The sequence below is a fragment of the Micromonospora sp. NPDC051925 genome (genome assembly GCF_044548625.1).
In the GTDB taxonomy this organism is placed as follows: domain Bacteria; phylum Actinomycetota; class Actinomycetes; order Mycobacteriales; family Micromonosporaceae; genus Micromonospora.
This window is the reverse complement of the sequence record NZ_JBIUCH010000003.1, coordinates 1-55,912: the sequence shown is the minus strand read 5'-3', so window position 1 is coordinate 55,912 and position 55,912 is coordinate 1. Positions and strand designations below refer to the sequence as shown.

Genomic DNA, 55,912 nt, shown 5'->3' with positions numbered 1-55,912 from the left:
AGCGCCGAGATCATCGCGGAGAGGATGCCCCACACCGTCGGCAGCAGCAGGGCGGTGACGATCGCCAGCGGGGTGTTGAGCAGCAGCAACCCGAACGCCGCGCCGATCAGCACGTTGATGACCTGGAACACGGCGGCGTGTCCGGCCAGCGCCCAGTCGAAGTCCCAGCTCCCCGCCCCGCCGGTGACCCCGGCCAGGAGGGTGCCGGCGGCGGCGACGGCCAGGCTCACCAGCACCGAGGCCAGCGCGGCGAGCAGCACGGCGGCGAGCTTGGCGACCACCACCCGTTCCCGGCGCGGAACGAGGGCGAACGTGGTCAGCGCGGTGCGCTGGGACCACTCGGCGGTGATCGACAGGATGCCCAGCACCGGCAGCAGCAGCGCCACCTGCAGCAGCGACGCGGTGAAGAACGCGGTGAAGGTCTGCCCGGCGTCGTCGACGAAGCGCAGTTGCAGCGCGACGATGGTGGCGGCGATCAGCCCGATCGAGGCCAGCAACCATCGGCCGGCTCGGGTGTCGCCGAGCTTGCGCAGCTCCACCCCGATCAGCCGGACCAGGGACGGTCCGGGCATGGCTTCCCGGACGGTGGCGGGGGGTGCGGTCGTCACGGTGGTCACTTCACGGCCTCCTTGGTGCTCGCGCCGGCGGTCAGGGTGAGGAAGAGCTGTTCCAGGCCACCGCTGCCGGCGGGCCGTAGCTCGGTCAGGACCAGCCCGGCGTCGGCGGCGGCCTGCCCGACGGCGTCGGGTTCGGCGCGGACCACGCACCCGCCGTCGGCGCTGCCGGTGGCGTCCAGGCCGGCCCGGTCGAGGGTGAGCCGCAGGGCGTGCGGGTCGCGGGCCCGGACCAGGGTGCCGGTACCGGCCAGCAACTCGTCCTTGCCGCCCTGGGCGACCACCCGGCCGCCGCCGATCACCACCAGTTGGTCGGCGACCGCCTCCACCTCACGCAGCAGGTGGGAGGAGAGCAGCACGGTGCCGCCCCGGTCGGCGAAGTCCCGCAGCAGCCCGCGCATCCAGAAGATCCCCTCCGGGTCCAGGCCGTTGGCCGGCTCGTCGAGGACCAGCACCCGGGGCTCGCCCAGCAGCGCCAGCGCCAGGCCGAGCCGCTGCCGCATCCCCAGCGAGTACGCCCCGACCCGCCGCTTCGCCGCCACCGGGTTCAACCCGACCCGGTCGAGGACGGCGGGCATCCGCCCGGCGTCCACGCCCATGGTCCGGGCGGCCAGGGCCAGCGTCTCCCGCCCGCTGCGCCCGGCGTGCTGCGCCGAGGCGTCCAGCAGGACGCCCACCTCCCGGCCCGGGTTGGGCAGCTCCCGGTAGGGGCGGCCGGCGACGGTGGCGGCACCGGAGGTCGGGCGGGTCAACCCGCAGAGCATCCGCATGGTGGTGGACTTGCCCGCCCCGTTAGGGCCGAGGAAACCGGTCACCGTGCCGGGTTCGCACCGGAACGAGACATCGTCGACGGCGGCGTGCGGGCCGTACCGCTTGGTGAGGTGGTCAACTGTGATCATGTGGTCGAGCCTGCTCTGGCCACCCGGCCGGGCGCTGGGGCCGGCGGTCGAGAGCCGCCCCTACCTCGGTCTACCGGCAGACCTCGACTTTGGTTGGTGTCCGCTCCGCCGGTTGGGTTCCTAGCATGGGTGGGTGAGTGCTGCCGTCGTACCTGATCATCCCTGGCTGCTGCCGGGGGCGCTGACGCCCGAGACGAGGGCGTCCCGGCGTACGCCCCGGGACTGGTTGGTCGACGTCGTGGCCTTCCTGCTCGCCCTCGGCTGGGCGCTGGTGGCGTTCGCCGACTCGACGTCGCGGAACCCGCAGTTCGCCCACAACGCGGGCCCCTCCTGGCTGGTCGGGGTCGACCTGGTGGCGGGTCTGGCATTCTGCGTGGCCCTGTGGCTGCGCCGGCGCTGGCCGGTCGGGCTGGCCGTGGCCGGCCTGCCGCTGGCCCTGTTCTCGGTGACCGCCGGGGTGGCGCTGCTGATCGTGGTGTTCACCGTGCTGGTTCACCGGCCGCTGCCGATCGGCGCGGCGCTGGTCGGCTTCCACCTGGCGGTCGTTCCGCTCTACACCGTCGTCCGCCCCGATCCGTCGCTGCCCTACTGGGGGACGGTGGCCTGGACGGTGATGTTCGTCGGCATCGTGGTGGCATGGGCGATGTTCGTCCGGGCCCGCCGGCAGCTGGTGTTGTCGCTACGGGACCGCGCCCACCGGGCCGAGGCCGAGCAGCAGCTCCGCGTCGACCAGGCCCGGCAGCTGGAACGCACCCGGATCGCCCGGGAGATGCACGACGTGCTGGCGCACCGGATCTCGCTGCTCAGCCTGCACGCCGGGGCGTTGGAGTTCCGCCCGGACGCGCCGCCGCAGGAGGTGGCGCGGGCGGCCGGGGTGATCCGGGGCAGCGCGCACGCCGCCCTCCAGGATCTGCGCGAGGTGATCGGGGTGCTCCGCGCCGACACCTCCGGCGGCGACGGCGTCCCGGAACGCCCCCAACCCACCCTCGCCGAGGTGCCCGCGCTGATTGCCGAGTCCCGGGCCGCCGGGGTACGGGTCACCCTCGCCGACGAGGTCACCGACCCGGCGGACGTCCCGGCGGCGGTGGGGCGCAGCGCGTACCGGATCGTGCAGGAAGGGCTGACCAACGCGCGCAAGCACGCCCCCGGCGCGGCGGTCGCCGTCCGGCTGGCCGGCGGTCCGGGCCGGGAGCTGACCGTGGAGATCCGCAACCCGTGGCCGGTGGGCGTCCCCGGCCCGGTCCTGCCGGGTGCCGGGACCGGGCTGGTGGGCATCGCCGAACGGGTCAACCTGGCCGGTGGCCGGCTGGCGCACGGACGGGACGGCGCGACCGGCGACTTCCGGCTGGCCGCCCAACTGCCGTGGGCGGCATGAGCCGCCCGGCCCGCCGCTTGCGGCGGGGTGCCCGATGACCGGCGTGACGGGCGGGGACGCCGAGGTCCCGGTGCGGGTGTTGATCGTCGACGACGACGCGCTGGTCCGCGCCGGGCTCTCGATGATCCTCGGCGGCGTGCCGGACGTCCGGGTGGTGGGTGAGGCGGCCGACGGCGACGAGGTGCCCGCTGCCGTCGCCGGGTGCACGCCCGACGTGGTGCTGATGGACATCCGGATGCCCCGGGTGGACGGGCTGGCCGCCACCGAGGCGCTGCGGGCGTTGCCGCACCCGCCGGAGGTGCTGGTGCTGACCACCTTCGACGCCGACGAGCAGGTGCTGCGGGCCCTGCGGGCCGGGGCGGCCGGCTTCCTGCTCAAGGACACCCCGCCCGCCGAGATCGTCCGGGCGGTGCGCCGGGTGGCGGCCGGCGAGGCGACCCTGTCGCCGACGGTGACCCGGCAGCTGATCAGCCACCTGACCACCGGGCCGACGCCGGGTCCGGACCCGCGCCGGGACCGGGCGTTGCGGCTGCTGGCCGGGCTCACCGTGCGGGAACGGGAGGTCGCAGTGGCACTCGGCCACGGACGCACCAACGCGGAGATCTCGGCGGAGCTGTTCATGAGCGTGGCGACGGTGAAGGCGTACGTGTCGCGGCTGCTGACGAAGCTGGCACTGAACAACCGGGTCCAGGTGGCGCTGCTGGTCCACGACGCGGGCCTGGTCTGACGACCTGAAGCGCTCAGTGGGGATACCCTCATCTGACGGCGTGCGGGTGCTGACGCCGACGGGTCTGCTCACTGCCTGGGGGATTGAACCGCCGCCGGTCACCGTCCGTACCACTGCGCGAGGATGCGTTGCGGCGATTCAGCTGCAATCGCTGCCGAACTGCGGGAGGCCTGCCGTGCGAGTTGGTGAGCAGTCGACGGACCCCATCGATCAGGTTCTGGGCGAGGTGCCGGTGCCCGCCTCGTTGACACCCGAGGACGTCCGGCTCGCGGTGCGGGCGGTGGTGGTGCACGCCGCCGAGGAGTGGCCCAACGGGCCGCTGTGCCGCAACGACGGCGCGTCGTACCCGTGCCGGTTGCACCGCTGGGGACGGCGGGTGCTGGAGAACCACGGGCTGAACGAGCGTCAGATCGACGCGCTGATCCGGCACGGCAACCCGTTCGTGCACGTGCCCTTCCCATTCACGTACACCACCCCCCGGCCCGGTGCGACGCCGGCGCGGACCGCCCCGGTCGCCGGCTACCCGGCCCGTGGTCAGGCCGGCCGCCCCGGCACCCCCGGGGTACGGCCCACCGCTGCGGGGATGCGGCCCGCGATGCGCTCCGGCGTTCCCGCCCGGCCGGTGGCACCCCCCGCCACCGCGCCGCGCTGGCCCCGGGCGAGCTGAGCGGGGGTACGCCCGCCCGGGTGCCCTGACGCCGGCCCGGCCCCCCAGATCCCGTGGGGCCGGGCCGGTCCCGGTCTCGTCGTCGGTCAGCGTCCGGTGCTGACGCCGCAGTCCGGGGCCGCCCAACTGGTGCGGTTCGCCGACTTGTCCCGGTTGTTCTCCCGCCGTGAGTCCACGTGGACGTGGTTGTCGTGGTCGGGATACCCGGGCCCGTAGATGCCGCTGAACCCGTGGTCGCGGGAGGCGCGGGCGATCTCGCACAGTGACCTGTGCGGCGAGGTCACGTCAGCGGCGTTGCCGTAGAGGTGCTGGCTGTCCGAGGCCCCGCCGACCTGCTTGTTGCAGTTGGAGTCGCGGAAGCCGCTGGTGACGTTGAGCGGCCGGTCGCCCAGGCCGCGCCGGAGCGCCTCCAGTTTCCACATGGTGCGCACGGCGGTGGCCTTGGTGTCGGTGGCCGACTGCGGGCCGCCGCTCCACCCGCCCCTGCCGCAGCCGTCGTCGAGTTCGCGGTAGCTGAAGTGGGCCGGCGTGCAGTCGTTGTCCTGCAGCTGGTAGAGCTTGTTGAAGGTCTGCGGGCCGGCGACGCCGTCGCTGCGCAGCCCGTACGCGGTCTGGAAGCGCTTGACCGCGGCGGCGGTCTCGGGGCCGAAGTCCCCGTCGATCCGGACGATTCCCCCTCGGCCCGCCCAGCCGGCGACCCGGATCTGCAACTGGCGGACGTCGTCGCCGGAGCGCCCCTGGTAGAGGTTGCGTTTCCAGGTGTAGCAGCCGTCGGCGTGGGCCGCTGGCGCGGCGACCACCGTGGCGATCGCGGCTCCCGGCAGGGCCAGGGCGAACGCGACGAGTGCCCGCTTCACAGTGTTCCTGCGCACGGAGTCCTCCCGAATGAGAGTGAATGGGGCGGTGAGCAGGCCATCGCGCGGGACGTCCTGCCATTTCCCACCCTGACAGCTGACCGGCTGGTTCGTGGCGATAAAGGGGAATTGTCCTCACGGTTGGTGGTAGCTGAGTATCACCTGTGAATTGCGGCGAATTGCGATTCGGTCAGGTCGTACCAGCCCGGGACGACGGACGAGGGATTTCCCGACGCCGGCGAAGTGCCCCGAAGGAACAGCCGGGCGTCGGGTGATGTGGGTTCGTGACCCGGACCCGGTAACGTCGTCCCGGCCGGCGGGGTCGGGGAGGTGGGCGTGGCGCGGGGCGGGGTCTTCTGTGTCGAGGGGCAGTGGCACCGCGACCTCAACGAGCGCGGGTCCGTGCTGCCCACCCTCGAACTGCTCGAACGGCTCGGCCGCATCCGCTACATCCACAAGGACGCCGCCACCCGCGACGAGCTGTTCTACTTCCTCGACCGCTGGCTGCTCAAGCAGTACGCCGACCACCGGGTCGGGTTCTTCGCCATGCACGGCGAGCCCAGCCGGCTCTGCCTCACCGACTGGGACTCCGTCGAGTTGGCCGACGTCGCCGAGCGGATGGCCGGCCGGGGCGAGGGCCGGCGGCTCTACTTCGGCAGTTGCTCCGTGCTGCGTGCCTCCGACGCCACGTTGCGCGACTTCCTCGACGTCACCGGCGCGGCCCTGATCTGCGGCTTCACCCGCGAGGTCGACTGGGTCGAGTCGGCCGCCTTCGAGACCGTGCTGCTCGACGTGCTCGCCAACGGCCAGCGGCACAACGCCGCCGAGTTGCGGATGGGCTCGGCGCACTGGGCGCCGCTCGCGGCGTACCTCGGTTTCCGGGTGATCTACGCCAACGGCCGCGCCTGGCGGCCCACCGCCCGGCCCCGGGTGCCGGCCCAGCCCGTGCCGGGCCGGGTGAACGGCCGATCCGGCTGACGCCGGCCGGGCCGCCGACCGACCGGCCTGGTAGAACCAGGGGATGGCACGCAGCATCGCAACCAACACCCGGGTCGACCGGGACGCCCTGATCGAGTTCGTCCGTCCCCGGCACCGGGTCCTGCTGATGACCACCCGGGCCGACGGCCGGCCGCAGTCCTCCCCGGTCGCCTGCGGGGTGGACGCCGCCGGCCGGCTGGTGATCTCCAGCTACCCGAAACGGGCCAAGATCGCCAACATCCGCCGTGACCCCCGGGTCTCCGCCTGCGTGCTCTCCGACGACTGGAACGGCCCCTGGGTGCAGGTCGACGGCACCGCCGAGGTGCTCGACCTGCCCGACGCGCTGGAGCCGCTGGTGGAGTACTTCCGTAGCATCTCCGGCGAACACCCGGACTGGGACGAGTACCGGGCGGCCATGGTGGCGCAGGGCAAGTCGCTGATCCGGATCACGGTCGAGGGCTGGGGTCCGATCGCCACCGGCGGCTTCCCGGCCCGGCTCGCCGACTGACCCCGGCGGTACGGCGAGGACGCCGCCACCGGTAGCGTCGCCGCTCACCACACCACCACGGCACCGTTCAGTACGCCGCCGTGAAACGCATGTTCTCGAAGCGTGGTTCCTCGATCTCGTCGACGATCGCCACGGCCAGGTCCTCGTAGCTGAGCACCGAGCGTCCCCGGTCGTCGGCGACCGGGTGCTCGGTGCCGGTGCGGTACCGGCCGGTCCGCTCACCGGGATGGAACTCCACCGGCGGCGGCGAGACGTACGTCCAGGTCACCCCGTCGGCCGAGGAGCGGTACAGGGTCAGGGCGTCGGCCTGCCCGAGCGCCGCGTCCCGGTACTCGTCGGGGAAGTCCGGCTCGTCGAGGAACGGGGTGCCCCGCGGGGTCAGCAGGGTGGCACCGCCGCCGACGTGGATCACCCGGGGTGGGGCGGGCAGCTCGCGCAGGACCGTGACCAGGTTCTCCGCCGCGGTACGCCAGAGCGCCCGCTCGCCGCCGCCGACCGCCACCACGATCACGTCGGCGTCCGGGGCCAGTTCGGCGACGCTGTGTGCCGAGGTGACGTCCCCGGTCACCACGGGCACCCCGGGCGGCAGCCAGGTGACCGCCTCCGGGCGGCGGACCGCCGCGGTGACCCGGTGACCCCGGCCGGCCGCCTCGGCGACGATCCGCGAGCCCGCGGTGCCCCCTGCGCCGTACACCACCACGTTGCTCATGACGTCCAGGCTAGGGAGCGGCCCGCCGGCCCGGTGGGGTAACCGGCGATCCGGCCGGGACGGGGTGAGTTGCGGGGATCGGCTACGGTGAGTCCGTTCTTGATCATCGAACCACGGGGGACGTCATGGCCCACTTTTCCATCCCACGCCGGCTGCTCGCCTGGAGCGCGCCGGCCGCCCTCGCCCTCGCCGCCGCGCCGGCCGCGCCCGCCCTGGCCGAACCGGCCGGTCGACACTCGACGCCCCTGGTCGCCGTCGAGATCCCGGTCGACCGGGATCTCGACGGCGACGGCGTACCGGATCTGGTCACCGTCGGCGGCACCGCAGGCCTTGGCTCCGGCGTCTGGTCCGCGACCGGCCTGACGTCCCGCCGGACCGGTGCCGGCACCGGTCGGGTGGGGACGCCGGCCAGTAACATCGGGCTGCGCGGCAACGGCGTCGGCGGCACCAACGCGCCCACCGAGTTCGACGGCGCACAGGTGATCACCGGGCGCTTCCTCGGCGGCGATCAGCAGGACTTCCTCGCCTACTACCCGAGCGGTCCCGCTGCCGGAGACGCCAGCATCATCCGCGGGGCCGGCGACGGCACCATGCTCAACCCGTACTACAGCGGCAACCAGCAGACTGTCGTCAGCGATCAGCTCGTCGACGACAACGGCAACGTGCCGCTCCAGGTGGTCAACGCCTATGGGGCCGACGGGGTCGGCACGGAGTACCCGGATCTGATCTCGGTCACCGGCGACGCCACCAACGGCCACCGGCTGGTCTACCACCCCAGCTTGCCGATGCCCGGCGGCTACCTCACCACGGTCGCGTTGGCCGACGCCACCCCGACCGAGGGCACGGACTGGCAGAACTGGACCATCGCCAGCACCGAGACGGCCAACGGGGTGGCGATGTACCTCCGCAACGCCTCCACCGGTGACCTCTTCCTCTGGACCGGTGTCACCCTGGTCGACAACGGTGACGGCACCGGCTCACTGACCCGCACCCAGTACCGGGTCGCCAGCAACTGGAACACTGCCACGGCGATCACCACGATCTCGGTCGCGGACATCAACGCCGACGGCATCCCGGACCTGTGGGCCGTGCGCCCGGACGCTACCGTCCGGGCGTACCTCGTCTCCGGACTGTCGGCCGGCGGTCCCGCGACCGTGCGGGCCAAGGGTGTCCAGCGACTGATCTGAGCTGCGATCGGGACGCCGCCCCGGTGGCGGCGGCCCGACGGCTCAGCCGACCAGGGCGGCGTAGACCAGTTGGCGCAGCTGCGAGCGCAGCGGGTAGGTGCTCGACGGCATCAGCTGGGTGAAGAGCAGCGCGGTGACCTCCTCGGCCGGGTCGACCCAGAACGCGGTGCTGGCCAGCCCGCCCCAGTAGTACTCGCCGACGCTGCTCGGCACCCGGGCCGGCACCGGGTCCTGCACCACGGCGAAGCCCAGGCCGAAGCCGATGCCGTCCAGCACCGTCTCGGCGAACCCCTGCGGCTCCAACGCCGCCAGGTCGCTGCCGCCGGGCAGGTGGTTGCGGGTCATGTAGCGCACCGTCCGGGGCCCGAGCAGTCGTACGCCGTCCAGCTCGCCGCCGCGCAGCAGCAGCTGGGTGAACCGGTGGTAGTCGGCGGCCGTGGAGACCAGCCCGCCGCCGCCGGAGAGGCACTCCGGGCGGGTCAGCGCGGCGGATCCGATCTGGTCGGCGCGGACCACCCGGCCGGTGCCCGGGTGCGGGGTGTAGAGGGCGGCGAGCCGCTTGGCGTCCGCCGGGTCGACCCAGAATCCGGTGTCGGTCATGCCGAGCGGGGCGAGGATCCGTTCGGTGAGGAAGTCGTCCAGGCTCTGCCCGGAGACCACCTCGACGAGCCGGCCGAGCACGTCGGTGGAGACGCCGTAGTTCCAGCCGGTGCCGGGTTGGAACAGCAGCGGCAGGGTCGCCATCCCGGCGGTGGCCCCGGCCAGGTCCAGCCCCGGCGGGACGCCGAGGTCGTAGCCGGCCGCCCGGTAGAGCGCGTCGACCACCGAGGTCTGCGCGAAGCCGTAGGTCAGCCCGGAGGTGTGGGTGAGCAGGTGCCAGACCCGGATCGGCTCGACCGCCGGCACGGTGTACGCCTTGAGCGCCGAGCCCTTGTCGAAGACCCGGACGTCGGCGAACTCCGGCAGCCACCGGTTGATCGGGTCGTTCAGCTCGAACCGGCCCTCCTCCCACAGCATCATCGCCGCGACCGAGGTGATCGGCTTGGTCATCGAGTAGATCCGCCAGATGGTGTCCGGCTCGACCGGGGTGCCCGCCTCCACGTCGCGCAGCCCGTACACCGAGGAGTGGGCGACCTCGCCGCGGCGGGTGACCACGACCTGCCAGCCGGCCAGCCGCCCGTCGTCGACGTAGCGGCCGAAGTGTTCGTCGATCCGCGCCAGCCGGGCGGGATCGAAGCCGACGCGGTCCGGATCGCTGCTGCGTGCCACACTCACGCCGCCGAACCTACTAGCCGGTACGCGCCGGACGGAAGGTCCGGCGGCGGTGTCGGTGGTCGCACATAGGGTGGGGCGATGCCGGAGACCACCGAGGACGAGACGTTCCGCCGCACCGACTGGTACGCCGAGGAACTGGTGGACCGGCACTTCGTCCGCTGCGTCTTCTCCGACGTCGACCTGACCGAGGCGGTCAGCCGCGGTGCCTCGTTCACCGAGTGCACCTTCGGCGCGGTGTCGTTCAACGCCTCCCGGCACATCGACTCGGCCTTCGTCCGCTGCGTGTTCCGCAAGTGCAACCTGTTCGAGGCCGAGTTCACCGGCTGCAAGCTGGTCGGCAGCACGTTCGACCAGTGCGAGCTGCGTCCGCTGCGGGTGTCCGGCGGGGACTGGTCGTTCGTCGGGCTGCCCGGTGCCGACCTGCGCGGCGCGCACCTCGCCGACGTACGGATGCGTGAGGTCGACCTGACCGGGGCGAACCTCACCGGCGCGACCCTGGCCCGGGTGGACCTCTCGGCAGCGCAGCTGCACGCGGTGCGGTTCACCGGTGCCGATCTGCGGGGCAGCGACCTCACCGCGCTGGACCCGACGGCGGTCGAGCGGGCCGGCGCGGTGATCGACCTGGAGCAGGCGATGGTGCTGGCGCAGTCGCTGGGTTTCGAAATTCGCTGACCGGCCCGCCGCTCGGTTGATCTCCACGCCATCATGGGGTTGACCTGGGCGTCGGCAATAGGCAGCAAACTTTCCATCGGGCCCACTTGGTAACAAACTGGAAACGCCCACCCGCTGGCGTATGGCGTGTTCCGGCCCTGGAATGAAAACGTGAGAACGCTCACGCGGCGACCGAACCCCTCCCCGACCGGTCGCGGGCGTCGGGCTGGGGAGTGGGACATACGTGAACGACCAAGAGACCTGGCGGATCGGGCCGGGCCCGACGACGCGCATCGCGCAGCGGCGGGAGGCCCGACGTCGGCAACGTCGCCGCTGGGCGATCGAGGCGGTGGCGGCCCTGGCCTGCCTCGCGGCGCTGGTGACGTACCTCGGGCCGGACGCGGACCCGCCACCGGAGTCGGACGCGGTGCTGCCGGCCGGTGCGCCCACCCCGGCCGGTTACCCGACCGGCGTGGTGGGGTCGGGTGAGCCGGCCGAGACCGGGATCGTCACGCCCGGGTTGCAGCCCCGGGAGCGGACCCCGTCGCCGACACCTGGCGTCCCGTCGACCCCCGCCACCTCACCGGCCGCATCGCCGGCGGCGTCGACGCTCAGCGTCTCCCGGGCCGAGGTGCCCGCCGAGGTGGACCTGACCGGGCTGGGCACCCGGGACTGGGTCCACTGGGGGCTGAACCGCCCGGAGACCCTGGTCCGCAAGGACGGCGGCACCGGGGAGATCCGGGACGAGGGCGGCCGGGGCGCACGCGACCGGTACGACACCAACCCCGAACTGTTCGCCTGGCGGAACGGGGTTCCGGCGCCGGCCGTCGACGCCACCGGCACCGGTGTGTTCGTCTGCGGCGTCGGGAACGGCTTCGCGCTGGCCGTGGCGGGCAGCGGCGAACTGCGTACGGTGCACCTCTTCGCCGGGCTGTGGATGGCCCAGGGGCGGCTGGACGTGCGGCTCTCCACCGGCGGGCCGACCCGCACGATGCGGTTGGAGGACCCGCACACCACCCACACCACCCAGTTCGTCATCCGGTTCCGGGTGCCCCGGGGCGAGAAGGTGCTGATCAATTGGACCGTCGAGGGGACCTTCAACAACAGCTGTGGCAACGTGAACCTGCAAGCGGCAGCGGTGGGTTGAGCCGGTTGCCGCCTTCGGGGGTCGATGCCGGGATAGCGTGGCCACGGCGACGACCACGAGCTAGCTGGAGGCACAGATGTCGACCAACGAGCAGGTGCTGGACAGCCCCGAGGGCTGGGTCGCCGACCACATCCGGCGGTACGTCGAGACCGGTGGCGTCGAGGGGCACGAGTGGCAGCCGGGCGTGTGGACGTTGCTGTTGACCACCCGGGGGCGGCGCAGTGGCAAACTGCGCCGTACCGCGCTCATCTACGGCCGGGACGGCGACGACTACCTGGTCGTCGCCTCCCAGGGTGGTGCGCCCCAGCACCCCGCCTGGTACCTCAACCTGCTCGACGATCCCGAGGCGGAGGTGCAGGTCGGCGCGGAGACGTTCGCCGTCCGGGCGCGCACCGCCGAGCCGGCGGAACGGGCGCGGATGTGGTCGACGATGACCGGCATCTGGCCGGCCTACGAGGAGTACCAGACCAAAACCGACCGGGAGATCCCGGTGGTGGTGTTGCAACGGCGCTGACCCCGCCGCGACCGGTGCGGGCCCACCCGGGGTGGGCCCGTCCGGGTGGGCCGGCTGCGGCCGGTGCCGGGGTAGTGCTCAGCAGACGATCGGCTTGACCCAGGAACACTCCCCGCCCTCGGGCGTCCGGGGTGACTCCGGGGCCACCGGAGGCGTCGCTCGGGCCGTGCCGCCGTCCCGCTCACGGTAGGAGGCCAACGCGATGGCGATCTGGTCCTCCAACTCCTTGACCGACGACGTCAGGTGGTTGTTGAACACCACCGAGAAGACCAGCATCCGGCCGTCGGCGTCGGTGACGTAGCCGGAGAGGCCGGACACCCCGGTCAGGCTTCCGGTCTTGGCGTGCACGTTGTTCGCCGCCGCCGTGCCGCGCATCCGGCTGCGCAGGGTGCCGCCGACGAGGCGCTCGGCGTTGCCGGCGATCGGCAGGGCCGCGTACCAGGTGTCGAACCAGGGTTCCCGGCGGACGGCGGCGAGCAGTGCGACGAACTCGTCGGCCGGGATCAGGTTGCGCCGGGACAGCCCGGAGCCGTCGAGTTGGCGCAGGGTGCCGGTGTCCACTCCGGCGTCGGCGACGTACTCGCTGATCGCCGTCAGCCCCGCCGGCCAACTGCCGGAACCGGAGATCACCCGCCCGATCTCCTTGGTCAGCACCTCGGCGTGCCCGTTGTTGGACAGCTTCAGGAAGGGCACCAGCAGCTCGGCCAGGGGCATCGAGTCGTGTCGGGCCACCGGTGTGGCGTCCGCCGGGGTGGCCCGGCCGAGCACGGTCGGGCCGAGCACCCGCACCCCGTGCCGGCGCAGCGCGTCGCGGAAGACGGCGGCGGCGTAGCCGGTGGGCTCCCAGACGGTCATCCAGTCGCTGGTCGGCTCGGCACCGACCGCGATCCGGCCGGTGACCACGATGGTGTTGCCGCCGTGCGTCCGCTCGAACGAGAGCGTCGTCTCACCGTCGGCGGTCGTCTCGGCCCGGTTGTCGATCCGCAGGTACCCGTTGGGTGGGGTCATGGTGACCACCGGCTTCGCCCCGACCGTGCCCGCCGGGGCGGCCCGCACGATGACGTTGCCCGCGTCGTAGTCGGCGTCCGGTGCCACCGTCAGCGCGGAGACCTGGGCCGCGTAGTAGTAGGACTCGTCGTCCCAGGCCCACTCCGGACCGAGCCGGGTGCTGTCGTAACGGGTGTCGTCGGCGACCAGGGAGCCGGTCACCATCCGTACCCCGTCGGCGGCGACCTGGGCGGCCAGCGCGTCGTAGTCGGCGGCCAGCATCGTCGGGTCGCCGCCGCCGCGCAGGTAGAGGTTGCCGGAGACGAGCCCGGCCCGACGCCGGCCGTCGGTGAGTGTGTCGGTGGTGAACCGGTGCCCGGGGCCGAGCAGTGCCAGGGCAGCCGTCGAGGTCAGCAGCTTGGTGTTGGAGGCGGGCACCAGCCGGCGGTCGCCGTTGCGGTCGTAGAGGGTCCGGCCGGTGGCGGCGTCCGCCACGACCACCCCGGCCTGTGCCCCTTCCAGCCGGGCGTCGGCGAGGATGGCGTCGATGGTGGCGTGCAGCCGGGTGGCCGCCGGGGTGGGTGACTCGGCGGTGGCCGGGAGCGCACCGGCGGCGGCCACGGTGGCGACCAGTGCCACCAGCGCCAGCGTCCGGGGGAAGAGACGGCGATGCATGCGCTGACGCTGTCACGAAGATTTCCGTCAGGCAAGCCTCAACGCCGTAGGATTTCTCCGTACCGTCCGGCCGGGTCGGGAGCCGGCGCCGGTGCCCGATCGGGTCGGTCCGTCGGTGCGCTCAGGTCGGGTTCGGCGCGGCCGGATCGGGCGCGTCGGGCTCGGCCCGGAAGTGCGCGCTCCGCTTCACCAGCAGCGGGGCGACCAGCGCGGCCAACGCCCCGCCGAGCAGCGGGAAGACGATGAACACCCACAGCTGCCGCAGTGCCGTGCCGCCCTCGAACAGGGCCGGGCCGAACGACCGGGCCGGGTTGACCGAGGTGCCGTCCAGGGTGATCCCCACCAGGAGTGCCGCAGCCAGCGCCAGGCCGATCGCCAGGCCGGCGAAACCGGCGTGCTCGACCCGGCTCGTCACCACCAGCACCACCAGCACGAACAGGAACGTCAGGATGGTCTCCAACACCGCCGCCCCACCCCGGTTGATGTGCACGCCGTAGCCGTTGGTGCCCAACGCCCCGGTCTGGTCGGCCACACCGCCCCAGCGGACCAGCCCCCAGATGACGAAGCTCGCCACCGTCGCCCCGACGAACTGCGCGACCCAGTACGCGACCGCGCCGATCACGGAGATCTTGCCGGAGAGCAGCACCCCCAACGTCACCGCCGGATTGAGGTGGGCGCCGGAGAGCGGACCGATCGCGTACACCAGCGCCACCAGGACGAACCCGAAGGCCAGGGCCACGACCACCACCCCGCCCTGCACCCGGGCGAAGACCGTGCTGCCCACCCCGAAGAAGATCAGCAGCAGGGAACCGAGCAGCTCGGCGGCGTACCGTCTGGCAGCGTCCATGCGCCCAGCGTATGAATGATCAGGAAGCTCAGGTGCGGAAATGTGAATGTTCGGCGGGAGTTCGACAGATGCTGCTCTATTTGACGAAGCCTCGGGCAGCGGGCACCGTGGGTGGGGAGGGCCGCGCGAGGCGCCCCGAATCGCCCGGCGAGCACCGGTTCGCCGCAGGGAGCGCGCATCTGTCGTCGCGCGACGTCCGATCCCGAGAATCCCGAGGAGTCCCACCATGCTCACCATGACCGACAACGCCGTGCTCGTGATCCGTGACCTCGCGGCCCAGCAGGACGTCGCCCAGGACGGTGGGCTGCGGATCGCCGCCGACACCGAGGCCGGCGCGCTCACCATCGAGCTGGTGCCCGTGCCGGCGCAGGGTGACCAGGTCGTCGACACCGAGGGGGCGCGCATCTTCCTCGACTCCGAGGCCGCCGAGCTGCTCAACGACAGCTCCGTGGACGCCTCCGTCGACGACGAGGGCGTGGTCCAGTTCGGCTTCACCGAGCTGGAGTGACCTGATCAGCGGGCCCGCCAGTGCTCCCCGCCCCGGTGCGGACGGGTGAACCCGTCCCGGTCCTCGACGCCCGCAGGCGGGCCCCGACGATGCCCGTCGACCGGGCCGGTCAACGCCGCCACCACGTGCGCCAGGTGGTGCGACGTGCTCCACGCCGTCCAGTTCGCCGGTGAGCCCGCGCCGGTCACCCGGCGGGCCCGACGCAGCAACTCGTGGTCGCCCCAGGAGAAGCCCGCCCCGGCGGCCGGCCAGTGCGGTGCGGTGACCAGCGTGCGGCACAGGTCGGCGAAGCGCTCGTCGCCCCGGCCACCCCGCCGCGACCAGCGGTAGATCCACCACCCGTCCTCGGCGGTGTACCGCACGGTGGGTAGCCGGTCGCCCGGCTCCACGTCGCCCGGTGGGGCGGGGACCACTCCGTAGTCGCCATAGCCCACGCCCAGGTCGGCCAGCCGACGCCAGAACAGCCAGTCCCACCGGTCCACCCGCACCGGCTCGTCGGTGCGCAGCCGGGACAGCGACGGCGGCATCCCGCCGGCCGCCACGGTCACCCTGCGCCAGGCGTTGCGGCGGGCCCAGTCCACCAGCCGGCGCACCCGGGGCTCGGCGAGGCGCAGGTCGGCCGGGCAACACACGTCACCGGCGTCGACCAGCAGGTCGCACTGCTCCGGGACCAACCCGGTCCAGCGCCACACCCGCTCCACCGCCGTCGTGGTGGCGTCCGGTCCGGCTCGGTCCCGGCCGACCTGCAACCGGACCACCGCCCCCCGGCCGTACGCCCGGCACGCCGCGCCGTGCGCCACCAACCGCCCCTCGCCGCACGTCAACCCGATCACCGGCAGCACCGGTACGCCCCACCGGGCCAACTCGCCGTCCGGCCCGTCGGGCAGCGCGCGGACGTCGACGGCCGGCACCAGTCCGGCGGGCAGCCGGCCCAGCAGTTCGGGCAGGCCGGTGTCGGCCGGGGACACGTCGAGGACGGGGGCGACCAGGGGAGCCGCGGCGCTGTCCAGATGACCCAGCGCCTCCAACTCACCGCGTCTGCTGGTGAGGATGGGGCGGTAGACCGGTCCCGCCACCCGACCCCCGGAGGCGGGCACCATACCTCAATCTACCGAGCCGGCCGCCCCCGTCACAGAGGTGAACGGCAATCGCATGATGCGGGCATTGACAGTGGTCGGCGTCGGTGGTGGCATGGGTGGGCGGTACGCCGGGCGTGGAAGGGCATCCGAAGGCCATGTCCCCGCTCCATCCTGCCCGGAAGGCGTACCCCTCATGACATCGTCGCGTCACCGTGCCGGCCTGCTCGCGGCGTTGACCGCCGCCGCCGCGCTGCTGCTGGCCGTCCCGCTGCCCGCCCAGGCCCTCGCGGTACCCGAGCCGACCACCCCGGTCACCGGCAACGCCACCCACTTCGACGGCCTCGGCGCCCCGTACGGCGGCTGTGGCCTGCCCCAGGCGGAGCTGGACGCGCCGGACTTCGTCGCGCTCAACGCCTACGACCTGCCCGGCGACTACTCCTCGTACCCGACCCGGCCGATCCCGGCCAGCCAGGCGGCCAAGATCGGGCTGTGGAACAACGGCCTCAACTGCGGCCGTTTCGTCCAGGTCACCGTCGGCGACTACTGCACCGGCGTCAACGACGGCGCACCCGGCCAGCCGTTCTGCCGCAACGGATCGTGGACCGCCGACGCCTACAACGGCGCGACCCTCACCATGGTGGTGGCGGACAGCTGCGGCGACGGCAACGCCTGGTGTCGTGACGATCCGTACCACCTGGACCTCTCCACCGCCTCGCTCAACCGGTTCGTCAAGGGCGGGACGCCGGTGGGGGACATGAACCCCACCCACTGGAACAACCGGCACGTCTCCTGGTCGTTCGTGCCCGCACCGAACTACTCGGGGGACATCCGGATCGGCTTCATGCGGGGCGCGCAGCGGTACTGGCCGGCGATCGCCGTCTCGCACCTGGCCAACGGCATCCACGGGGTGGAGTACCTGGCCGGTGGGGTGTGGACGGCCGCCACGATGAACAGCGACATGGGGCAGTCGTACGTGATCGGGGCGACCGCCTCCGGGGGCACCGACTTCCAGATCCGGGTACGCGACGCGGCCGGCACGCTGATCAACAACGGTCGGGTCTACCGGTTCGCGCTGCCCGCCTCCTGCGGCGGCACGTGTTCGGCGGCGTACACCCGGGTCGACTACACCACCTCCGACGGCCCCACCCCCACGCCCACCGCAACGCCGACGGCCACCCCCACGGCCACGCCGACAGTGACGCCGACGGCCACCCCCACGGTGACCCCGACCGGCACTCCCACCGGCACGCCGGCACCGGTGACCGGTTGCTCGGCCGGCTACCGGGTGGTCAGCTCCTGGTCGGGCGGCTTCCAGGCGGAGGTGACCGTCCGCAACACCGGGGCCAACGCCGTCACCGGCTGGACCAACACGCTCACCTTCGCCGGCGCACAACAGGTCGCCTCGTCCTGGAATGCCACGGTCAGCCAGTCCGGCCGGCAGGTCACCGCCACCAACGCCAACTACAACGGGAACCTGGGCCCCGGTGCGACCACCAGCTGGGGGCTCGTCGTCACCGGCGACAACCAACCCCCGACGGTGCTGACCTGCGCCGCCCGGTGACCAGGACGGGCGCACGGCGCCGTCCGACCCGCTGGTCGTCCGTCGCCGCGCTCCGACCGTCTCCCACCACCGCAGCCATCTGGCGGTACGCCAGCGGGGACCTGGTTCGACCGGTCCGCTCGTCGCGCCGGTCGGAGTGCTCGATGCCCGTTCCCGCGACACGCAAACCTGAGCGGGTGGGGAATTCCACCATCTGCACGGCGCGGCGTGATCCGTCGCCGTTGCGGGTATGAGCGGCACATGGAGCATTTCACGATCGCGACGGTCGCCCAGAAGAGCCCGGACTTCCGCCGGGTGCTCTGGACCGGCGAGAAGACCCAGTTGGTGATCATGACCATTCCGCCGGGCGGCGAGATCGGCGAGGAGGTCCACGACGGGATCGACCAGATCCTGACCTTCGTCAGCGGCACCGGTGAGGCCCGGGTCGGCGGGGAGACCCGCGAGGTCGCCCAGGGTGACCTGGTGGTGGTGCCGTCCGGAACGAAGCACAACTTCGTCAACACCGGGCCCAACCCGCTGGTCCTCTACACCGTCTACGGCCCGCCGGAGCACGCCGACCAGGTGGTGCACCGGACCAAGGAGGAGGCCGACGCGGCGGAGGCCGCCGGTCAGGACGAACCGCCGACGTCCTGACCCGCCACCCTGGCCGTACCCGGCCTGGAGGGGCACCCCTGCTCGGCGCGTTCGTGCAGCAGGGGTGCCCTTCCTCGCCAGGAGCGGACCAGCGGGAGCCGGCCTGAACGGGTCGGAGCCGGGTATCCGGCCCGGGTGCACCAGCCGGCGATCGCGGACTACGCGTTCCTCTCCGACTGCCGCTCCGGGGCGCTGGTCGCCCGGGACGGCTCGGTCGACTGGTGGTGCCCGGCCCGGTTCGACGCGCCGTCGGTCTTCGGCCGGGTGGTGGACCCGGACGCCGGGCACTGGCGGATCGCGCCGTTGGCCCCCGGCCGGGTGGAACGGGCGTACCTGCCGGACACGCTGGTGCTGCGCACCGTGCACCACACCCCGCAGGGCAGCGTCGCGGTGACCGACGCGCTCGCCGCCGAGCCGGGCGCCCGGGGACACGAACTGGGGAGGAACTCGCCGGCCGTGCTGCTCCGGGTGGTCGAGGGGCTCAGTGGACGGGTCCGGATGGGCCTCGAACTTCGCCCCCGACCGGAGTACGGCCTGCTCACCCCGTACCTGCACGAGCAGGACGACGGTGCGGTGCTGGCCGCCGCCGGCCCGGTCACCCTGACCCTGCGCGGCACCGGGTCACGGCTGCGGGCCGACCGTGACGCGGTCCGGCACGAGTTCGAGGTGGCGGCCGGGGAGCGCGTCGGCTTCGACCTGGCGTACGCGTCGGCGTACGGCGGGCGGCCGGCGCGGCTGGACCCGGTGGCCGCGCTCGCCGACACGGCACGGGCCTGGGAGGCGTACCGGGAGACCCACCGGTACACCGGGAGCTACCCGACGCAGGTGCGGCACAGCGCGACCGTGCTGACCGGGCTGACCTACACCCCCAGCGGCGCGGTGGCCGCCGCGCTCACCACCTCGCTGCCGGAGCGGATCGGCGGGGACCTCAACTACGACTACCGGTTCTCCTGGCTGCGCGACTTCTCGTTGACCATGCGCGCGTTCTGGGTGGCCGCCTGCCCGGACGAGGCCGGCCGGCTCTTCGCCTGGGCCGCCCGTTCGATCGGTCGGGTGGGCGACGATCCGGTACCGGTGCTGTTCGGGCTGGAGGGGGAGCGGGACGTCTCCGAGCACGAGGCCGCCAAGCTGCGCGGCTACGCGGGCAGCCGGCCGGTGCGGATCGGTAACGACGCCTGGCAGCAACGGCAGCTCGACGTGCCCGGTGAGGTGGTCCTGGCGGTCTGGCAGCTGCGCGACTACCTGGGGGACACCTTCGACGTGGAGCTGCGGGAGATGGTGGTCGGGCTGGCCGAGCAGGTGGCGTCGACCTGGCGGCTGCCGGACCGGGGGATGTGGGAGACCCGGGACGTCGAGCGGCACTACCTGTTGTCCAAGGTGCTGTGCTGGGTGGCGCTGGATCGGGCGGTCATGCTGGCCCCCCGCCTCGCCGGCGAGGCGGACGTGCCGCGCTGGGCGGCGATCCGGGACGAGATCCGGGCCACCGTGCTGCGCGAGGGCTGGAACGACCGGGTCGGTGCGTACACCGGGGCGTTCGGGTCGGCGGAGTTGGACGCCTCGGCGCTGCTGCTGCCGATGGTGCGCTTCCTGCCGGCCACCGACCCCCGGATGCGGGCGACCATCGCGACGATCGAGCGGGAGCTGGGCGGCGGCGACGGCCTTCTCCGGCGGTGGAGCGCCGACCCGGAGGGTTTCGTGCTCTGCTCGTTCTGGCTGGTGGAGTGCCTGGTGCTGACGGGGGAGCGGGAGCGGGCACGGCGGCTGTTCGAGCAGGTGCTGGGGCACGCCAACGACGTCGGGTTGTTCGCCGAGCAGCTGGACCCGCGGACCGGGGCGCAGCTGGGCAACACTCCGCAGGCGTTGTCCCACATCGGGCTGATCAATGCGGCCTGGCGGCTGACCGATCCGACCACGTCCTGATCGGTGCGGCGTCGATTCGCGCGGTGGCGGGTGCCGGTCCGGCCCTTACCGCACGGGTACGCCGGAGACGTCCACCGTCTCCGGGTACTTCAGCCCCGACCCGGTGTTCAGCACCACCACCCGCTCGTCGGCCCTGATCCAGCCACCGGCCCGCAGCTGTCGGGCAGCGGTCAGGCAGGCCGCCCCCTCCGGGCAGAGCAGCAGGCCCTCCCGGGCGGCGAAGTCCCGCAGGTCGGCCAGGATCTCCGCGTCGTCGACGGCGAGCGCGGTCCCGCTGCTCTCCCGCAGCGCGGCCAGGATCAGCTCGTCGCCCAGCGGGGCCGGCACGGTGATCCCGAACGCCACCGTGTGCGCGTCGGCCCACGGTCGGGCCCGGTCCTCACCGGCGGCGAACGCCCGGACGATCGGCGCGCAGCCGGTCGACTGCACGGCCACCAGCCGGGGCAGCTTGTCACCCACCCAGCCCAACTCCCGCAGCTCGTGCAGGGCCTTGTGGATGCCGATCAGGCCCACCCCGCCACCGGTCGGGTAGATGATCACGTCGGGCACCTGCCAGCCGAGCTGTTCGACGATCTCGTACCCCATCGTCTTCTTGCCCTCCAACCGGTACGGCTCGCGCAGCGTGCCGGCGTCGAAGATCGCGCCGCCCGACCCGGCCACCAGCTCCGCCACCCAGCGCCCGGCATCGCCGATCAACCCGTCCACCAGACGCAGGTCGGCTCCGGCGGCCACGCACTCGCGGCGGCAGATGGCCGGCGCGTCCAGCGGCATCACGATGGTCGAGTCCAGCCCGGCCCGGGTCGCGTACGTCGCCCAGGCCGCCCCGGCGTTGCCGTTGGTCGGCATGGCGATGCGCCGCACGCCCAACTCCCGGGCCCGGCTCACCCCGACGGCCGCCCCCCGTGCCTTGAACGACCCGGTCGGGGTCAACCCCTCGTCCTTCACGATCAGGTCGGAGATGCCGATCTCGTGGCCGTACGCCGGGGCGCGCAACAGCGGCGTCCACCCCTCGCCCAACGTGGTGACGTGTCGCTCGTCGGCCACCGGCAGCACCTCCCGGTAGCGCCACAGGTCGGCCGGGCGCAACCCGAACCGCTCCGGCGTCACCGCGGCGGCCACCGCGGCCAGGTCGTAGCGGACCAGCAGCGGCGAGCCGCAGTCACAGAGGTTGGTGAGCGCGTCCGCGTCGTGCTCCCTCCCGCAGCGGGGGCACTCCAGGTGGGTCAGGTACACGATGCTCCTCGCCGTCAACCCGCGTCGATACCCAGCACCGGCATTGTCCGGCAACCCGCGCCGCTTCGCCGGATGCCCGGCATGTCCGGGGCGATCACGGGTAGAACGGTCGTCATGGACCTCGACCAACCCACCGCCCTGCTCCCCGGCGACGTACGGATGCCGCTGCTCGGTTTCGGCACCTGGCAGGCCACCGGCCGGGCCGGGTACGACGCCGTGCTGGCCGCGTTGGACGCCGGCTACCGGCACCTCGACACCGCCACGATGTACGGCAACGAGGAGGAGGTGGGCCGGGCGGTCAGGGAGAGCGGGCTGCGCCGGGAGGACGTCTTCATCACCACCAAGCTGCCACCGGACCGGGTCGGCCGGGAACGCGAGACGATCGAGGCGAGCCTGCGGGCATTGGACACGGACCACGTCGACCTCTGGCTGATCCACTGGCCGCCGTCGTCGCCGTCGGACAGCATCCCGATGTGGCGCGAACTGCTGGCCGCCCGGGACGAGAACCTCACCCGGGCGGTGGGGGTGAGCAACTACGCCACCGCCCAGCTCGACGAGCTGATCCAGGCGACGGAGGAGAACCCGGCGGTCAACCAGATCCGCTGGAGCCCGGCGCTGTACGACCGGCAGCGGCACGCCGAGCACAAGGACCGGGGGATCGTGCTGGAGGGCTACAGCCCGTTCAAGACCAGCGACCTGGCCGACCCGGTGCTGACCCGGATCGCCGCCGCGCACGACGTCTCCCCGGCCCAGGTGGTGCTGCGGTGGCACATCGACCACGAGATCGTGGTGATCCCGAAGTCGGTCACCCCGGAACGCATCCGCGTCAACGCCGACATCTGGGAGTTCTCGCTGACCGCCGAGGAGATGCGCGACATCGACGCCCTGGGTTCCTGACCCCCCGCGCGCCCCGCCCCTCCCGGCCCGGCCCGGCCTGGCCCCGCGAATCTGGGACAGTTGCCGTTCGCCACGAACAGCAACTGTCCCAGATCGGTGGGGCGTGACCCGCCGGGGCAGGGGTACGGGTGGGTGGGTGAGTGGTGGTGGGTCAGGTGCGGGAGCAGGCGACGCCGTTGAGCGAGAAGCTGGTCGGCGTCGAGTACGTGCCGTTCAGCGTGCCCTGGTAGCCGAAGGTCGCCGTGCCGCCGGGGGCGAGGGTGCCGTTGAAGGCGACGTTGCGGGCGGTCACCGCGGCTCCGCTCTGGGTGACGGTGGCGTTCCAGGCGTTGGTGACCTGTTGGCCGCTGGGCAGGTTGTAGGTCAGGGCCCAGCCGTTGATGGTGCTGGAGCCCCGGTTGGTGATGGTCACGTCGGCGGTGAAGCCGCTGTTCCACGAGTTCGACGTGTACTTCACCGCGCATCCGCCGGTCGCCGGGGGCGTGGTGGGTGGGGTGGTGGTCGGCGGAGTCGTGGTCGGTGGGGTGGTGGTGGGCGGGGTGCCGCCGGTGTTGACGCTCTGCGAGAAGTTGGTGACGGCCAGCCCGGCGCCGCCCTGCCACGGCTCGAAGCCGGCCTGGATGCTGGTCAGGTACCAGTCGTTGGTGATCGCCCCACGGTTACGGGTGTCGGCGATGAAGTCCAGGACGTTGAAGCTCAGGCTCGGGATCGCCGACGGCGCGACGTACGAGATGACGTTGTTGCCGCCGTTGTTGCCGCGCCACACCTCCCAGGTGCGTCCGGCCAGGTTGGTGCTGCCCACCGCCGAGCCGATCGGCTGGATCGGGCCCTGCCGGTTGAACCAGATCATGATCTCCATCTGGTTGACGCCGTCCCGCTTCGGCGACGGGTCGAGCCAGATGTCGTAGGCGGCGTCGTAGGTCGCGCCGCTGACGTAGTTGTAGGAGATGCTGGCCGGGGCGCTGCTGATCGACTTCACCTGGACCGGCAGGTTGGTCCCCGGCGAGCAGTTGGTGTAGTGACAGCCGACGAAGATCGACGGGTACGACACCGGTGCGCCGTTGGTCGGCGCGGAGCCCTGCTGGCTGGTGATGCTGAAGCCGGTGCCGGTGACGTTGATGCACTGCTGGGCGCTGGTGCCCCAGCGGTTGTTCTGCACCACGTACCGGCCGCCGATGACGGTCGAGCCGTACGGCTCGCAGATCTGGGTGTCGGCGGAGGCGGTGCCGCCGCCGAGGGCGACGGCGACGAGTGAGCCGGCGGCCAGGAGGCCGGCGGCGGCGAGGGCCCGCAATGGACGCTTCATGATGCTCCTTGGCTGCGGCGCGAGGGGCGCCGGACCTGTCTCGGATGCGACCGGGAGCGCTCCCATGGTCTCGCACACATTTACATACTTGAAACTAAGGCGCAACTGAACCGGTTAAGTTGCACGGTGATCGTGTCCGCCCATGTGAACCTCGTCCTATCGGTTGGGCGCGAGCAGGGCGCGGGCCGTCCGGGTCTGGACCGCCGTCTCCCGCAGCACCGCCGCCAGCCGGGTCCGCGCCTCCGGCCCCAGCCGGTCCACCGGCGCGGCCACCGTGATCGCGTCCACCGCCGGCTCCCGCAGTGGTACGGCCACCGCCACCGCCGCCAGCCCCGGACTGCACTCCTCCCACTCCTCGGCCCAGCCCCGCCGCCGCACGGTGGCCAGCTCGGCCCGGAGCGCCTCCGGTGTGGTGGCCGTGCGACCGGTGACGGCCGGCAGCGGCCACTGGAGCAGCCGGTCGACCTCCTCGTCGGTCCGGGCGGCGAGCAGCGCCTTGCCGGCTGCGGTGGCGTGCGCGGGCAGTCGACGCCCCACCGCGCAGACCGGCCGGACGATGTGCGCCGAGTCCCGCCGGGCGAGCAGCACCACCGAGCCGCGGTCGAGGCGGTAGAGCTGGACCGTCTCGCCCGAGAACTCGGCCAGCCGGTCCAGGGTCACGTCGTAGAGGGCGGCGGCGTCGGCGCCGGCGAGGAACGCGGCGCCGACCTCCAGTGCCCGCAACCCCACCGAGAAGCGGGTCCCGCTCGCGTCCACGGCCACCCACTCGCGGTCCAGCAGGGTCCGCAGGATGGCGTGCAGGCTGCTTTTCGGGATGCCCAGCGCCCGGCTCAGCTCCACTGGCGACCGGGGGCCGGCCGGGGCGGCCAGCGCCTCCAGCACGTCCAGCGCCCGACCCGCCGACTTGACCGACCGGTATGACTCGTCCGTCGTCACGCCGTCACTGTAGTGAGACGAACGACATCCGGCCGATGAGCGTTCTTCGATCGAACGGCGTTCAGCTGGCTGAACAACTTTCTGTCCAGCCCGGCACGTGTCGGGTGTCGGGATCATCGGCTCTGGTGTGCCCCGATCGCGCGGAGTAGTGTCTTGCCTTCAACGCGTGCCGATCCCCTCCGGAGGCGTACACCACCATGGGTGCCTCTCCCCTGCGCATCCTCGTCGTCGGCGCGGGCATCGCCGGGCTGTCCGTCGCCCGGGCGCTGCGCCTGGCGGGATTCCGGCCGGACGTCACCGAGAAGCTGCCCCCGAACGAACTCGCCGACACCGGTCTCTACCTGCCGGGCAACGCGGCTCGGGCGCTGCGCCGGCTGGACCTCGACGGCCCGGTCCGCCCGCTCGGGCAGGTGATCCGCCGCCAGCGCTTCCTCGACGCCGCCGGCGATCCGCTCTGCGAGGTGGACCTCGACGCGCTCTGGGCCGGGGTGGGCGAGTGCCGGGCGCTGCCCCGCCGTGACCTCTACCAGGTGTTGCTCAGCGGTGCGGGGGGCGCGGTCCGGCACGGCGCCGAGGTGAGCACCGTCGAGCTGTTGCCCGCCGGGGTCGCGGTCACCTTCACCGACGGCACCGGCGGCGAGTACGACCTGGTGATCGGTGCCGACGGCCCCCGCTCGGCGGTCCGTGCCCTGGCCGCACTCGGCGGTCCGCCCCGCCCCGCGGGTCAGGTGGTCTACCGGGGAGTGGTGCGCGACGGCCCTTACGTCGCGAACTGGACGGCGTTGCTCGGCCAGCGTGCCGGCTTCCAGGTGGTGCCGCTCGGCGCGGGTCGGCTGTACTGCTACGCCGACGAGGCCGGCACGGTCACCCCGGCCGACCCGGTCGCCCGGCTGCACGAACTCTTCGGCGGCTACGGCGGGCCGGTCCCGGCGGTGCTCGCCGCCTGGCGCGACGTCCAGGTCGGGCTCACCGACGAGGTCGAGCTGGGCCGCTGGCACCGGGGGCGGGTCCTGCTGGTCGGCGACGCCGCGCACGCCACCGCGCCGACCCTGGCCCAGGGGATCGCGATGGCGCTGGAGGACGCCGTGGTGCTCGCCGAGTCGCTCCGCGCCGCCGGCAGCGTCGAGGCGGCCCTGGTGGCGTACGAGAGTCGCCGACGCCCGCGTACCCGATGGGTGCGGGACCGGACCCGGGACCGCAACCGCACCCGTGACGTGCCGCCGGCGCTGCGCGACCCGCTGCTGCGCGGGCGGGGCGGGCGGATCTTCGGCGAGCACTACCGGCTCCTGGTCGACCCGCTGTAGCGCCTCCGCCGGCCGTCCGGACGCGCGGGGCACCCGAGCCCGCTCGACGTGGCCGGTGGCCGAACATGGTGCCAGAGCACCCCGAGCGGTGCTGCCACCTACCGGGGACTAACATCCTTTCGGATGACGGCTCGCAGCTGACAGCGCGTGCCGAGCGGGACAACCGAGAACCGGAGGCCATTCGTGACCACCGTCGCACCCAAGCCGGTCGTGACCCGGCCATGGCCGGTCCGAGAGCCGGTCAAGGGGTCGGCCATCGCGCGGCTGCTGCGCACCACGGACGCGAAGCAGATCGGGATCATGTACATGGTCACCGCGTTCGTGTTCTTCATGATCGGTGGCCTGATGGCCCTGATCATGCGAGCCGAGCTGGCGCGACCGGGCCTGCAGTTCCTGTCGCCGGAGCAGTACAACCAGCTGTTCACGATGCACGGCACGATCATGCTGCTGTTCTTCGCGACGCCGATCGTGTTCGCGTTCGCCAACTACGTCGTGCCGTTGCAGATCGGCGCCCCCGACGTCTCGTTCCCCCGGCTGAACGCCTTCGCGTACTGGCTGTACCTGTTCGGCGGCACCATGGCGACCGCCGGCTTCATCAGCCCGGGTGGCGCCGCCGACTTCGGCTGGACCGCCTACACCCCGCTGAGCACCATGGAACACTCGCCGGGTGTCGGCGCGAACATGTGGGTCGTCGGCCTGGCCATCTCCGGTCTGGGCACCATCCTCGGCGCGGTCAACCTGATCACCACGATCCTGACCCTGCGCGCGCCCGGCATGACCATGTTCCGGATGCCGATCTTCACGTGGAACATGCTGGTCACCAGCCTGCTGGCGATCCTGGTCTTCCCGCTGCTGGCCGCCGCGCTCTTCGCGCTCGCCGCGGACCGCCTGCTCGGCGCCCACGTGTACGACCCGGCCACCGGTGGCCCGATGCTGTGGCAGCACCTGTTCTGGTTCTTCGGTCACCCCGAGGTCTACATCATCGCGCTGCCGTTCTTCGGCATCATCAGCGAGGTCATCCCGGTCTTCTCCCGCAAGCCGATCTTCGGTTACAAGGGCCTGGTCGCCGCCACCATCGCCATCGCCGCGCTGTCGATGAGCGTCTGGGCGCACCACATGTTCGCCACCGGCCAGGTGCTGCTGCCGTTCTTCAGCTTCCTCAGCTACCTGATCGCCGTTCCGACCGGGATGAAGTTCTTCAACTGGATCGGCACCATGTGGCGGGGCCAGATCACCTTCGAGACGCCGATGCTCTTCGCGATCGGCTTCCTGGTGACCTTCCTCTTCGGTGGCCTGACCGGGGTGCTGCTGGCCAGCCCGCCGCTCGACTTCCACCTGCACGACTCGTACTTCGTGGTGGCGCACTTCCACTACGTGCTCTTCGGCACGATCGTGTTCGCCGTCTTCGCCGGCATCTACTTCTGGTTCCCGAAGATGTTCGGCCGGATGCTCGACGAGCGCCTGGGCAAGATCCACTTCTGGCTCACCATGATCGGCTTCCACACCACCTTCCTGGTGCAGCACTGGCTGGGCAACGAGGGCATGCCCCGGCGGTACGCCGACTACCTGCCCAGCGACGGCTTCACCACGCTGAACATGATCTCCACGATCGGCGCGTTCATCACCGGTATCTCGACCCTGCCGTTCATCTGGAACTGCTGGAAGTCGTACAAGACCGGGCCGGTCGTCGAGGTGGACGACCCGTGGGGCCACGGCAACTCGCTGGAGTGGGCGACCAGCTCCCCGCCGCCGCTGCGCAACTTCGACCGGATGCCCCGGATTCGTTCCGAGCGCCCGGCGTTCGACGCGAAGTTCCCCGAGCTGGCCGCCGGCGGCCAGAGCCTCGCCGGCCCGCCGGAGGGTGGTGCCAAGCCGCTGACCAGCGAGGCCAACGGTGGCGCCAGCTACCAGGAGGACAAGGCCGGGAACCTCGACCAGCGCTGACGCCGCAACACACTGACACGGGCGCCGCACCCAGCCGGGTCGGCGCCCGTGGTGTTCTGTCGTGATGGTGGACAGTGATGCTCGCCGGAGCGACACGCTTTCAGGTGGTGGCGGGTGCCAGTTCGACGGCGGCGGGCTCGGTGGGGGTGGGCCCGGTGGGGGTGGGCCCGGTGGGGGTGGGCGGGCGGCGGTGCCGCAGCTCCAGCGGAAGGACCACGAGCGTCACCAGCAGCCCCACGGCACCGGTGACCGCGAAACCCCAGAGCGGCACCGAGGCGTCGATCACCGCACCGGCCAGCGGAGCGCCGAGCGCGATGCCGACGGTGGCGGCGGAGCCGTGCAGGCCCATCGCCTCGCCGCGTACTCCGGCGGGGGCGAGCCGGCTGACCGCGTCCGCGGTGGCCGCGATGGTGGGGGCGCAGAGCGCGCCGGCGGGGAGCAGGGCCAGGCAGAGCAGCCACCAGTGGCCGCCGCCCAGCCCGACCGGGATGGTGCAGAGGCTGAGCATGGCGGCCAGGGCCAACGGCGAGAAGGACCGACGGACCGCGCCGTACGCGAAGCCGCCGACCAGCGACGCGACCGCCCAGGCGCTGAGCACCGCGCCGGTCCAGCCGACCTCGCCACCGGCCCGCAGCACGGCCACCACCGCCACGTCGGTGCCGCCGAGCACCAGGGTGGCGGCGGCGCTCACCGCGAACACGGCGAGCAGGCGGGTGGTCAGCCACTGCCGCCGGGGCACCCGGGGCTGTGGGCCGACCGGCTCACCGGCGCTGCGGGTCGGCGGGTTGAGCAGCCAGAGGGCGATGCCGGAGCCTACGATGCCCGCGCCGACCGCCCAGAGCGTGACCCGGGGCGAGACGGCGGTGGCCAGCGCCACGGCCAGTGCCGGCCCGATCATGAAGGCCAGCTCCATCGACATCGAGTCCAGCGCGTACGCGGGGCGTCGGCGCTGCGCCGGTACCAGCGCGGCGATCGACTGCCGGATCACCGAGAAGACCGGCAGCGCGAACAGCCCGGCCACGAACGCGGCGGGCAGCAGCAGCGGCAGACTCAACGTCGGGGCGCTCGCCCAGAAGGCCGCCTCGACGGCGGTGGTCACGGCGAGCACCGGGCGCAGGCCGCGCCGGTCGACCAGCCGGCCGAGCAGGGGAGAGCCGAGGGCCGTACCGGCGACCGACGCGGCACCGACCAGGCCGGCGGCACCGTAACCACGGCCCAACTCGAGCACCACGAAGAAGGTGAGCGTCACCCCGGTCGCGGTGAGCGGAATGCGGGCCAGCACCGCTACCAGCAGCAGGGCCCGCAGACCGGGCTGGGCCAGGGCCTGCCGGTAAGGCGTCAACATCATGGTGCTCTTTACCTCCGGCGGTCATCCTCGACCGGAGGCACGACATCGGCAAGCGATTACCGGCTCATGCGACGCCGATCACCGGCTCACCGTGCAGGGTCACCCCGGCACCGTCCATCGCCCGCAGCGCCACGTCCAGCGTCTCCGGTGCGACGGCCGCCGTCAGACCGAGCAACACGGTGGTGGCGAAGCCCTCCCGGGCGGCGTCCAGGGCGGTGGCCCGGACGCAGTGGTCGGTGGCGATGCCGACCACGTCGACCCGGTCCACGTCGTGTCGGCGCAGCCAGTCGGCCAGGCACTCGCCGTCGGCGGCGTGCCCCTCGAACCCGGAGTACGCGGCGGCGTGCTCGCCCTTGTGGAAGACCGCCTCGACCCGGTCGGTCGCCAGCTCGGGGTGGAACTCGCTGCCCGAGGTGCCGACCACGCAGTGCCGGGGCCACGACTCGACGTAGTCCGGCGGATCGCCGAAGTGCGCTCCCGGGTCGACGTGGTAGTCCTTGGTCGCGACCACGTGATCCCAGCGCTGCGGTTCGTCCGCGAGCAGCCCGGAGATGCCGGCGGCGACCCCCGCGCCCCCGGCGACGGCGAGCGAGCCGCCCTCGCAGAAGTCGTTCTGCACGTCCACGATGATCAGTGCGTTGGCCATCGGAGCGTCCTTCCTCTCGGCTTGCCGGTACGGGTCGGTCAACGTGACGGTACGGCTCAGCTCGCCGGTACGACGGTGACCGGGATCGCCGGGTCACCGGCGGAGAGCTTCAGCCCCTCCCAGGGGATGGAGATCAGACACTGCCGCAGGTGCTCGCGGGACTGCTCGATCCCCGGCAGGTCGACCGGTTCGCCGTCGACCACGAAGGAGTGCTGGAGCAGCCGGTCGTTGGCCTGCCGGTCCGGCACCCCCTGCGAGACGATGATCTCCTCGGTGGCGGTGCCGGTGGGCTTGTGCCGGCGTACCGCGACCTTCCGGCCACCGATGGTGGCCTTGTGCTCGGAGCGTTTGACCACCGGCCGCCCGTCCACCTCGACCAGTTTGTAGACCAGGCTGGCGGTGGGCGCGCCGGAGCCGGTGACCACGGCGGTGCCCGCGCCGTACATGTCGACCGGTTCGGCGGCGAGCGCGGCGATGGCGTACTCGTCGAGGTCGCCCGAGACGATGATCTTCGTCTCGGTGGCGCCGAGCGAGTCGAGCAGTTCCCGGGACTGCTGGGCGATGACCGCGAGGTCGCCGGAGTCGATCCGGACCGCCCGCAGCTCCGGCCCGGCCACCTCGATCGCGGTACGGATGCCCTGGCTGATGTCGTACGTGTCGACCAGCAGCGTGGTGTCCCTCCCCAACGTGGCGACCTGCGAGGCGAACGCCGTCCGCTCGTCGTCGTGCAGCAGGGTGAACGCGTGTGCGGCGGTGCCGGCGGTGGGGATGCCGTAGCGCTGGCCGGCGGCGAGGTTGGAGGTGAACCGGAACCCGGCAAGGTACGCCGCCCGCGCGGCGGCCACCGCCGCCTCCTCGTGGGCCCGCCGGGAACCCATCTCGATCAGGGCCCGGCCCCGGGCCGCGGTGACCATCCGGGCGGCTGCCGCGGCCACCGCGCAGTCGTGGTTGAGCACCGACAGCACCAGCGTCTCCAGCACCACGCACTCGGCGAAGCCACCGGAGACGGTGAGGATCGGGGAGCCGGGGAAGAACAGTTCGCCCTCGGCGTACCCGTCGATGTCACCGGTGAAGCGGTAGTCGGCCAGCCACCGGGCGGCCGGTTCGTCCACCACCCCGGTGCGGACCAGGAACTCGACCTCCTCCGGGGTAAACCGGAAGTCCCTGATCATGTCGATCAGGCGGCCGGTCCCCGCGACCACCCCGTACCGGCGTCCGGTCGGCAGCCGCCGGCTGAACACCTCGAAGACGCAGCGCCGGTCGGCGGTGCCGTCCCGCAGGGCGGCACTGACCATGGTCAGCTCGTAGTGGTCGGTCAGCAGCGCGGGGCGAAGGTTGCTCACCAGCTCAGCCTAGAGTTCACCCGATCGCGCTGCCCCCGTGGCCCGGGATCGACCGCAGCGCCGCGCCCAGCTCGGCGCGACCGGTGATGCCGAGCTTGCCGTAGACCCGCTGGAGATGGTTCTCCACCGTCCGGGGCGACAGGAACAGCCGGCCCGCGATGACCCGGCTGGTCACCCCGGTGGCGGCGAGGCCGGCGATCTCCAGCTCCCGGCCGCTCAGCGTGGGCCGCAACGCGTCCAGCGCCGGGGTACGGATCTGGTCGCAGCGGGTGAGCAGGGCGGCGAGTCGTTCGTGCGCGGCGGCGGCCGACGTCGACCGGTCCCGCCGTAACCCGCGCAGCGCCATCGCCGTGGCGTCGACCGCCCAGACCGTCAGGTCGAGTTCCGCGAAGCCGTCGGCCACCTTCAGCAGGGTCGTCCCGTCGCCCTCGACGGCGGCCCGCGCGTACCGCGCGAGCAGCGGGGTCAGCACCCCGTCGACGGTTTCGGAAAGCTCCGCCAGCCGCTGCGCTGCCGTACGCCGGCTGCCGTCGGTGCAGACCGGGCCGACCGGGGCGGCAGCCTGGCCGATCCGGACCAGGTCGTGCAGGATCAGCACCTCATGACCGGCGAAGCCGTCGGCGCGCAGCTGGTCGGCCAACTCGCAGAGGTGCCTCGTCGCCCCGGGCAGGTCGCCACCGGCCACCAGCACCGCGCTGCGGGCCTGCTCCAGCCACGGTTGGAGGACCGCCATGCCGGGGGACTGGGTCCGGTCGGCCTCGGCCATCGCGTCCGTCGCGGTCGGCACGTCACCGCGCAGCGCCGCCGCCTGGGCCCGCTCGGCGTGCGCGAGCCCCGCGAAGACCCGGCTGGTGGCGAGCACCGCGCAGGCGTCGAGGCTGGCCTTGAGCGCGTCGTCGCCACGGCCACGCAGTCGTGCCGCGTACGCCTGGAGGATGGAAAGGTAGCCGGTGCCGAGTCGGAAGTCCCCCGCGCCGGCCTGTGCGGCGAACTCGTCGGCCACGACGGTGTCGATGCCGGCCAGGTCCCCGGAGAGCGCCAACCGGGTGCCCCGGGCCAGTTCCATGGCCAGTTGCAGGTACGGCATGTCGGTCCGCCAGTTCGACGCCTCCGCCTGCACCCGGTCGATCGCCGTGGCGCTGGCCCGGAACCGGCCGCGCATCGCGTCGGCGTGGGCGATGGTGGACCGGGCCAGTTCCCGGGCCGCGACGCTGGCCGCCGGGCGGTCCAGCACCGACCGGCCGAGTCGCAGCGCGGCGTCGACGTCCAGGCCGTGCAACCGCATGGCCGCCTCGAAGGCGCGGACCCGGGCCTGGTGTCCGGGGTCGGTCAGGGTGTGGCCGGCCGCAGCGATGGTGTCCACCATGGACGGACGGCTCAGCCCCCAGTAGCCGACCATCCCGCGGACGGTCAACCAGCGACTACGGCGCTCCTCGCAGTCGATGTCGCCGGCCACCGCGTCGAGTACCCCGATCGCCTCCTCCGGCCGGTCGCCGAACAACAGGATGGTGGCGAGCAGTTCGGCGGCGTCGAAACCGCCGTCGGCGTCGAGCGCCGCCCGAGCCAGCCGGGTGGCCAGTGGTACGTCGTAGCGGGTGAACGCCTGGACGGCCGCGCCGAGCAACAGCGCCGGGTCCTGGGCGGTGCCGGAGTTCAGCCGCCACACCGCCACCCGCAGCAGGTCACCCCTGCGGCGGGCGCCGACCGACTCCAACCGCTCGGCCAACTGGGCCTGGAGGCGGCGGGTCCGGCTGACCGGACACCGTCGGCGGATCACCTCGCCGTAGAGCGGGTGGGCGAGGCGGACGTCGACCCGCCGGTCGTCCGGCACGACGGTGATCAGGCCGCGTTCCTCGGCGACCTCCACGTCGGCCGGGTCGGCGGCCCGGTCGAGCAGGTGCAGGCCGAGCGGTTCACCGAAGGCGACAAGCTCCACCACCGCCCGGACCCCGGGCTCCAACTGCCCGATCCGGGTGTCGATGAGGTCGGTGAGGCTGGGGGCCAGCTCCAGCCGTCCGGTCCACCGCCACACCCCGTAGGTGCGGACCAGCTCACCTCCGGTGGCGGCGGCCAGCACCAGCTCCCGTAGCAGCAGCGGGTTGCCGGCGGAGAGCCGGAACAGCCGCTCGGCGGAGCCGGCGTCGACCGGTCCGTTCAGGATGGCGGCGAGCAGGCCGGTGGTCTCGCTCGGGCCGAGCGGGGCCAGCTCGGCGTGCTCGACCAGGTCGTCGGTCCAGAGCGCCCGGATGGGCAGCGGGATCTGCTCGCCGTTGCGCAGCGTCCCCAACACGGTGGTGTTCTCCACCCGGGCGATCAGATGGACCAGTGCCGCCGAGGGCGGGTCGAGCAGGTGGGCGTCGTCGATGGCGAGCACGATGCGACGCCCGGCCGCCTGCTCCTGCAGCACGTCGGTCCCCCAGCGCAGCACGCCGGCGGGGGAGAGGCCCGGCGGCTGCTCGGCCGGCAGCACCGCAGCGAGCCCGCCGAAAGGCAGTGCCGCGGTGGCCGTGCTGGCCGCGACGAACGACAGCGCGTACCGGTGGGTGGGCAGCGCGGCGACGCCCTCCCGCAGTAACCGGCTCTTGCCGATGCCCGCGCTGCCGCTGAAGAAGAGCCCGCGTCCCTGGCCTTCGTCGACCGCTGCCAGCAGGCGGGCGAGTTCATCCGTTCGGCCGACGAAACTCCACCGACTCATCCGAGCAGCATATCGATGCAAGTCGGTCCGGAGGCACCTGGTGACGCGGTGAAGTTGAGTAATGTCGCAGTTGCTGCTGAGTATCCGAATGTTCCGGTGGCACCGGGTGCGCGCCGTAACCTTCCGGCAGCCAACCGTCACCGATCGGACGTACGCGGGCACCGAACGTCGCCCGTGTCGAGCGGAGGCCGAATGAAGACCGGTCCACTTCCCGGGGTCGACGTGCCCGACGAATGTCCCGACAAACGGGGGACCGCCGCGCTGCCCCGTCGCGGCCCGCTCCCGACCCCCTCGCAGGTCGCCGAGGTCGACTTCGACGAACCGCTCGCCGTGGTGGCGGCCGGGCCCGCCGGGGCGGCCCGCCGCGAGGTGCTCGCCGCGCTGCTCGGGGTTCCCTCCGGAATGTTCGTCGTGCCGGCGGGCAGTTGCCTGGTGATCCGGCACGCCCAGGTCGCCACCCGGGCGGCGTACGTGCCGGGCTACCGGCAGCCGCACTCCTACGGCGCCGACCAGGTGGCGGCCGGTCCGGCGCTGGCCCGAGCCCCGCGCCGGGTCGAGTTGAGCCTGCCGGAGCCACTGCTCCGGCACTTCGCGGTGCTCGACACACCGGACACCGACACCCTGGGCGTGGCCGGTGGGCGGGTCCTGCTGGACGCGGTGGTCCGGTCCGGCGCGTTGCTCTTCGTGATCGGTGCCGACCAGACGTTCACCGCCGCCGAGTTGCACCTGCTCGCCGAGGTCGCCCGTACGTCGGTGCGGGTCTTCTTCGTGGTCACCCCCGGGGCGGGCGGCTGGGCGGCCTCGGAGGCGGCGGCGACGGACGACACGGGGGTGTCCGTCGCGCCGCACCGGAGCGGGCCCACGGCCGGCACGCCGGTCGATCCGGTGGCGGTGACCGTCGAGGCGCACCGGGCCACGCTGCTGGCCACGGTGCCGGCGTTGGCCGAGGCCGACTGGTATCCGGTGCACCGGGCCGAGCACCCGGCGCTGCGTCGGGCGCTGGTCGGCTGGGCGGCCGTCGAGGGGCTGCGCCGGGCGAGTTCGCGACCGCCCGAGCCGCCCGGTGCGCACGGGCGGGTGCCGGTGGCCGCCGAGCCACCCGCCGACGACTGGGCCGACCGGTTGGAGCGGCATAGCCTGGTCTGCGTGCGTGGCATCCGCCAGCATCTCGCGCTCGAACTGGCCAGCATCCACCTGCGTGCCGTCCAGGAGGTCGTCTTCGGGATGGGCTGTGCGGCCCTGCCGCAACTGCTCGACCGGGAACTCGAGGCGCTCTCCCTGCTCGCCACCGACCAGCAGGACCGGGCCGTCCGGGCGATCGTCGACGAGGCCGCCGCCCGGGTCTTCGGCGCGCCGTTGGCCGAGGGGGTGCGTCGGCGGATCGCCGCCGCCGTCCGGTGGGGTCTGGTCGACCATTCGTCCGGTCAGGATCTGGATCGGGTGCTCCTGGTCACCAGCACCGCCGGGGTGGCGGTGCTGCCCGGGGCCGGCGCGTTGGACGCGTTGGCCGGTCATCCCGGCGCACCCCGGGGCGAGGTGCTGCCGGCGATCGGGGTCGCGCTCTCCGGCGGTTGCTGGCAGCACTGGCGCAGCCCCGGCAACGACGACCCGGGTGCCGCCCGGTCCTGGGCGCAACGGGCTCTGCGTGAGGTCGAGCTGGAGCTGTCCCGCGAGGTTTCCCGGCGATTCGAGGCGCTCCGGCTCTCGCTCGACGGGGTCCTCTCCGACGCCCTCGACCACGGCATCCTGCTCGCCTGAACGACCGAGCGTCCCCATGCCTATCCCCGCCGTATCCGTACCCCTCCGGGTTTCCGCAGCTCGGGAGGGTGATCCAGGCTGCCCCGGCGTTCCGGTTCATCGGATCGCCACTTCCGGTGGCACGATGGGGGGCATGGCGGCTCCACAGGTTGCACCGGTCGAGACGCCGGACACCGACGAGGTGCCGGTCGCGGACCGGCAGTGGGTGACGATCGTCTGGGACGATCCGGTCAACCTCATGACGTACGTGACCTGGGTCTTTCAGAAGCTGTTCGGTTACAGCCGGGAGAAGGCCGAGAAGCTGATGCTGGACGTGCACCACAAGGGCCGGGCCGTGGTCTCCAGCGGTGCCCGGGAGCGGATGGAGCACGACGCGTCGCAGCTGCACGCGTACGGCCTCTGGGCAACGGTGGACCGGTCGTGAGCGCGAGGAGTGAGCCGGGTTTGCGAGCCCCGCAGTCGCGAACCGAGGTGGCGTCGTGAGCGCGAGGAGTGAGCCGGGTTTGCGAGCCCCGCAGTCGCGAACCGAGGTGGCGTCATGAGTATGTTCCGCCGTCAGGGCGGTCGTTACGTGGCGACCTTCGCCGTGGACGAGGTCCGGGTGCTGCGCAAGGTCGCCACCGAGGTGGTCGGGCTGCTCACCGACGGCTTCGACCACACCGATCCGGTCGTCAGCCGGCTCTTTCCCGACGCCTACCCGGACGACCCGGCCGGTACGGCGGAGTTCCGCCGGTACACCGAGGGCGACCTGAAGACCGCCAAGATCGACCAGGCCGGGGCGGTGCTGGCCGCGCTGCCCGAATCCGCCGGTGGCGAGGTGCGGCTGGACGCCGAGGCGGCCGAGGCGTGGTTGCGTGCGCTCAACGACGCCCGGCTCGCGATGGGCGTCCGGTTGGAGATCAAGGACGGCACCGACCTGGGCGAGGAGCTCGACGACGCGGTCGCGGACGACCCGACCTCGTCCCGGGTGTTCCAACTGTCGGTCTACGCCTACCTGGGTTATCTCCAGGAATCCCTGCTCAACGCCTTGATCGACTGAACTGTGACGGTCACCGCCTCGCCGGGCCCGGTGAGCGGGCGCTAGGCTGGGCGACGTGCTGAGCATCGACCGGTCGATCGTCGAGGCGATCGTCGCCCACGCGCGCCGGGACCACCCGGACGAGGCGTGTGGGGTGGTCGCCGGACCCGTCGGCGGCGACACCCCGACCCGGCACATCCCGATGGACAACGCGGCCCGCTCGATGACGTTCTACGAGTTCGACTCGATGGAGCAGTTGCGGGTGTGGCGGGAGATGGACGACCGCGACGAAGAGCCGGTCGTCATCTACCACTCGCACACCGCTACCGAGGCGTACCCGTCCCGCACGGACGTCGCCTTCGCCGGTGAGCCGGGTGCGCACTACCTGCTGGTCTCCACCCGCGAGCCGGACACCGAGGAGATCCGTTCCTTCCGGATCGTCGACGGCGTGGTGACCGAGGAGCCGGTGCGGATCGTGGATGCCGGGGTGGACCCGCACGCGGTCCAGTCCTACATGTTCGGGCAGAGCCCGGCGACGGTCGACTACGAGTGTTCCGGCAGCTGACCTTCAGCTCCGCACACCCTTTCCGTCCGGCACCGAGGCACACCCGATCAAGGAGTACGTCATGGCCATCGAGGTTCGCATCCCCACCATCCTGCGCAGCTACACCGGCGGCGCGAAGGTCGTCGAGGGCACCGGGGACACCCTGGGCGACCTGCTCGCCGACCTGGACTCCCGGCACGCTGGTCTGAAGGGCCGGCTGCTCACCGACGCCGGTGCGCTGCACCGCTTCGTCAACGTCTACGTCAACGACGAGGACGTCCGGTTCCTGGGCGCGCTGGACGCCAAGCTCAACGACGGTGACAGCGTGACCGTCCTGCCGGCGGTGGCCGGCGGGGCGTTCGGCTTCGCCGCAGCTGCGGCGATCAGCCAGCACCGTGCCGCCGCCGCGGCGATCAGTCAGCACCGTGCCGCCGCGGCGATCACCCCGTCCGCGGTGGCTCGGCGCGCGGCCGTCGCCCCCCGCTGAGGGCGGGCGTCATGACGCGGTACGACAGCCTGCTCGATGCCTGCGGCGGCACCCCCCTGGTGGGGCTGCCCCGGCTCTCGCCGACGGTGCCCGACGGGGCGCCGCCGGTGCGGCTCTGGGCGAAGCTGGAGGACCGGAACCCGACCGGCAGCATCAAGGACCGCGCGGCCCTGTTCATGGTCCGCGCGGCGGAGCAGTCCGGCCGCCTCCGGCCGGGTGACACCATCCTGGAGCCGACCAGCGGCAACACCGGTATCTCGCTGGCCATGGTGGCCAAGCTGCGCGGCTACCGGTTGGTCTGTGTGATGCCGGAGAACGTCTCCACCGAGCGGGTCCAGCTGCTCCGGATGTACGGCGCGGAGATCATCTTCTCGCCGGCGGCGGGCGGCTCGAACCAGGCGGTCGCCACCGCGAAGCAGATCGCGGCCGACCACCCGGACTGGGTGATGCTCTACCAGTACGGCAACGAGGCCAACGCGCGGGCGCACTACGAGACCACCGGGCCGGAGCTGCTGCACGACCTGCCCACCATCACGCACTTCGTGGCGGGCCTGGGCACGACCGGCACCCTGATGGGCACCGGGCGGTTCCTGCGGGAGAAGGTCGAGGGCATCCAGGTGGTGGCGGCCGAGCCGCGCTACGGCGAACTGGTCTACGGCCTGCGCAACATCGACGAGGGTTACGTCCCCGAGCTGTACGACGCGACCGTGCTCAACCGGCGCTTCTCCGTCGGCACCCGGGACGCGGTGCTGCGTACCCGGCAGTTGGTGGAGGTGGAGGGCATCTTCGCCGGTTTCTCCACCGGGGCGATCCTGCACGCCGCCCTGGCCGTGGCCCACGAGGCGGTGCGGGACGGCCGGCGGGCCGACGTCGCCTTCGTGGTCTGCGACGGTGGCTGGAAGTACCTCTCCACCGGGGCGTACGGCGGCACGCTCGCCGACGCCGAGGGGGCACTGGAGGGGCAGCTCTGGGCGTGACCTCTCCGTGGGTCGGCCGGCGGGCCCGTCGGCCGACCCCGTGGGTGTCACGTTGATGACAACTTCCAGTAGATGATTCTTGCCCCGTAGTCGCTGCGCGTAGGCTGCGCAGCGTGGCGTACGCGTCGGTAGAGATCATCAGCGGTGCTGACCCCGGCGTTTCGACTACTTACGGTAATCGTGGGGCGACCGGATGCGGCTGACCGTCCTGGGCTGCGCCGGAAGCTTCCCGGGCCCCGAGTCCCCCTGCTCCGCCTACCTCGTCGAGGCGCAGGGTTTCCGCCTGTTGGTCGACTTCGGGTCCGGCTCGCTCTCCACCCTCCAGCGTTACGCCGGACTGCACGCCCCGGACGCCATCCTCCTGACCCACCTGCACTGCGACCACATCCTCGACGCCGCGTCGTACGTGGTGGTCCGGCGGTACGCCCCGGACGGCCCGTACCCGCCGCTGCCGGTCTACGCGCCGCCGGGTGCCCCGGACCGGCTCGCCACCGCCTACGGCCAGGACGACGGCAGCGTGGAGGACGTCTACCAGTTCTACGGCCTCCGGCCGGGCACCTTCCCGATCGGTCCGTTCACCGTCACCGTCGACCGGGTGAACCATCCCGTCGAGACGTACGGGGTGCGGTTGGAGCACGAGGGCCGGGTGCTCTGCTACTCCTCGGACACCGCCCCCTGTGACGCGCTGCTGCGGCTCGCCCAGGACGCCGACGTCTTCCTCTGCGAGGCCAGTTACCTCGACGGGATGGACAATCCACCGGATCTGCACCTCACCGGCCGGGAGGCGGGCGAGACGGCCACCAAGGCCGGGGTGGGCCGGCTGTTGCTGACCCATCTGGTGGTGGCCTGGGGTAGTGAGGCGAACACCGTCGCGGCGGCGGCCGGGGCGTACACCGGGCCGCTGGAAGTGGTCCGGGCCGGCGCCAGCTACGAGGTCTGACCACGGCCGCCGGCGGGCCGGGCCGACCACGGCCCGTCGCCCGGCCGCGTCGGGTGGTCACGAATCCACCGACCCGGATTCGTGCGGTAGTGTTCGCCGCCGCTTAGCCGGCCCGTCGACTGGCGCACCGGTGCCGACCGCACGGTGGCACCATGCGGATCGCCATCGTGACCGAGTCGTTCCCACCGGACGTCAACGGTGTCGCGCACTCGGTCGTCCGTACGGCGGAACACCTGGTCGCCCGGGGTCACCAGCCGTTGGTCGTCGCCCCGGCCCCGCCCGGGGCCCGCCGCCGGCCGGTGGACCGGCAGCCGTACCCGGTGGTCCGCATACCCAGCGTGCCGCTGCCGCGCTACCAGGGCTTCCGGCTCGGTGTGCCGGGCGCCCGGCTGGCCGCGGCGCTGCGCGCCCACGACCCCGACGTGGTGCACCTGGCCAGCCCCTTCGTGCTCGGCGCGCGGGCGGCGACGCTGGCCCGGCGGCACGGGCTGCCGACCGTCGCCGTCTACCAGACCGACGTGGCCTCCTACGCCCGCGCCTACCGGGTGGGCTGGGGGGAGGCGGCTGCCTGGCGTCGACTGCGGGAGATCCACAACTCGGCGCACCGGACCCTCGCGCCCTCCACCCGGGCCGCCGCCGACCTGATCGCCAACGGGGTGCAGCGGATCTGGCTCTGGCGGCGCGGGGTGGACGCCGACCGGTTCCATCCCGACCACCGCTGCGCCGCGCTGCACCACGTGCTCGCACCGGACGGTGAGGTGCTGGTGGGGTACGTGGGCCGGCTCGCCCCGGAGAAGCGGGTGGACCTGCTGGCGGCCACCTCCGAGCTGCCCGGCGTCCGGGTCGTGGTGGCCGGTGACGGGCCGGCCCGTCGGCAGTTGGCGCGGGCGCTGCCCCGGGTGCGTTTCCTCGGCGTCCAGCAGGGGGAGGCGTTGGCCCGGCTCTACGCCAGCCTGGACGTCTTCGTCCACACCGGGCCGCACGAGACGTTCGGTCAGACCGTGCAGGAAGCGGCGGCGAGTGGGCTGCCCGTGGTGGCCCCGGCGGCCGGTGGCCCGGTGGACCTGGTCGAGCCGGGCGTGACCGGGCTGCTGGTGCCGCCCGGGGACGGGACGGCCCTCGCCGACGCGGTGGCCGCGCTCGCCGCTGACCCGGCCCGCCGGGCTGCGTACGGGTCGGCGGCCCGTGCCGCCATCGGACGGCGCAGTTGGAGCGCCGTCGGCGACGAGCTGGTCGGACACTACGAGGCGGCCCAGCTCGCGGCCCGGTCCGACCCGCAGCGCCTCGGCCTCGGACTCCCGGCCACCGGCCGGCCGATCCTCCCGTGACCGCCCGGGGCCTGCGGATCGTCCGGCTGGCGAACTTCGTCACCGGCCGCTCCGGTGGCCTGCGTACCGCGCTGCGGCACCTCGGTGCGGGCTACCGGGCCGCCGGTCACGACCCGGTGCTGGTGGTGCCCGGGGAACGAGCCGGCGTGGCCCGGCACCCGTGGGGAACGGTGGTCACCGTGTCCGGGCCGACCGTCCCGGGGACCGGCGGATACCGCCTGCTGACGGCCCGCCGGCCGGTGGAGCGGTTGCTGACCCGGCTGGCCCCGGACCGGTTGGAGGTCTCCGACCGGTCGACGCTGCGCTGGACCGGCGGTTGGGCGCGGGCGCACGGGGTGCCCTCGGTGATGGTGTCGCACGAGTGCCTGACCGGCCTGCTCGGCCAGTGGGGGTTGCCGGCAGGCCGGGCCCGGGGGCTCGCCGACCGGCTGAACCGGCGCACCACCGGGGCGTACGACCGGATCGTCTGCACCACCGCCTGGGCGGGCGAGGAGTTCACCCGGATCGCCGCCCCCGTGGACGTGGTGCCGCTCGGCGTGGACCTCACCGGGTTCCACCCGGACCGGGCCGACCCCGCCCTGCGCGAACGGTACGCCGACGATCGTGAGGTGCTGCTGGTCCACTGCGCGCGGTTGAGCACCGAGAAGCGTCCCGACCTGGCGGTCGACGCGCTGGCCGCGCTGCGGCGGGCCGGCGTGCCGGCGGTGCTGGTGATGGCCGGCGACGGGCCGTCCCGGCGGGCCCTGGCGGACCGGGCGGCCGGGCTGCCGGTGCACTTCACCGGTTTCCTGCCGGACCGGTCGGCGGTCGCCGCGCTGCTCGCCACCGCCGACGTGGTGCTGGCCCCGGGGCCGGTGGAGACCTTCGGCCTGGCCGGCCTGGAGGCGCTCGCCGCCGGCACCCCGGTGGTGGTGAACGCGGCCAGCGCGCTGCCCGAGGTGGTCGGCCCGGCCGGGATCGCCGCCTACGGGACGCCGACGGCGCTCGCCGACGCGGTCGTCCGGGTGTTGGACCGGCCGGAGCCGGCCCGGCGGGCGGCGGCCCGGACCCGCGCGGAACAGTTCTCCTGGCCGGCGTCGGTGGCCGGTTTCCTGCGGGTGCACGACGCCGGACCGGTGCCGCCGACCCCGGCCGGGAAGCCCCCGGTCACCGGCTGAGGAGACCGCAGGACGGTTCGATCACGGCACCGCTTAAGGTGCAGGGATGGCACGACCTGACGGGCGGCGACCCGACCAACTCCGACCGGTGACGTTGACCCGGAGCTGGAGCACCCACCCGGAGGGCTCGGTGCTCGTCGAGTTCGGCGGCACCCGGGTGCTCTGCACCGCCAGCGTGACCGAGGGTGTGCCCCGCTGGCGCAAGGGCTCCGGGCTGGGCTGGGTGACCGCCGAGTACGCGATGCTGCCCCGGGCCACCAACACCCGCTCGGACCGGGAGAGCGTCCGGGGCAAGATCGGTGGGCGGACCCACGAGATCTCCCGACTGATCGGCCGGAGCCTGCGCGCCTGCGTCGACCTCAAGGCGCTCGGCGAGAACTCGATCGTGCTCGACTGCGACGTGCTCCAGGCCGACGGCGGCACCCGTACCGCCTCGATCACCGGCGCGTACGTCGCCCTGTACGACGCGGTGAGCTGGCTGGCCGCCCGCAAGTCGCTGGCCGGCAAGCCGGAGAAGGTGATGCACCGGTCGGTGGCCGCGGTCAGCGTCGGGATCGTCGCCGGTGAGCCGCTGCTCGACCTCTGCTACGTCGAGGACGTGGCCGCCGAGGTGGACATGAACGTCGTCTGCACCGGCGAGGGCGACTTCGTCGAGGTGCAGGGCACGGGCGAGGACGGGGTGTTCTCCCGGGCGCAGCTCGACGCGTTGCTGGACGTGGCGTCGTTGGGTTGTCTGGAACTGGCCGAGGCGCAGCGGAAGGCACTCGCATCATGAACAAGGTCCTGCTCGCCACCCGCAACCGCAAGAAGCTCGTGGAGCTCCAGCGCATCCTCGACGGCGCGCTCGGCGCGCACCGGATCGCCCTGCTCGGCCTCGACGACGTCGAGGAGTACCCGGAGCTGCCGGAGACTGGTCTCACCTTTGGCGAGAACGCCCTGATCAAGGCGCGGGAGGGTTGCCGGCGGACCGGCCTGCCCACCATCGCCGACGACTCCGGCATCGCGGTCGACGCGCTCAACGGCATGCCGGGGGTCTTCAGCGCCCGCTGGGCCGGCCGGCACGGCGACGACCGGGCCAACCTCCAACTGGTGCTGGACCAGATCGCCGACCTGCCCGACGAGCACCGGGGGGCGGCCTTCGTCTGCACCGTCGCGCTGGTGCTGCCCGGCGGCAAGGAACACCTGGTCGACGGCCGCCAGCCGGGCCGGCTGCTGCGTGCCCCGCGCGGTGAGGGCGGCTTCGGGTACGACCCGATCTTCCTCGGCGACGGCCAGGAGCGGACCAACGCGGAGCTGACGCCGCAGGAGAAGGACGCGATCAGCCATCGGGGCAAGGCGTTGCGCGAGTTGGCGAAGCTGGCCGCCAAGGTGCTGCCCGCCACCTGACCCGACCACCGCCCCGTCCTGCCGGCGTCCAGGGTGGGCCGGGGCGGAGCCGCGCGGTCAGCTCAGCGGGCCAACCTCCCGTTCGATGGCGGCGCGCAGGTCGGGCCCGGCCAGCACCGACCGGGCCGCCTCCAGCACCGGGGCGAGGAAGACGTCCGGGCCGGGCGTGCCGGCCGCCGGGCCGAGCGCGTCCAGCGCGGCCCGTCCCGCCGGCGACGGCACCAGCGGCGCACGTAGCTGGAGACCCCGGACGGACGCCAGCAGCTCCACGGCGAGCAGGCTGGTCAGGTTGTCCAGCACGCTGCGCAGCTTCTTGGTCCCCGCCCAGCCCATCGAGACGTGGTCCTCCTGCATGCCGCTGGTCGGCAACGAGTCGACCGAGGCGGGCGCGGCCAGCCGACGGTTCTCCGCGACGATCCCGGCGGCCGTGTACTGGGCGATCATCAGGCCGGAGTTCACCCCGGCGTCGGGGGAGAGGAACGCGGGCAGCTCCCGGTTGCGGGTCACGTCGAGCAACCGGTCCACCCGGCGTTCGGCTATCGCACCCACCTCGGCGGCGGCGATGGCCAGGTAGTCGGCGGCGAAGCCGAGCGGAGCGCCGTGGAAGTTGCCGGTCGACTCGACCCGGCCGTCCGGCAGCACCACCGGGTTGTCCACCACCGAGACCAGTTCCCGGCCGGCCACCGTCTCGACGAAGTCCAGGGTGTCCCGGGCCGCGCCGGCCACCTGCGGTGCGCACCGCATCGAGTACGCGTCCTGCACCGCGTGCGCCAGGTCGTCGCGGTGCGAGTCCATCACCCGCGAGTCCTGCAGCAGCCGGTGGATGTTCGCCGCCGAGGCGGCCTGCCCCGGATGCGGCCGGATGGCGTGCAGCTCGGGCAGGAACGGCCGCTCCGAGCCGAGCATCGCCTCGATGGCCAGCGCGGCGGTGACGTCGGCCATGGTGAACAGGTGCCGGGCATCCTGGATCGCCAGCAGCAGCATGCCGAGCATGCCGTCGGTGCCGTTGATCAGCGCCAGCCCCTCCTTGGCGGCCAGCGCGACCGGCGTCAGCCCGGCCCCGCGCAGCGCGTCGGCGGCGTCGACCCGCTCACCGGCCGGGCCGAGCACCCAGCCCTCACCGAGCAGCACCAGCGCGCAGTGCGCCAGCGGCGCCAGATCCCCGGACGCGCCGAGCGAACCGTGCTCCGGCACCCACGGGGTGACGTCGGCGTTGAGCAGGTCGACCAGGGCCTGGGCGACCAGCGGTCGGACCCCGGAGCGGCCCAGCGCCAGCGAGCGGACCCGCAGCAGCATCATCGCCCGGACCACCTCACGGGGCATCGGGGCACCCATCCCGGCGGCGTGCGAGCGGATCAGCGCGTGCTGCAACTCGGCCCGGCGCTGTGGGGCGACGAAGGTGTTCGCCAGCGCCCCGAAGCCGGTGGACACGCCGTACACCGGGCGGCCGGCGGCCTCGATCCCGTCCACGATGGACCGGCTGGTGGCCATCGCGTCGACGGCCGCCGGGGCGAGGACGACCTCGGCGTCGCCGCGCGCCACGGCGAGCACGTCGGCGGGGGTGATCCCGGTGGGCTGGACGGTCACAGTCGACATTGCGGCACTCCGTTGTGCAGGACCTGGCGGACCAGAGGGACACCCGGCCGGTAGGCCAGGTGCAGGTGGGACGGGGCGTCGAGGATCATCAGATCGGCCCGCGCGCCGGGGCGCAGCACCCCGACGTCGGTACGGCGCAACGCCCGCGCGCCGCCGGCCGTCGCGGCCCAGACCGCCTCCGCCGGGGTCATCCGCATCTCGCGCACGGCCAGCGCGACGCAGAACGGCATCGACGAGGTGTACGACGACCCGGGGTTGCAGTCCGTGGCCAGCGCCACGACCACCCCCGCGTCGAGCAGCCGGCGCGCATCCGGGTACGGCGACCGGGTGGAGAACTCCGCCCCGGGCAGCAGCGTCGCCACGGTGGTCGTCGACCCGGCTGCGGGGGTCGACCCGTCGGCGGCCGAGGTGCCGGCGGAGGCCGACCCGGCCAGCGCGTCGACGTCGGCGTCGGACAGGTGGGTGCAGTGGTCGACGCTGGCCGCGCCCAGCTCGACCCCGAGCCGCACCCCCGGCCCCGGGCCGAGCTGGTTGGCGTGCAGCCGCAGCCCCAGCCCGGCGGCCTGACCGACGGTGAGGATCGCCCGCGCGTGGTCGGCGTCGAACGCGCCCCGCTCGCAGAACACGTCCACCCAGCGGGCGTACGGCGCGGCGGCGGTGAGCATCGGCCCGCAGACCAGCCCCACGTAGTCGTCGGGACGGCTGGCGTACTCGGCGGGGACGACGTGCGCGCCGAGGAAGGTGGTCTCGGTGGTCACCTCGGCGGCGATCCGCAGCGAGCGGGCCTCGTCGGCGACGGTCAGGCCGTACCCGCTCTTGATTTCCATGGTGGTGGTGCCCTGGCGCATCGCCTCCTCGCGCAGCCGGCGTACGGTGCCCCGCAGGACGTCGTCGTCGGCCGCCCGGGTCGCGCCGACCGTCGTGCGGATGCCACCCCCGGTGTACGGCTCACCGGCCATCCGGGCGGCGAACTCGGTCGCCCGGTCCCCGGCGAAGACCAGGTGGGCATGGCTGTCCACGAACCCGGGCAGCACCGCGCCGCCCTCGGCGTCGATCCGCCGGTCGGCGGCCGGCGCGTAGCGTCCCGGCCCGATCCAGACGACCCGGCCCGCCTCCACCAGCAGGGCGACCCCCCGCCGGATGCCCAGCGGCCCGTCCCCGCCGACCGCCGGCACGTTGGTCACCAGCTCGCCGACGTTGTCGACCAGCAGACTGCTCACGCCACCCCTCCCGCCGCCGGCTGCCTGGCCCTGCGCGCCGCCGGCTGCCTGCGTGCCGGCTGCCGCGTCGCGCGGGCGGTGGGTCCGCTACGGCTACCCACCGGTCACCGCCGCGATCGAGGCGTGCAGCTCCGCCGGCACGTCCACGGTCAGGTGCCGGCCGTCGCGCACCACCTGCCGCCCGTCCACCACCACCTGGTCGACGTCGGCGGCGGTGGCCGCGAAGAACACCCCCACCGGCGGCACCCCGGCGGTACGCGGGCTGTCCAGTCGTACCGTGACCAGGTCGGCGCGTTCGCCGACGGCGAGCCGACCGGCGTCGGCCCAACCCAGCGCGGCGTGCCCGGTGACGGTGGCGGCGTCGCGCAGCGCGGCGGCGGTGAAGTGCCCGCGTCGCCGGGTACGCAGCCGCTCGTCCAGCTCCACCGCGCGGGCCTCCTCGAACAGGTCGACCACGGCGTGACTGTCGCTACCGAGGCTGAGTGGGATACCGGCGTCGGCCATCCGGCGGGCCGGCCCGATCCCGTCGGCCAGGTCCCGTTCGGTGGTGGGGCAGAGACACACCCCGGTCCGGTGCCCGCCGAGCAGGGTCAGGTCGGCGCTGGTCGGGTGGGTGGCGTGCACGGCGGTGACGTCCGGACCGAGCACCCCGCGTTCGGCGAGCAGCCCGGTCGGGGTACGGCCGTGCACCGCCCGGCAGGCGTCGTTCTCGGCGGGCTGCTCCGACAGGTGCACGTGCAGCGGAGCGCCGTGCCGGTACGCCCAACCGGCGACGGTGGCGAGCTGCTCCGCCGGCACCGCCCGCACCGAGTGGATCGCCGCCCCCCGTAGGGCGTGCCGACCGGCCGGCCGGAACCCGTCGACCCGCTCCGCCCAGCGCCGCGCGTTCCCGTCACCGAAGCGCCGCTGCGTCCCGGCCAACGGCTCGCCGTCCACCGAGGCGGTCAGGTAGCAGGCATCCAGCAGGGTGATCCGGATGCCGGCCTGCGCCGCCGCCTCGACCAGCGCCGCGCCCATCGCGTTCGGGTCGTCGTACGGGTGGCCGTCGGGGCCGTGGTGCAGGTAGTGGAACTCGCCGACGCAGGTGACCCCGGCCAGCGCCATCTCGGCGTACGCGGCGCGGGCCAGGGCCAGGTACGAGTCGGGGTCGAGCCGGCCGGCGACGGCGTACATCACGTCCCGCCAGCTCCAGAAGTCACCCCGACCACCGTGGGTACGCCCGCGCAGCGCCCGGTGGAAGGCGTGCGAGTGGGCGTTGGCCAGGCCGGGCAGGGTGAGTCCGGGTAGCCGTACCGCCTCGGCCAGCACCTCGACCCCGGTGTCCGGCGTCCCGCCTCGGGCCAGCGGGGTGACGGCGGTGAACCGGCCGTCCTCGGCCTCGATCAGCACGTCCGGGGTCGGCGCGGCGTGGTCGGGCAGCCACGCCTGTTCGGCCAGCCAACGGGTCAGTGGCATGCCAGTTCCTCCAGCACCCTGGCCAGCGCGGCCACCCCGGCGGCGCAGTCGTCGTCGGTGGCCGACTCGGCGGGGGAGTGCGACACCCCGGTCGGATTACGCACGAACAGCATCGCGGTGGGCAGGTGCGCGGCGAGCACCCCGGCGTCGTGGCCGGCCCCGGTGGGCAGCATCGGCGCGGCCAACAGGCCCGCCAACCGGTCGGCCAGCCCACCGTCGAAGGCGACCAGCGGGGTGGCCGACTCCTGCGTCACGGTCAGTTCGACGCCGTCCCGCCTGGCCCGTTCGGCGGCCTTGGCGTGCACCGCCTCGACCAGGCCGTGCAGGGTATCCGGCTCGGCGGCCCGGGCGTCGAGCCAGCCGGTCACCAGTGACGGGATCGCGTTGGTGGCGTTCGGCTCCACCACCACCCGCCCGACGGTGGCGTGCGCGCCGCGCAACCGGGCCTCCTTGTTCGCCGCCAGCACGGTGAACGCGTAGGTGAGCATCGGGTCGCGGCGGTCGGCCATCCGGGTCGTACCGGCGTGGTTGCCCGCCCCGCGCAGCGTGAAGCGCCACCTGCCGTGCGGCCAGATCGCGCTGCCCACCGCGACCGGCACACCGGCGTCGACCAGCGCCAGGCCCTGCTCGACGTGCAGCTCCACGAAGGCGGCGAAGCGGCCGAGCAGCGCCGGGTCGGGCCCGGCCGGCCGGCCACCCAGCGCGTCGGCGAAGCTCACCCCGGCCGCGTCGCGCAGCCCGGCCGCGCGGTCGGCGTCGATGTCACCGGTGAGCAGCCGCGACCCCAGACACGGTACGCCGAACCGGGCCCCCTCCTCCTCGACGAACGCGGCCACCACCACCGGTCGGACCGGCTCGGCCCCGGCGTTCCTCAGCTCGTCCACGGCGAGGAACGCGCTGACGATGCCGAGCGGCCCGTCGTACGCCCCGCCCTGCGGGACCGAGTCGAAGTGGCTGCCGGTGAGCACCGCCCCGGTGCCGGCCGGGTCGTGGCTGTTCGGGTCGTGGCTGTTCGGGCCGGTGGCCGGGTCGCCCCACCAGGCGAAGAGGTTGCCGTTGCCGTCGGAGTGCACCGGCATGCCCCGCCGGTCGGCCTGCTCCCGGAACCACTCGCGCAGCCGCAGCTCGGGCGGGGTCAGCGCGTACCGCAGGTAGCCACCGCTGCCCGCGTCCCGGCCGACCGACGCGATCTCGTCCCACAGCTTGCGGAACCGGGCGGCGGGGCCGGTCACGCCGTACGCCCGTCGTCGGACATCGGGATGCGGACGTCGGTACGGGCGGCGACGTCGCGGGCGGTGTCGTAGCCGGCGTCGACGTGCCGGATCACGCCCATCGCCGGGTCGTTGGTGAGCACCCGTTCGATCTTCTGCCCGGCCAGCGCGGTGCCGTCGGCGACGCAGACCTGACCGGCGTGCAGCGACCGGCCGATGCCCACCCCACCGCCGTGGTGGATGGACACCCAGGACGCCCCGCTGGCGGTGTTGACCAGCGCGTTGAGCAGCGGCCAGTCGGCGATCGCGTCGGAGCCGTCGGCCATCGCCTCGGTCTCCCGGTACGGGCTGGCGACGCTGCCGCAGTCCAGGTGGTCCCGGCCGATGACGACCGGCGCGGAAAGCTCACCCGAGGCGACCATCTCGTTGAACCGCACCCCGGCGACGTCCCGCTCGCCGTAGCCGAGCCAGCAGATCCGGGCGGGCAGGCCCTGGAAGGCGACCCGTTCACCGGCCAGCCGCATCCACCGGGCGAGGGACTCGTTCTCCGGGAACAGGTCGAGGATGGCCCGGTCGGTGGCGGCGATGTCGGCTGGGTCGCCGGAGAGCGCCGCCCAGCGGAACGGCCCCCGGCCCTCGCAGAACAGCGGGCGGATGTACGCCGGCACGAAACCGGGGAAGTCGAAGGCCCGCTGGTATCCACCCAACTGCGCCTCGCCCCGGATCGAGTTGCCGTAGTCGAACACCTCCGCGCCCGCGTCGAGGAAGCCGACCATCGCCTCGACGTGCTTCGCCATCGACGCCCGCGCCCGGTCGGTGAACTCGGCCGGCTTGGCCTGCGCGTAGTCCCGGGCGTCCGCCAGCTCCACCCCCTCCGGCAGGTACGACAGCGGGTCGTGCGCGCTGGTCTGGTCGGTGACGACGTCGATGGCGACGCCCCGGCGTAGCAGTGCGGGGAAGACCGTGGCGGCGTTGCCGACCACGCCGACGCTGAGCGCCCGCCGGTCCCGCTTCGCGGCCAGCACCCGCGCGACGGCGTCGTCGAGCGAGTCGGCGACCTCGTCGAGGTAGCGGTCGTGCACCCGCCGGTCGAGCCGGGTCCGGTCTACGTCGACGATCAGGCAGACGCCGTCGTTCATGGTGACCGCGAGGGGTTGCGCCCCGCCCATCCCGCCGCAGCCGGCGGTCAGCGTCAACGTGCCGGCGAGGCTCCCACCTCCCTGCTGCCCGTCGCCGCGGGCGCCGGCGAGCTTCGCGGCGACGGCGGCGAACGTCTCGTAGGTGCCCTGGAGGATGCCCTGGGTGCCGATGTAGATCCACGAGCCGGCGGTCATCTGCCCGTACATGGTCAGGCCGAGGGATTCCAGCCGGCGGAACTCCGGCCAGGTGGCCCAGTCACCGACCAGGTTGGAGTTGGCCAGCAGCACCCGGGGCGCCCACTCGTGGGTGCGCAGCACCCCGACCGGGCGGCCGGACTGCACCAGCATCGTCTCGTCGTCCCGCAGCTCGGTCAGGGTGCGCACCAGCGCGTGGTACGACGGCCAGTCCCGGGCGGCCTTCCCGGTGCCGCCGTAGACCACCAGGTCGTCGGGGCGTTCGGCCACCTCCGGGTCGAGGTTGTTCATCAGCATCCGCAGGGCGGCCTCCTGCGGCCACCCCTTGGCGGTACGGGTGGTGCCACGGGCGGCGCGGACGGGGTGGTGCATGACGTACTCCTCTCAGCCGAGGAACAACTGTCGACGGGCGGCGGACGACTCGAACGCCTCCAGGCGGTGCGGGGTCTGGCTCGGGGCGGCGTCGCAGGTCGCCTGGAGCACCACCACGGCCAGGGTCATCGGGGCGGTGTGCAGGTCGAAGACGAGGTCGGTGCCGACGGCGGCGGGGAGCACCAGCTCGGCGTACTCGGTGGCGGGGCTGACCGCGCGATGCGCCGCTGGGCAGGGGTGAGCCGGACGCCGTGGAACAGATCGAGTAGCCGGTCCGGTGGCGCGGCGACGGCTCCTTCATTCATATTGAGACTCTATGCATGAAGACTTTCAGGGGGCAAGCGTGGCCGCACCACGCCTGCCGGAACGCGATGCGGCCTGTTCGAGTCGGTCAGCGGGCGGCGCGAACGATCTCGGCGGTCGCGTCCCGGCGGACCGCGTCGTAGAACGCCTGGGACTTGCCCTCGTCGGCGAAGACCACACTCTCGCTGCCCACCCGGCCGGTGCCCCGCGACGGGCTGGTGACGAAGGTGAGGTTGCCGCCCCGCAGGCCGCGCAGCTCGGTCGCCAGGTCCAGCAGCGACATCTCCCGGTCGACGGAGACCGACGCCGAGGCGGCCCGGACGAAGTCGTCGAGCTTCCCCGGGCTGGTGAGGATGCCGCCGGTGGCGGCCTTGTCCAGGATCGCCCGGATCACCTGCTGCTGGTGCCGGATCCGGGCGAAGTCGCCGTCCGGGAACTGCTTGCGCTGCCGGGAGTAGTCCAGCGCCGTCTCACCGTCCATTGTCTGCCGGCCGGCCCGGAAGGTGCGCAACGGCGGATGGATCGACGTGAAGGTGTGGTCGACGGTGATGTCCACCCCGCCCAGCGCGTCGATGATCTCCTGGAAACCGGCGAAGTCGACCACCGCCACGTGGTCGACGTGGACCTCGGTGAACTCCTCGACGGTCTGCACCATCAGCGGGATCCCACCCCAGGCGTACGCCGCGTTGATCTTCGCGTTCCGGCCGCCCTGCCCGCCCTCCTTCGACCGGGGCACGTGCACCCAGGTGTCCCGGGGAATCGAGACGAGTTGCGCGCTCTTCCGGTCCTTCGGCAGGTGGGCCAGGATGATCGTGTCGGTGCGTGACCCTTCGGTCCGCTCCGGATCCCGGGAGTCGCTGCCCAGGATCATGATGTTCGTCGCATCCCGGGCCACCACCGGCGGTCGGCTCTCCGCGGGCACCTCGGTGAAGGCGTCCACCCGCTCGACGTCCTTCTCCACCGAGCGCAGGTAGAGCGCTCCCGCCCCGACGCCACCCGCCCCGAGCAGGGCCAGCGCCAGCACCACCACCAGCGCGATCCGCCATCCCCGGCGTCGCCTGGGCGGCGACCCCGGCACCTCCGAGGACGGGACCGGGACGGACTCCGAGACCTGCTCGCCTTCTGGCATGCGCGCATGGTACTGAGCCTTCATCAGGTCAGGCAGCCCGCGTACGCCCGGGGCCGACGACCGAAGGGCTCCCGGACGCTGGACATTCAGCCGCTCGTCACCTACGGCTGGTAGAACCTCGCCGTGGATGCGACGAAACTGCGCCGGGCCATCGCCCGTACCCCGCTGGCACCGGTGGCCGCCTTCCCCGGGCGACTCGCCCGGGTCGCCCGCTACGACGCGAAGGTGCTGCGCACCTCGGCCAGGTGGCTGGCCACCTCCCGGGAACACCACAACTACACCTACGAGCTGACCCAGCTCAGCCGGCAGCACCTGACCTGGTTCGTCAGCGTGGTGTGCGACGTCCCGGTGGCCCAGGTCCGGGGGTACCTCGACGAGATCACCGGCGACGCGGCGCTGCGCCGGCACATCGAGCAGGCCACCGCCCGGTCCGCCCGGCGTGGGCTGGCCGACCGCCGGGTCCGCTACGCGCGCCGGGTCGGCTGGTACGCGATCGTCCGGGCCACCCGACCCGCCCATGTCGTCGAGACCGGCACCGACAAGGGGCTCGGTAGCTGCGTCCTCGCCGCAGCACTGCTGCGCAACGCCGCCGAGGGGCACCCCGGCCGGCTCACCTCGCTGGACGTCAACCCGGAGGCCGGCTACCTGGCCCGCACCGCGCCCTGGTCCGACGTGATCGAACTGGTGGTCGGCGACTCGGTCACCGCGATCGCCGCCCTGGACCGACCGATCGACCTGTTCCTGCACGACAGCGACCACAGCCACGCCCACGAACGCCGGGAGTTCGACGCGGTCGAGCCGAAGCTGGCCCCCGGCGCGATCCTGCTCACCGACAACGTCACCACCACCGGGGTGCTGGCCGAGCACGCCGAACGCACCGGCCGCCGGTTTCTCGCCTACCGGGAGACCCCGCTCGACCATTGGTACCCCGGCGACGGCATCGGCGTCGCCTGGTGAGTCCGCCACCGTGATCATGGACGGGGCAGCCTGGGCGCGGTCCCCGCCGCCGCCGCGGATGGAATCGACCGCCGCCGCCGCAGGCGAGACCGTCGAGTCGCCACGGTTGCTCACCGTGATCGCCCCGGGCCGGTACCGCGACCGAATCGGCGGACCGGCTTAGCTTTCGCTTAGCCGGCTTGTCCCCGGTCGCCCGGTCCGGCAGCATCGACCGGCGTGACCGACGGCAGCACTCCCGACGAACCCGCCGACCGCGCCGGGCCGGGCCGCCGCCGTGCCCCCCGCGCCGGCCGTCGCCGGTGGCTGGCGGCTGGCGGCGTCGCCGCGCTCGCCACCGTGCTCGGGCTGAGCCTCGCGCTGCGCTCCGGCGCCGCCCCCGCCTGCGCCGCCGCGCCCGCTGGGCTTGCTGCCCCGGCTGGTCTCGCTTCCCCGGCTGGGCTCGCTTCCCCGGCTGGTCTCGCTTCCCCGGCTGGGCTCGCTGCGCCCGCTGGGCTTGTTGCGCCCGCTGGGCTTGTTGCGCCGGCTGGGCTTGCTGCCCCGGTCGGCGTCGGGGCGGTGGCCGGGGCCGCCGGACGGGTTCTGCTGGCCGCGCCACCCACCGGTGGCGCGGTCCACAAGGGGAAGGCCACCTTCTACGACTCGAAGGGGGCCGGCGGCAACTGCTCCTACCCGGCCGCCCCGGCCGACCGGCTCTACGTGGCGCTCGGGCCCACCGAGTACAGCGCCGGCGCGGCCTGTGGCGGCCACCTCGACGTCACCGGCCCCCGGGGCACCGTCCGGGTGCTGATCATGGATCAGTGCCCGGAGTGCGCCCCCGGGCACGTCGACCTCTCCCGCGAGGCGTTCGCCCGGATTGCCGACCCGGTGCAGGGTGTCGTCAACGTCAGCTACCGAGCGGCGGTCGACCCGCCGCTGTCCGGCCCGCTCACCTTCCGGATCAAGGAGGGCGCGTCGCAGTACTGGTTCGCCGTGCTGGTCGCCGAGCATGGCAACCCGCTGCGCACCGTCGAGGTACGGCAGGGCTCCGGCTCCTGGCGCACTGCCGCCCGGCAGGACTACAACTACTGGCTGGTCGACTCCGGGGCCGGCCCCGGCCCGTACGCCGTCCGGGTCACCGACGTGTACGGCCACCGCGCCACCGCCACCGGCATCACCATGTCCCCAGGCCGGGTACAGCGCAGCACGGTGAAGATGTACGGCGGTAGTGGCGCACCGGCCGCCCGGAGCACCCCGACCGTCCGACCGTCCTCGCCGCGCCCCAGCGTCGCACCGACCCGGGCCACCGTCAGCCCGTCGCCGGTCGCCGCCGCCTCCTCGCCCGCCCCGCCGGATGCCGCCGCCCCGCCCGTCGCCGCCGGAACGTCGGAGGCGGCCCGAACGGTAGGTTGCGCCTCCCGGCACTGACCGCTGTCCGGTCTTCCGCCCGGCTTCGCTTCGCCCTGCTTTGCACCGCCCCGCTTCGCTTCGCCCCGCCCCGCTTCGCCCTGCTTTGCATCGCCCGGCTTCGCTTCGCCCTGCTTTGCATCGCCCCGCATCGCGCCGCGATGCCTCGCGCCGCACCGCCTCGCCGAGTCGCGGTATCGGGACCGGCCTCGCACCACCACATCGACGGGACTGCGGTTGCGGGACCGGCCACGGTGCAGCACGTGAGCCGGTCGAGAGAATGGTCAGGCCGGGGTGTCCAGGTCGAGCCACATGAGGATCTCGTCGCGGTCGTCGCCGGGCGCGACCCGGAGCGCGCCGGGCAGTCGTCCGACCTCGCGGTAGCCGAGCCGGTTGTAGAACTTCTCCAGGCTCAGGCCGCCGCGCACCGTCACGTGCAGTGCCCGCCAGCCCAGCTCGGGCGCGCGTCGTGCGGCCTCCCGCATCAGGGCCCGCCCGTAGCCGCGCCCCTGGGTGTCGGGATGGACCATCACCCGCTTGAGGATGCCCCAGTGCGCCTTCAGCCGGAACTGGTTGTCGGTGAAGATCAGCACCGCGACCGGTCGGTCGGCCTCGTAGCCGATCAGCAGCCGGTCCGGTCCGTCGGTGACGGCGGCGAAGGTCGACTCGGCGACGGGGCGTACCTCGGTGGCGGTGACGGGGGCGACGAAGCCGACCGCGCCGCCGGCGTTGGTGACGTCGACCCAGAGGTCGATGATCCGTTCACGCAGTTCGGGGGTGAGGTCGGGGTCGAGGACGAAGCGCAGACTCACGTCGCCAATCCTGCTGCCGCGACCCGACCCGAGCCCGCGATCGTGATGCTCCTGACAGCCAGGGCGAATGGCTGTCCGGGGGGAGGTAGGGCCGACGGGACTCGAACCCGCACTGGTGCGGACCTAAACCGCATGCCTCCTGCCATTTGGGCTACGGCCCCTCACCGTGTACACCGTCACCTTCCAAGGCCATTGCGAGCGACGGCGGAGCCGTCTGCCGATCGGAAACCCGGTGGGTGTCACAGCCTCCGCATCGTAGACCACATCCGGCTCGGACGCCGCGGCCCGGTTGGAGCCGGCGTAGGTGGCCGTCTGACTATGGCAGTTAGGGCAGAGGAATCGCAGGTTGCTGGGCTGGTCGTCGAGGAAGTCGCCATTGATGTGATCGACATGCAGGGTCAACGGTTTGTCCTGCCAGATTGGCCCGACACCACATGCTTCGCACTCCTCCGGAAGCCCGATGGCGGCTAATACTCCAACGTCACCTGGCCTGTCTGCGCTGGTAGTGGGATCGTCGGGCTCGGGCTTGGGATGTTCGCCGCCAGTACGACCAGTGCAGGATGTGCTCCGGTGGTTGC

Annotated in this window: 51 protein-coding genes, 1 tRNA gene and 1 pseudogene (1 of these 53 cut by a window edge); 29 read left to right on the top strand and 24 right to left on the bottom strand. The window is 73.1% G+C overall.

Features of this window, described 5'->3' with window-relative positions; genetic code table 11:
- Positions 1-572 carry the 5' portion of an ABC transporter permease gene (locus tag ACIG87_RS04875; RefSeq protein ID WP_396848730.1) on the bottom strand. 166 nt of this gene lie to the left of the window's left edge, so 572 of the gene's 738 nt are visible here — the first part of the coding sequence; the start codon lies at positions 570-572; its stop codon lies beyond the left edge, outside the window.
- Between the two features lie 41 nt (positions 573-613).
- Positions 614-1,513, bottom strand: a complete 900-nt coding sequence (locus ACIG87_RS04870) for an ABC transporter ATP-binding protein (protein WP_396848282.1) — start codon at positions 1,511-1,513, stop codon at positions 614-616.
- A 133-nt stretch (positions 1,514-1,646) separates the two neighbouring features.
- Here ACIG87_RS04870 and ACIG87_RS04865 point away from each other — a divergent pair, with 133 nt between their 5' ends.
- The 3 genes from ACIG87_RS04865 (at position 1,647) to ACIG87_RS04855 (ending at position 4,282) form a co-directional block, all read left to right on the top strand.
- On the top strand, positions 1,647-2,888 hold the full coding sequence (locus ACIG87_RS04865) for a sensor histidine kinase (RefSeq protein WP_396848280.1): 1,242 nt from the start codon (positions 1,647-1,649) through the stop codon (positions 2,886-2,888).
- 34 nt (positions 2,889-2,922) lie between these two features.
- On the top strand, positions 2,923-3,615 hold the full coding sequence (locus ACIG87_RS04860) for a response regulator (protein ID WP_396848278.1): 693 nt from the start codon (positions 2,923-2,925) through the stop codon (positions 3,613-3,615).
- A gap of 175 nt (positions 3,616-3,790) precedes the next feature.
- On the top strand, positions 3,791-4,282 hold the full coding sequence (locus ACIG87_RS04855) for a hypothetical protein (protein ID WP_396848276.1): 492 nt from the start codon (positions 3,791-3,793) through the stop codon (positions 4,280-4,282).
- 86 nt (positions 4,283-4,368) lie between these two features.
- Here ACIG87_RS04855 and ACIG87_RS04850 read toward each other — a convergent pair whose 3' ends face one another.
- On the bottom strand, positions 4,369-5,154 hold the full coding sequence (locus ACIG87_RS04850) for a D-Ala-D-Ala carboxypeptidase family metallohydrolase (protein WP_396848274.1): 786 nt from the start codon (positions 5,152-5,154) through the stop codon (positions 4,369-4,371).
- 318 nt (positions 5,155-5,472) lie between these two features.
- Between ACIG87_RS04850 and ACIG87_RS04845 the strand changes: the two genes are divergently transcribed.
- A complete protein-coding gene (locus ACIG87_RS04845; RefSeq protein ID WP_396848272.1) occupies positions 5,473-6,114 on the top strand; it encodes a DUF6642 family protein in 642 nt (213 codons plus the stop codon).
- Between the two features lie 43 nt (positions 6,115-6,157).
- Entirely contained in the window at positions 6,158-6,622 is a 465-nt protein-coding gene (locus ACIG87_RS04840; protein WP_396848271.1) for a PPOX class F420-dependent oxidoreductase, read from the top strand.
- A 67-nt stretch (positions 6,623-6,689) separates the two neighbouring features.
- On the opposite strand, the gene ACIG87_RS04835 is transcribed toward ACIG87_RS04840, so the two are convergent.
- Positions 6,690-7,331, bottom strand: coding sequence for an NAD(P)-dependent oxidoreductase (locus tag ACIG87_RS04835; protein WP_396848269.1), 642 nt, complete (start codon positions 7,329-7,331; stop codon positions 6,690-6,692).
- A gap of 125 nt (positions 7,332-7,456) precedes the next feature.
- Here ACIG87_RS04835 and ACIG87_RS04830 point away from each other — a divergent pair, with 125 nt between their 5' ends.
- Complete coding sequence (locus tag ACIG87_RS04830) at positions 7,457-8,518, top strand: hypothetical protein (protein WP_396848267.1); 1,062 nt, start codon at positions 7,457-7,459, stop codon at positions 8,516-8,518.
- Between the two features lie 42 nt (positions 8,519-8,560).
- Here the strand turns inward: ACIG87_RS04830 and ACIG87_RS04825 are convergent, their stop codons facing one another.
- Entirely contained in the window at positions 8,561-9,793 is a 1,233-nt protein-coding gene (locus ACIG87_RS04825; protein WP_396848266.1) for a serine hydrolase domain-containing protein, read from the bottom strand.
- Between the two features lie 78 nt (positions 9,794-9,871).
- Between ACIG87_RS04825 and ACIG87_RS04820 the strand changes: the two genes are divergently transcribed.
- From ACIG87_RS04820 to ACIG87_RS04810, 3 genes are all read left to right on the top strand, one after another.
- The gene (locus tag ACIG87_RS04820; protein WP_396848264.1) at positions 9,872-10,465 is read left to right on the top strand and encodes a pentapeptide repeat-containing protein; all 594 of its coding nucleotides are present in this window, start codon (positions 9,872-9,874) and stop codon (positions 10,463-10,465) included.
- 223 nt (positions 10,466-10,688) lie between these two features.
- On the top strand, positions 10,689-11,591 hold the full coding sequence (locus tag ACIG87_RS04815; RefSeq protein WP_396848262.1) for a hypothetical protein: 903 nt from the start codon (positions 10,689-10,691) through the stop codon (positions 11,589-11,591).
- Between the two features lie 76 nt (positions 11,592-11,667).
- The gene (locus ACIG87_RS04810) at positions 11,668-12,105 is read left to right on the top strand and encodes a nitroreductase family deazaflavin-dependent oxidoreductase (RefSeq protein ID WP_396848260.1); all 438 of its coding nucleotides are present in this window, start codon (positions 11,668-11,670) and stop codon (positions 12,103-12,105) included.
- Between the two features lie 78 nt (positions 12,106-12,183).
- Here ACIG87_RS04810 and dacB read toward each other — a convergent pair whose 3' ends face one another.
- Positions 12,184-13,767: a D-alanyl-D-alanine carboxypeptidase/D-alanyl-D-alanine-endopeptidase gene (gene dacB / locus ACIG87_RS04805; RefSeq protein WP_396848259.1), complete on the bottom strand. Its 1,584-nt coding sequence runs from the start codon at positions 13,765-13,767 to the stop codon at positions 12,184-12,186.
- A gap of 121 nt (positions 13,768-13,888) precedes the next feature.
- Positions 13,889-14,614 carry an MIP/aquaporin family protein gene (locus ACIG87_RS04800; RefSeq protein WP_396848257.1) on the bottom strand — a complete coding sequence of 242 codons (726 nt, stop codon included), beginning with the start codon at positions 14,612-14,614 and terminating at the stop codon, positions 13,889-13,891.
- Between the two features lie 226 nt (positions 14,615-14,840).
- Between ACIG87_RS04800 and ACIG87_RS04795 the strand changes: the two genes are divergently transcribed.
- The gene (locus tag ACIG87_RS04795; protein WP_396848255.1) at positions 14,841-15,122 is read left to right on the top strand and encodes an iron-sulfur cluster biosynthesis family protein; all 282 of its coding nucleotides are present in this window, start codon (positions 14,841-14,843) and stop codon (positions 15,120-15,122) included.
- Positions 15,123-15,127: 5 nt separating this feature from the next.
- On the opposite strand, the gene ACIG87_RS04790 is transcribed toward ACIG87_RS04795, so the two are convergent.
- On the bottom strand, positions 15,128-16,222 hold the full coding sequence (locus tag ACIG87_RS04790; RefSeq protein ID WP_396848253.1) for a beta family protein: 1,095 nt from the start codon (positions 16,220-16,222) through the stop codon (positions 15,128-15,130).
- A 172-nt stretch (positions 16,223-16,394) separates the two neighbouring features.
- Between ACIG87_RS04790 and ACIG87_RS04785 the strand changes: the two genes are divergently transcribed.
- The 3 genes from ACIG87_RS04785 (at position 16,395) to ACIG87_RS04775 (ending at position 20,315) form a co-directional block, all read left to right on the top strand.
- Positions 16,395-17,762, top strand: a complete 1,368-nt coding sequence (locus ACIG87_RS04785; RefSeq protein WP_396848251.1) for a cellulose binding domain-containing protein — start codon at positions 16,395-16,397, stop codon at positions 17,760-17,762.
- Positions 17,763-18,002: 240 nt separating this feature from the next.
- Positions 18,003-18,395 (top strand): cupin domain-containing protein, encoded by a 393-nt coding sequence (locus tag ACIG87_RS04780; RefSeq protein ID WP_396848249.1) that lies wholly within the window; start codon positions 18,003-18,005, stop codon positions 18,393-18,395.
- 135 nt (positions 18,396-18,530) lie between these two features.
- A complete protein-coding gene (locus ACIG87_RS04775) occupies positions 18,531-20,315 on the top strand; it encodes a glycoside hydrolase family 15 protein (protein WP_396848247.1) in 1,785 nt (594 codons plus the stop codon).
- 45 nt (positions 20,316-20,360) lie between these two features.
- Here the strand turns inward: ACIG87_RS04775 and ACIG87_RS04770 are convergent, their stop codons facing one another.
- Complete coding sequence (locus ACIG87_RS04770; protein WP_396848245.1) at positions 20,361-21,548, bottom strand: threonine synthase; 1,188 nt, start codon at positions 21,546-21,548, stop codon at positions 20,361-20,363.
- A gap of 114 nt (positions 21,549-21,662) precedes the next feature.
- On the opposite strand from ACIG87_RS04770, the gene ACIG87_RS04765 reads away from it, so the two are divergent.
- The gene (locus ACIG87_RS04765; RefSeq protein ID WP_396848243.1) at positions 21,663-22,445 is read left to right on the top strand and encodes an aldo/keto reductase; all 783 of its coding nucleotides are present in this window, start codon (positions 21,663-21,665) and stop codon (positions 22,443-22,445) included.
- A 151-nt stretch (positions 22,446-22,596) separates the two neighbouring features.
- Here ACIG87_RS04765 and ACIG87_RS04760 read toward each other — a convergent pair whose 3' ends face one another.
- A complete protein-coding gene (locus ACIG87_RS04760; RefSeq protein ID WP_396848242.1) occupies positions 22,597-23,751 on the bottom strand; it encodes a cellulose binding domain-containing protein in 1,155 nt (384 codons plus the stop codon).
- 156 nt (positions 23,752-23,907) lie between these two features.
- Entirely contained in the window at positions 23,908-24,687 is a 780-nt protein-coding gene (locus ACIG87_RS04755; protein ID WP_396848240.1) for an IclR family transcriptional regulator, read from the bottom strand.
- A gap of 197 nt (positions 24,688-24,884) precedes the next feature.
- Here ACIG87_RS04755 and ACIG87_RS04750 point away from each other — a divergent pair, with 197 nt between their 5' ends.
- The gene (locus ACIG87_RS04750) at positions 24,885-25,991 is read left to right on the top strand and encodes an FAD-dependent monooxygenase (protein ID WP_396848238.1); all 1,107 of its coding nucleotides are present in this window, start codon (positions 24,885-24,887) and stop codon (positions 25,989-25,991) included.
- A gap of 183 nt (positions 25,992-26,174) precedes the next feature.
- The gene (gene ctaD / locus ACIG87_RS04745) at positions 26,175-27,935 is read left to right on the top strand and encodes a cytochrome c oxidase subunit I (RefSeq protein WP_396848236.1); all 1,761 of its coding nucleotides are present in this window, start codon (positions 26,175-26,177) and stop codon (positions 27,933-27,935) included.
- A gap of 100 nt (positions 27,936-28,035) precedes the next feature.
- Here ctaD and ACIG87_RS04740 read toward each other — a convergent pair whose 3' ends face one another.
- The 4 genes from ACIG87_RS04740 to ACIG87_RS04725 all read right to left on the bottom strand — a co-directional run bounded on the left by ACIG87_RS04740 (position 28,036) and on the right by ACIG87_RS04725 (position 33,967).
- Complete coding sequence (locus tag ACIG87_RS04740) at positions 28,036-29,283, bottom strand: MFS transporter (RefSeq protein ID WP_396848234.1); 1,248 nt, start codon at positions 29,281-29,283, stop codon at positions 28,036-28,038.
- A 64-nt stretch (positions 29,284-29,347) separates the two neighbouring features.
- Positions 29,348-29,929 carry an isochorismatase family protein gene (locus ACIG87_RS04735; RefSeq protein WP_396848232.1) on the bottom strand — a complete coding sequence of 194 codons (582 nt, stop codon included), beginning with the start codon at positions 29,927-29,929 and terminating at the stop codon, positions 29,348-29,350.
- A 56-nt stretch (positions 29,930-29,985) separates the two neighbouring features.
- Positions 29,986-31,272, bottom strand: coding sequence for a nicotinate phosphoribosyltransferase (locus ACIG87_RS04730; RefSeq protein WP_396848230.1), 1,287 nt, complete (start codon positions 31,270-31,272; stop codon positions 29,986-29,988).
- 16 nt (positions 31,273-31,288) lie between these two features.
- Positions 31,289-33,967, bottom strand: coding sequence for a LuxR C-terminal-related transcriptional regulator (locus ACIG87_RS04725; protein WP_396848228.1), 2,679 nt, complete (start codon positions 33,965-33,967; stop codon positions 31,289-31,291).
- 192 nt (positions 33,968-34,159) lie between these two features.
- On the opposite strand from ACIG87_RS04725, the gene ACIG87_RS04720 reads away from it, so the two are divergent.
- From ACIG87_RS04720 to rdgB, 11 genes are all read left to right on the top strand, one after another.
- Positions 34,160-35,725, top strand: a complete 1,566-nt coding sequence (locus ACIG87_RS04720; protein WP_396848226.1) for a hypothetical protein — start codon at positions 34,160-34,162, stop codon at positions 35,723-35,725.
- Positions 35,726-35,858: 133 nt separating this feature from the next.
- Positions 35,859-36,149 carry an ATP-dependent Clp protease adapter ClpS gene (gene clpS, locus ACIG87_RS04715; protein WP_091251593.1) on the top strand — a complete coding sequence of 97 codons (291 nt, stop codon included), beginning with the start codon at positions 35,859-35,861 and terminating at the stop codon, positions 36,147-36,149.
- Between the two features lie 114 nt (positions 36,150-36,263).
- Positions 36,264-36,764 carry a DUF2017 domain-containing protein gene (locus ACIG87_RS04710; RefSeq protein WP_396848224.1) on the top strand — a complete coding sequence of 167 codons (501 nt, stop codon included), beginning with the start codon at positions 36,264-36,266 and terminating at the stop codon, positions 36,762-36,764.
- 55 nt (positions 36,765-36,819) lie between these two features.
- Positions 36,820-37,308 carry a Mov34/MPN/PAD-1 family protein gene (locus tag ACIG87_RS04705; RefSeq protein WP_396848222.1) on the top strand — a complete coding sequence of 163 codons (489 nt, stop codon included), beginning with the start codon at positions 36,820-36,822 and terminating at the stop codon, positions 37,306-37,308.
- 61 nt (positions 37,309-37,369) lie between these two features.
- On the top strand, positions 37,370-37,774 hold the full coding sequence (locus ACIG87_RS04700) for a MoaD/ThiS family protein (protein WP_396848220.1): 405 nt from the start codon (positions 37,370-37,372) through the stop codon (positions 37,772-37,774).
- An 11-nt stretch (positions 37,775-37,785) separates the two neighbouring features.
- On the top strand, positions 37,786-38,751 hold the full coding sequence (locus ACIG87_RS04695; RefSeq protein WP_396848218.1) for a PLP-dependent cysteine synthase family protein: 966 nt from the start codon (positions 37,786-37,788) through the stop codon (positions 38,749-38,751).
- Positions 38,752-38,944: 193 nt separating this feature from the next.
- Entirely contained in the window at positions 38,945-39,691 is a 747-nt protein-coding gene (locus ACIG87_RS04690) for an MBL fold metallo-hydrolase (RefSeq protein WP_396848216.1), read from the top strand.
- 152 nt (positions 39,692-39,843) lie between these two features.
- Entirely contained in the window at positions 39,844-41,019 is a 1,176-nt protein-coding gene (locus ACIG87_RS04685; RefSeq protein WP_396848214.1) for a glycosyltransferase family 4 protein, read from the top strand.
- Positions 41,016-42,176 carry a glycosyltransferase gene (locus tag ACIG87_RS04680; protein ID WP_396848212.1) on the top strand — a complete coding sequence of 387 codons (1,161 nt, stop codon included), beginning with the start codon at positions 41,016-41,018 and terminating at the stop codon, positions 42,174-42,176. Before ACIG87_RS04685 ends, ACIG87_RS04680 begins: the two co-directional genes overlap by 4 nt.
- 46 nt (positions 42,177-42,222) lie before the next feature.
- Positions 42,223-42,951, top strand: a complete 729-nt coding sequence (rph, locus tag ACIG87_RS04675) for a ribonuclease PH (protein WP_396848210.1) — start codon at positions 42,223-42,225, stop codon at positions 42,949-42,951.
- Positions 42,948-43,562 carry an RdgB/HAM1 family non-canonical purine NTP pyrophosphatase gene (rdgB, locus tag ACIG87_RS04670; RefSeq protein WP_396848208.1) on the top strand — a complete coding sequence of 205 codons (615 nt, stop codon included), beginning with the start codon at positions 42,948-42,950 and terminating at the stop codon, positions 43,560-43,562. The genes rph and rdgB overlap by 4 nt, the downstream gene beginning before the upstream one ends.
- Positions 43,563-43,619: 57 nt before the next feature.
- Here rdgB and hutH read toward each other — a convergent pair whose 3' ends face one another.
- From hutH to ACIG87_RS04635, 7 genes and pseudogenes are all read right to left on the bottom strand, one after another.
- Positions 43,620-45,158, bottom strand: coding sequence for a histidine ammonia-lyase (gene hutH / locus ACIG87_RS04665; RefSeq protein WP_396848206.1), 1,539 nt, complete (start codon positions 45,156-45,158; stop codon positions 43,620-43,622).
- On the bottom strand, positions 45,146-46,378 hold the full coding sequence (hutI, locus tag ACIG87_RS04660) for an imidazolonepropionase (RefSeq protein WP_396848204.1): 1,233 nt from the start codon (positions 46,376-46,378) through the stop codon (positions 45,146-45,148). Before hutI ends, hutH begins: the two co-directional genes overlap by 13 nt.
- Before the next feature lie 93 nt (positions 46,379-46,471).
- Positions 46,472-47,827, bottom strand: coding sequence for a formimidoylglutamate deiminase (locus ACIG87_RS04655; RefSeq protein WP_396848729.1), 1,356 nt, complete (start codon positions 47,825-47,827; stop codon positions 46,472-46,474).
- Positions 47,824-49,065, bottom strand: a complete 1,242-nt coding sequence (locus tag ACIG87_RS04650) for an allantoate amidohydrolase (RefSeq protein ID WP_396848202.1) — start codon at positions 49,063-49,065, stop codon at positions 47,824-47,826. The genes ACIG87_RS04655 and ACIG87_RS04650 overlap by 4 nt, the downstream gene beginning before the upstream one ends.
- Positions 49,062-50,750, bottom strand: coding sequence for a urocanate hydratase (gene hutU, locus ACIG87_RS04645; protein WP_396848200.1), 1,689 nt, complete (start codon positions 50,748-50,750; stop codon positions 49,062-49,064). Before hutU ends, ACIG87_RS04650 begins: the two co-directional genes overlap by 4 nt.
- Positions 50,751-50,762: 12 nt before the next feature.
- Positions 50,763-50,963 (bottom strand): annotated as a pseudogene (locus ACIG87_RS04640) (transcriptional regulator); the annotation flags it as partial.
- Between the two features lie 178 nt (positions 50,964-51,141).
- Positions 51,142-52,182 (bottom strand): LCP family protein, encoded by a 1,041-nt coding sequence (locus tag ACIG87_RS04635; RefSeq protein WP_396848198.1) that lies wholly within the window; start codon positions 52,180-52,182, stop codon positions 51,142-51,144.
- Between the two features lie 123 nt (positions 52,183-52,305).
- Here ACIG87_RS04635 and ACIG87_RS04630 point away from each other — a divergent pair, with 123 nt between their 5' ends.
- Entirely contained in the window at positions 52,306-53,139 is an 834-nt protein-coding gene (locus tag ACIG87_RS04630; RefSeq protein ID WP_396848196.1) for an O-methyltransferase, read from the top strand.
- A gap of 216 nt (positions 53,140-53,355) precedes the next feature.
- Entirely contained in the window at positions 53,356-54,543 is a 1,188-nt protein-coding gene (locus ACIG87_RS04625; protein ID WP_396848194.1) for an expansin EXLX1 family cellulose-binding protein, read from the top strand.
- A gap of 263 nt (positions 54,544-54,806) precedes the next feature.
- On the opposite strand, the gene ACIG87_RS04620 is transcribed toward ACIG87_RS04625, so the two are convergent.
- On the bottom strand, positions 54,807-55,334 hold the full coding sequence (locus ACIG87_RS04620; RefSeq protein WP_396848192.1) for a GNAT family N-acetyltransferase: 528 nt from the start codon (positions 55,332-55,334) through the stop codon (positions 54,807-54,809).
- Between the two features lie 86 nt (positions 55,335-55,420).
- Positions 55,421-55,495, bottom strand: a tRNA-Leu gene (locus tag ACIG87_RS04615).
- Positions 55,496-55,912: the final 417 nt, after the last annotated feature.

Excerpts from the sequence above, each read along its gene's own strand:
- ACIG87_RS04690 (WP_396848216.1), top strand. The coding sequence starts at position 38,945 with ATGCGGCTGACCGTCCTGGGCTGCGCCGGAAGCTTCCCGGGCCCCGAG.
- ACIG87_RS04740 (WP_396848234.1), bottom strand. The coding sequence starts at position 29,283 with ATGATGTTGACGCCTTACCGGCAGGCCCTGGCCCAGCCCGGTCTGCGG.
- ACIG87_RS04750 (WP_396848238.1), top strand. The coding sequence starts at position 24,885 with ATGGGTGCCTCTCCCCTGCGCATCCTCGTCGTCGGCGCGGGCATCGCC.
- ACIG87_RS04635 (WP_396848198.1), bottom strand. The coding sequence starts at position 52,182 with ATGCCAGAAGGCGAGCAGGTCTCGGAGTCCGTCCCGGTCCCGTCCTCG.
- ACIG87_RS04840 (WP_396848271.1), top strand. The coding sequence starts at position 6,158 with ATGGCACGCAGCATCGCAACCAACACCCGGGTCGACCGGGACGCCCTG.
- ACIG87_RS04795 (WP_396848255.1), top strand. The coding sequence starts at position 14,841 with ATGCTCACCATGACCGACAACGCCGTGCTCGTGATCCGTGACCTCGCG.
- ACIG87_RS04720 (WP_396848226.1), top strand. The coding sequence starts at position 34,160 with ATGAAGACCGGTCCACTTCCCGGGGTCGACGTGCCCGACGAATGTCCC.
- ACIG87_RS04810 (WP_396848260.1), top strand. The coding sequence starts at position 11,668 with ATGTCGACCAACGAGCAGGTGCTGGACAGCCCCGAGGGCTGGGTCGCC.
- ACIG87_RS04800 (WP_396848257.1), bottom strand. The coding sequence starts at position 14,614 with ATGGACGCTGCCAGACGGTACGCCGCCGAGCTGCTCGGTTCCCTGCTG.
- ACIG87_RS04790 (WP_396848253.1), bottom strand. The coding sequence starts at position 16,222 with ATGGTGCCCGCCTCCGGGGGTCGGGTGGCGGGACCGGTCTACCGCCCC.
- ACIG87_RS04685 (WP_396848214.1), top strand. The coding sequence starts at position 39,844 with ATGCGGATCGCCATCGTGACCGAGTCGTTCCCACCGGACGTCAACGGT.
- hutH (WP_396848206.1), bottom strand. The coding sequence starts at position 45,158 with ATGTCGACTGTGACCGTCCAGCCCACCGGGATCACCCCCGCCGACGTG.
- ACIG87_RS04710 (WP_396848224.1), top strand. The coding sequence starts at position 36,264 with ATGAGTATGTTCCGCCGTCAGGGCGGTCGTTACGTGGCGACCTTCGCC.
- ACIG87_RS04760 (WP_396848242.1), bottom strand. The coding sequence starts at position 23,751 with ATGAAGCGTCCATTGCGGGCCCTCGCCGCCGCCGGCCTCCTGGCCGCC.
- clpS (WP_091251593.1), top strand. The coding sequence starts at position 35,859 with ATGGCGGCTCCACAGGTTGCACCGGTCGAGACGCCGGACACCGACGAG.
- ACIG87_RS04785 (WP_396848251.1), top strand. The coding sequence starts at position 16,395 with ATGACATCGTCGCGTCACCGTGCCGGCCTGCTCGCGGCGTTGACCGCC.
- ACIG87_RS04835 (WP_396848269.1), bottom strand. The coding sequence starts at position 7,331 with ATGAGCAACGTGGTGGTGTACGGCGCAGGGGGCACCGCGGGCTCGCGG.
- ACIG87_RS04725 (WP_396848228.1), bottom strand. The coding sequence starts at position 33,967 with ATGAGTCGGTGGAGTTTCGTCGGCCGAACGGATGAACTCGCCCGCCTG.
- ACIG87_RS04695 (WP_396848218.1), top strand. The coding sequence starts at position 37,786 with ATGACGCGGTACGACAGCCTGCTCGATGCCTGCGGCGGCACCCCCCTG.
- dacB (WP_396848259.1), bottom strand. The coding sequence starts at position 13,767 with ATGCATCGCCGTCTCTTCCCCCGGACGCTGGCGCTGGTGGCACTGGTC.
- ACIG87_RS04700 (WP_396848220.1), top strand. The coding sequence starts at position 37,370 with ATGGCCATCGAGGTTCGCATCCCCACCATCCTGCGCAGCTACACCGGC.
- ACIG87_RS04765 (WP_396848243.1), top strand. The coding sequence starts at position 21,663 with ATGGACCTCGACCAACCCACCGCCCTGCTCCCCGGCGACGTACGGATG.
- ACIG87_RS04830 (WP_396848267.1), top strand. The coding sequence starts at position 7,457 with ATGGCCCACTTTTCCATCCCACGCCGGCTGCTCGCCTGGAGCGCGCCG.
- ACIG87_RS04780 (WP_396848249.1), top strand. The coding sequence starts at position 18,003 with ATGGAGCATTTCACGATCGCGACGGTCGCCCAGAAGAGCCCGGACTTC.
- rdgB (WP_396848208.1), top strand. The coding sequence starts at position 42,948 with ATGAACAAGGTCCTGCTCGCCACCCGCAACCGCAAGAAGCTCGTGGAG.
- ACIG87_RS04860 (WP_396848278.1), top strand. The coding sequence starts at position 2,923 with ATGACCGGCGTGACGGGCGGGGACGCCGAGGTCCCGGTGCGGGTGTTG.
- rph (WP_396848210.1), top strand. The coding sequence starts at position 42,223 with ATGGCACGACCTGACGGGCGGCGACCCGACCAACTCCGACCGGTGACG.
- hutU (WP_396848200.1), bottom strand. The coding sequence starts at position 50,750 with ATGCACCACCCCGTCCGCGCCGCCCGTGGCACCACCCGTACCGCCAAG.
- ACIG87_RS04870 (WP_396848282.1), bottom strand. The coding sequence starts at position 1,513 with ATGATCACAGTTGACCACCTCACCAAGCGGTACGGCCCGCACGCCGCC.
- ACIG87_RS04820 (WP_396848264.1), top strand. The coding sequence starts at position 9,872 with ATGCCGGAGACCACCGAGGACGAGACGTTCCGCCGCACCGACTGGTAC.
- ACIG87_RS04735 (WP_396848232.1), bottom strand. The coding sequence starts at position 29,929 with ATGGCCAACGCACTGATCATCGTGGACGTGCAGAACGACTTCTGCGAG.